General features: G+C 71.2%; 41 protein-coding genes and 1 pseudogene (2 of these 42 only partly in view). 17 read left to right on the top strand and 25 right to left on the bottom strand.

Going from position 1 to position 57,671, the window contains the following annotated elements; genetic code table 11:
- Together HNR22_RS00930 and HNR22_RS00925 are read right to left on the bottom strand one after the other, a co-directional pair.
- Positions 1 to 9,284: the 5' portion of a type I polyketide synthase gene (locus HNR22_RS00930; RefSeq protein WP_179778566.1), read on the bottom strand. 8,818 nt of this gene lie to the left of the window's left edge; the window shows 9,284 of its 18,102 coding nt (coding positions 1–9,284); it begins with the start codon at positions 9,282 to 9,284; its stop codon lies beyond the left edge, outside the window.
- A gap of 33 nt (positions 9,285 to 9,317) precedes the next feature.
- Positions 9,318 to 19,373, bottom strand: coding sequence for a type I polyketide synthase (locus HNR22_RS00925; RefSeq protein WP_179778565.1), 10,056 nt, complete (start codon positions 19,371 to 19,373; stop codon positions 9,318 to 9,320).
- 305 nt (positions 19,374 to 19,678) lie between these two features.
- Between HNR22_RS00925 and HNR22_RS00920 the strand changes: the two genes are divergently transcribed.
- Positions 19,679 to 20,053 (top strand): DUF5988 family protein, encoded by a 375-nt coding sequence (locus tag HNR22_RS00920; protein WP_179778564.1) that lies wholly within the window; start codon positions 19,679 to 19,681, stop codon positions 20,051 to 20,053.
- A gap of 80 nt (positions 20,054 to 20,133) precedes the next feature.
- On the opposite strand, the gene HNR22_RS00915 is transcribed toward HNR22_RS00920, so the two are convergent.
- Both HNR22_RS00915 and HNR22_RS00910 read right to left on the bottom strand, forming a co-directional pair.
- A complete protein-coding gene (locus HNR22_RS00915; RefSeq protein WP_179778563.1) occupies positions 20,134 to 20,886 on the bottom strand; it encodes an ABC transporter permease in 753 nt (250 codons plus the stop codon).
- Between the two features lie 13 nt (positions 20,887 to 20,899).
- On the bottom strand, positions 20,900 to 21,868 hold the full coding sequence (locus tag HNR22_RS00910) for an ATP-binding cassette domain-containing protein (protein WP_088947707.1): 969 nt from the start codon (positions 21,866 to 21,868) through the stop codon (positions 20,900 to 20,902).
- A 214-nt stretch (positions 21,869 to 22,082) separates the two neighbouring features.
- Between HNR22_RS00910 and HNR22_RS00905 the strand changes: the two genes are divergently transcribed.
- Positions 22,083 to 22,940: a metallophosphoesterase family protein gene (locus tag HNR22_RS00905; protein ID WP_343059627.1), complete on the top strand. Its 858-nt coding sequence runs from the start codon at positions 22,083 to 22,085 to the stop codon at positions 22,938 to 22,940.
- Positions 22,941 to 23,091: 151 nt separating this feature from the next.
- Here HNR22_RS00905 and HNR22_RS00900 read toward each other — a convergent pair whose 3' ends face one another.
- The 3 genes from HNR22_RS00900 to HNR22_RS00890 are packed head-to-tail and all read right to left on the bottom strand — an operon-like array spanning position 23,092 to position 28,084.
- Positions 23,092 to 25,866, bottom strand: coding sequence for a helix-turn-helix transcriptional regulator (locus HNR22_RS00900; RefSeq protein ID WP_179778561.1), 2,775 nt, complete (start codon positions 25,864 to 25,866; stop codon positions 23,092 to 23,094).
- 45 nt (positions 25,867 to 25,911) lie between these two features.
- Positions 25,912 to 27,690 carry a 2-isopropylmalate synthase gene (locus HNR22_RS00895; RefSeq protein ID WP_425488086.1) on the bottom strand — a complete coding sequence of 593 codons (1,779 nt, stop codon included), beginning with the start codon at positions 27,688 to 27,690 and terminating at the stop codon, positions 25,912 to 25,914.
- A 55-nt stretch (positions 27,691 to 27,745) separates the two neighbouring features.
- Positions 27,746 to 28,084, bottom strand: coding sequence for a hydroxyisourate hydrolase (locus HNR22_RS00890; RefSeq protein ID WP_099857337.1), 339 nt, complete (start codon positions 28,082 to 28,084; stop codon positions 27,746 to 27,748).
- Positions 28,085 to 28,358: 274 nt separating this feature from the next.
- Between HNR22_RS00890 and HNR22_RS00885 the strand changes: the two genes are divergently transcribed.
- On the top strand, positions 28,359 to 28,538 hold the full coding sequence (locus tag HNR22_RS00885; protein WP_179778559.1) for a hypothetical protein: 180 nt from the start codon (positions 28,359 to 28,361) through the stop codon (positions 28,536 to 28,538).
- 104 nt (positions 28,539 to 28,642) lie between these two features.
- On the opposite strand, the gene HNR22_RS00880 is transcribed toward HNR22_RS00885, so the two are convergent.
- From HNR22_RS00880 to HNR22_RS00865, 4 genes are all read right to left on the bottom strand, one after another.
- Positions 28,643 to 31,858 carry an AfsR/SARP family transcriptional regulator gene (locus HNR22_RS00880; RefSeq protein ID WP_343059626.1) on the bottom strand — a complete coding sequence of 1,072 codons (3,216 nt, stop codon included), beginning with the start codon at positions 31,856 to 31,858 and terminating at the stop codon, positions 28,643 to 28,645.
- A 253-nt stretch (positions 31,859 to 32,111) separates the two neighbouring features.
- A complete protein-coding gene (locus HNR22_RS00875; protein ID WP_179778557.1) occupies positions 32,112 to 33,551 on the bottom strand; it encodes an AMP-binding protein in 1,440 nt (479 codons plus the stop codon).
- Positions 33,552 to 33,713: 162 nt separating this feature from the next.
- Positions 33,714 to 34,328 (bottom strand): YdeI/OmpD-associated family protein, encoded by a 615-nt coding sequence (locus tag HNR22_RS00870; RefSeq protein ID WP_179778556.1) that lies wholly within the window; start codon positions 34,326 to 34,328, stop codon positions 33,714 to 33,716.
- Between the two features lie 99 nt (positions 34,329 to 34,427).
- Positions 34,428 to 35,075 carry a TMEM175 family protein gene (locus HNR22_RS00865; protein WP_343059625.1) on the bottom strand — a complete coding sequence of 216 codons (648 nt, stop codon included), beginning with the start codon at positions 35,073 to 35,075 and terminating at the stop codon, positions 34,428 to 34,430.
- A 158-nt stretch (positions 35,076 to 35,233) separates the two neighbouring features.
- On the opposite strand from HNR22_RS00865, the gene HNR22_RS00860 reads away from it, so the two are divergent.
- The gene (locus tag HNR22_RS00860) at positions 35,234 to 35,953 is read left to right on the top strand and encodes a VOC family protein (protein ID WP_179778555.1); all 720 of its coding nucleotides are present in this window, start codon (positions 35,234 to 35,236) and stop codon (positions 35,951 to 35,953) included.
- Positions 35,954 to 36,010: 57 nt separating this feature from the next.
- On the opposite strand, the gene HNR22_RS00855 is transcribed toward HNR22_RS00860, so the two are convergent.
- Positions 36,011 to 36,376, bottom strand: a complete 366-nt coding sequence (locus HNR22_RS00855) for a DNA polymerase ligase N-terminal domain-containing protein (RefSeq protein ID WP_179778554.1) — start codon at positions 36,374 to 36,376, stop codon at positions 36,011 to 36,013.
- 67 nt (positions 36,377 to 36,443) lie between these two features.
- Between HNR22_RS00855 and HNR22_RS00850 the strand changes: the two genes are divergently transcribed.
- Entirely contained in the window at positions 36,444 to 37,088 is a 645-nt protein-coding gene (locus tag HNR22_RS00850) for an alpha/beta fold hydrolase (protein ID WP_179778553.1), read from the top strand.
- A gap of 18 nt (positions 37,089 to 37,106) precedes the next feature.
- On the opposite strand, the gene HNR22_RS00845 is transcribed toward HNR22_RS00850, so the two are convergent.
- The 3 genes from HNR22_RS00845 to HNR22_RS00835 all read right to left on the bottom strand — a co-directional run bounded on the left by HNR22_RS00845 (position 37,107) and on the right by HNR22_RS00835 (position 39,979).
- Entirely contained in the window at positions 37,107 to 38,066 is a 960-nt protein-coding gene (locus HNR22_RS00845) for an alpha/beta hydrolase (protein WP_246380571.1), read from the bottom strand.
- A 112-nt stretch (positions 38,067 to 38,178) separates the two neighbouring features.
- Complete coding sequence (locus HNR22_RS00840; protein WP_343059624.1) at positions 38,179 to 38,865, bottom strand: AraC family transcriptional regulator; 687 nt, start codon at positions 38,863 to 38,865, stop codon at positions 38,179 to 38,181.
- A 301-nt stretch (positions 38,866 to 39,166) separates the two neighbouring features.
- Positions 39,167 to 39,979 carry a class I SAM-dependent methyltransferase gene (locus tag HNR22_RS00835; RefSeq protein ID WP_179778551.1) on the bottom strand — a complete coding sequence of 271 codons (813 nt, stop codon included), beginning with the start codon at positions 39,977 to 39,979 and terminating at the stop codon, positions 39,167 to 39,169.
- A 95-nt stretch (positions 39,980 to 40,074) separates the two neighbouring features.
- Here HNR22_RS00835 and HNR22_RS00830 point away from each other — a divergent pair, with 95 nt between their 5' ends.
- The 3 genes from HNR22_RS00830 to HNR22_RS00820 all read left to right on the top strand — a co-directional run bounded on the left by HNR22_RS00830 (position 40,075) and on the right by HNR22_RS00820 (position 43,051).
- Positions 40,075 to 40,473: a hypothetical protein gene (locus tag HNR22_RS00830; RefSeq protein ID WP_179778550.1), complete on the top strand. Its 399-nt coding sequence runs from the start codon at positions 40,075 to 40,077 to the stop codon at positions 40,471 to 40,473.
- A gap of 292 nt (positions 40,474 to 40,765) precedes the next feature.
- Entirely contained in the window at positions 40,766 to 41,842 is a 1,077-nt protein-coding gene (locus tag HNR22_RS00825; RefSeq protein ID WP_179778549.1) for an SMP-30/gluconolactonase/LRE family protein, read from the top strand.
- Between the two features lie 69 nt (positions 41,843 to 41,911).
- The gene (locus HNR22_RS00820; RefSeq protein WP_179778548.1) at positions 41,912 to 43,051 is read left to right on the top strand and encodes a toprim domain-containing protein; all 1,140 of its coding nucleotides are present in this window, start codon (positions 41,912 to 41,914) and stop codon (positions 43,049 to 43,051) included.
- Positions 43,052 to 43,079: 28 nt separating this feature from the next.
- On the opposite strand, the gene HNR22_RS00815 is transcribed toward HNR22_RS00820, so the two are convergent.
- Positions 43,080 to 44,045 carry a CU044_5270 family protein gene (locus HNR22_RS00815; RefSeq protein ID WP_179778547.1) on the bottom strand — a complete coding sequence of 322 codons (966 nt, stop codon included), beginning with the start codon at positions 44,043 to 44,045 and terminating at the stop codon, positions 43,080 to 43,082.
- A gap of 18 nt (positions 44,046 to 44,063) precedes the next feature.
- A complete protein-coding gene (locus HNR22_RS00810) occupies positions 44,064 to 44,633 on the bottom strand; it encodes a sigma-70 family RNA polymerase sigma factor (protein WP_179778546.1) in 570 nt (189 codons plus the stop codon).
- Positions 44,634 to 44,820: 187 nt separating this feature from the next.
- Here HNR22_RS00810 and HNR22_RS00805 point away from each other — a divergent pair, with 187 nt between their 5' ends.
- Positions 44,821 to 45,192, top strand: coding sequence for a DUF302 domain-containing protein (locus tag HNR22_RS00805; RefSeq protein WP_179778545.1), 372 nt, complete (start codon positions 44,821 to 44,823; stop codon positions 45,190 to 45,192).
- Between the two features lie 49 nt (positions 45,193 to 45,241).
- Here the strand turns inward: HNR22_RS00805 and HNR22_RS00800 are convergent, their stop codons facing one another.
- The 3 genes from HNR22_RS00800 to HNR22_RS00790 all read right to left on the bottom strand — a co-directional run bounded on the left by HNR22_RS00800 (position 45,242) and on the right by HNR22_RS00790 (position 48,475).
- Positions 45,242 to 46,420, bottom strand: coding sequence for a MalY/PatB family protein (locus HNR22_RS00800; RefSeq protein ID WP_179778544.1), 1,179 nt, complete (start codon positions 46,418 to 46,420; stop codon positions 45,242 to 45,244).
- A 202-nt stretch (positions 46,421 to 46,622) separates the two neighbouring features.
- Complete coding sequence (locus tag HNR22_RS31790) at positions 46,623 to 47,465, bottom strand: MmyB family transcriptional regulator (protein ID WP_179778543.1); 843 nt, start codon at positions 47,463 to 47,465, stop codon at positions 46,623 to 46,625.
- Between the two features lie 74 nt (positions 47,466 to 47,539).
- On the bottom strand, positions 47,540 to 48,475 hold the full coding sequence (locus HNR22_RS00790; RefSeq protein ID WP_218906120.1) for an aldo/keto reductase: 936 nt from the start codon (positions 48,473 to 48,475) through the stop codon (positions 47,540 to 47,542).
- Between the two features lie 262 nt (positions 48,476 to 48,737).
- On the opposite strand from HNR22_RS00790, the gene HNR22_RS00785 reads away from it, so the two are divergent.
- Both HNR22_RS00785 and HNR22_RS00780 read left to right on the top strand, forming a co-directional pair.
- Positions 48,738 to 49,925 carry an amidohydrolase family protein gene (locus HNR22_RS00785; protein ID WP_179778542.1) on the top strand — a complete coding sequence of 396 codons (1,188 nt, stop codon included), beginning with the start codon at positions 48,738 to 48,740 and terminating at the stop codon, positions 49,923 to 49,925.
- 115 nt (positions 49,926 to 50,040) lie between these two features.
- Complete coding sequence (locus HNR22_RS00780; protein WP_179778541.1) at positions 50,041 to 50,610, top strand: hypothetical protein; 570 nt, start codon at positions 50,041 to 50,043, stop codon at positions 50,608 to 50,610.
- 3 nt (positions 50,611 to 50,613) lie between these two features.
- Here the strand turns inward: HNR22_RS00780 and HNR22_RS00775 are convergent, their stop codons facing one another.
- Positions 50,614 to 51,531 carry an oxidoreductase gene (locus HNR22_RS00775; protein ID WP_179778540.1) on the bottom strand — a complete coding sequence of 306 codons (918 nt, stop codon included), beginning with the start codon at positions 51,529 to 51,531 and terminating at the stop codon, positions 50,614 to 50,616.
- Positions 51,532 to 51,568: 37 nt separating this feature from the next.
- Between HNR22_RS00775 and HNR22_RS00770 the strand changes: the two genes are divergently transcribed.
- Positions 51,569 to 52,066 (top strand): MerR family transcriptional regulator, encoded by a 498-nt coding sequence (locus HNR22_RS00770; RefSeq protein ID WP_179778539.1) that lies wholly within the window; start codon positions 51,569 to 51,571, stop codon positions 52,064 to 52,066.
- Here HNR22_RS00770 and HNR22_RS00765 read toward each other — a convergent pair.
- Complete coding sequence (locus HNR22_RS00765) at positions 51,951 to 52,967, bottom strand: helix-turn-helix domain-containing protein (protein WP_179778538.1); 1,017 nt, start codon at positions 52,965 to 52,967, stop codon at positions 51,951 to 51,953. The genes HNR22_RS00770 and HNR22_RS00765 overlap by 116 nt on opposite strands.
- A 122-nt stretch (positions 52,968 to 53,089) precedes the next feature.
- On the opposite strand from HNR22_RS00765, the gene HNR22_RS00760 reads away from it, so the two are divergent.
- The 3 genes from HNR22_RS00760 (at position 53,090) to HNR22_RS00750 (ending at position 55,032) form a co-directional block, all read left to right on the top strand.
- Positions 53,090 to 53,749, top strand: coding sequence for a DJ-1/PfpI family protein (locus tag HNR22_RS00760; protein ID WP_179778537.1), 660 nt, complete (start codon positions 53,090 to 53,092; stop codon positions 53,747 to 53,749).
- Between the two features lie 42 nt (positions 53,750 to 53,791).
- The gene (locus HNR22_RS00755) at positions 53,792 to 54,106 is read left to right on the top strand and encodes a hypothetical protein (protein WP_179778536.1); all 315 of its coding nucleotides are present in this window, start codon (positions 53,792 to 53,794) and stop codon (positions 54,104 to 54,106) included.
- Between the two features lie 206 nt (positions 54,107 to 54,312).
- Positions 54,313 to 55,032, top strand: coding sequence for a DinB family protein (locus HNR22_RS00750; RefSeq protein ID WP_179778535.1), 720 nt, complete (start codon positions 54,313 to 54,315; stop codon positions 55,030 to 55,032).
- Between the two features lie 12 nt (positions 55,033 to 55,044).
- Here the strand turns inward: HNR22_RS00750 and HNR22_RS00745 are convergent, their stop codons facing one another.
- Together HNR22_RS00745 and HNR22_RS00740 are read right to left on the bottom strand one after the other, a co-directional pair.
- A complete protein-coding gene (locus tag HNR22_RS00745) occupies positions 55,045 to 55,356 on the bottom strand; it encodes an NIPSNAP family protein (RefSeq protein ID WP_179778534.1) in 312 nt (103 codons plus the stop codon).
- A gap of 93 nt (positions 55,357 to 55,449) precedes the next feature.
- Positions 55,450 to 55,935, bottom strand: a complete 486-nt coding sequence (locus HNR22_RS00740) for a GNAT family N-acetyltransferase (protein ID WP_179778533.1) — start codon at positions 55,933 to 55,935, stop codon at positions 55,450 to 55,452.
- Positions 55,936 to 56,169: 234 nt separating this feature from the next.
- Here HNR22_RS00740 and HNR22_RS00735 point away from each other — a divergent pair, with 234 nt between their 5' ends.
- Positions 56,170 to 56,709 (top strand): alpha/beta fold hydrolase, encoded by a 540-nt coding sequence (locus HNR22_RS00735; protein ID WP_218906119.1) that lies wholly within the window; start codon positions 56,170 to 56,172, stop codon positions 56,707 to 56,709.
- A 198-nt stretch (positions 56,710 to 56,907) separates the two neighbouring features.
- On the opposite strand, the pseudogene HNR22_RS31970 reads toward HNR22_RS00735, so the two are convergent.
- Positions 56,908 to 57,528: pseudogene (locus HNR22_RS31970) on the bottom strand (MBL fold metallo-hydrolase); the annotation flags it as partial.
- A gap of 139 nt (positions 57,529 to 57,667) precedes the next feature.
- On the opposite strand from HNR22_RS31970, the gene HNR22_RS00725 reads away from it, so the two are divergent.
- Positions 57,668 to 57,671, top strand: partial view of a GDSL-type esterase/lipase family protein gene (locus HNR22_RS00725; RefSeq protein WP_179778532.1) — the 5' portion only. The gene runs 800 nt beyond the window's last position; only the first 4 of its 804 coding nucleotides appear in the window; its start codon is at positions 57,668 to 57,670; its stop codon lies off the right edge, out of view.

Here is a 57,671-nt window from a genome sequence, read left to right as displayed (position 1 = left end):
AAACCCAACGGATCCACACCCGCCGACTCCAACGCCTCCCACGACACCTCCAACAACAAACGCTGCTGCGGATCCATCGCCAACGCCTCACGCGGCGACACCCCGAAAAACGACGCGTCGAACCCCGCCACACCCTCCAAAAACCCACCCGACGACACATACGACGTCCCGAACGACTCCCCATCACCGGCCAACCCCGACAGATCCCAACCCCGATCCGACGGAAACTCCACCACCCCATCCCCACCCGAAACCACAAAATCCCACAACTCATCCGGCGAACCCACACCACCCGGAAAACGACACGCCATACCCACAATCGCCACCGGCTCATCCACCACCACCGACGACGAAGCGACAACCTCCGGGCCAGAACCCTGATCCCCACCCAACAACGACCCCAAAAACCCCGCCAACACACCCGCCGACGGATAATCAAAAACAACGCTCGACGGCAATTGCAGACCGGTCGTGGCGGCCAACCGGTTGCGGAGTTCCACCGCGGTGAGGGAGTCGAAGCCGAGTTCGCGGAAGGGTCGGTCGGTGCCGATGTCGGCGACGCCACCCAACCCGAGGACCGCGGCCGCTTCGGTACGGACCACGTCCAGGAGTCGCTTCGCGCGTTCGGTGGCGCTCAGGCCGTCGAGGACAGTGCTCTGCGCGACCACATCCTCGACCGGGGTGTAGACCTCGTCCAGCAACGGACGCGGCCTGGCCGAGGTGAACGACGCACCAAACCGCTCCCAGTCCACGTCAGCGACCGTGACCGCCCGCTCCCCCGACCCCACCACCTGCGCGAACGCGGCCATCGCCAACTCCGCCGACATCGGCGGCAACCCCCGACGACGCAACTGCCCGTCATCACCGGCCGCCGCGACCATCCCCCCACCAGCCCACGGACCCCACGACAACGCCGTACCCACCACACCACGAGCCCGACGCGCCGCGATCAACCCATCCAAAAACGCATTCGCCGCCGCGTACGCACCCTGACCACCACTACCCCAGATCCCAGAGATCGACGAGAACACCACGAACGCGTCCAGGTCATCGGGCAGCAACTCGTCCAGGTGCACCGCACCTGCGGTCTTGCCGGACACGACCTCGTCCCAGATCTCAGGCGTGAGGTCAGTCAGCACCGCCGTCCGCTCGACACCTGCGGCGTGCACGACGGCTCGTACGGGTGCGTCCAGGCTCTGCAGCAACGCGCTGACCGCGTCCCGGTCGGCCATGTCGCAGGCGGCGACGGTCACCCGCGCACCTGCCGCCTCGACCGCGGCCGCGATGTCCGCCGCCCCTGCGGCCTGCGAACCGCGCCGCGACACCAGCACCACATGCTCGGCACCACGCTCGGCCGCCCACACGCCGACCCGACCACCCAGCGAGCCCGTTCCGCCGGTCACCAATACCGTGCCGGAGGGCTGCCAGGCCGGCTGCTCACCAGCCACCACCGCCGAACGGACCAACCGCCGCACGTACACACCGGAGGGCCGCACCGCCACCTGATCCTCGGCACCAAAGCCACCAGCCAACACCCGCACCAACCGGGCACCCACCCGCGCATCCCAGCCCGCCGGGACATCGACAAGACCACCCCACAGATGCGGCACCTCCAGACCCACCACGCGACCCACACCCCAGACCGCGGACGCTTCCGGGGTGACGGCGTCGGCGCGGCCCACTGGTGCACCGCCGGTGGTCACCACCCACAGCGGGGCGGTCATACTCGCGCCAGTCAGCTGCTGCACCAGGGCGAGCAGTTCGGCTCCGGTGTCGGGCAAGGCGACGATGCCGGCGATCGGTGCGGACAGGTCGCCCAGCTCGGTCGAGTCGTGCGCGTGGAGCACCTCGGCTCCGGCTTCGGTCAGGGTCCGCGCGAGGGAACCGACAAGGTTCTCGTCGGCCCGATCGACGCCGGCGATCAGCCAGCGGCCGTCGAGGGTGTCGGCGGCCTCTCCGGTGACCGGCCGCCAGGTGGCCCGGTAGCGCCAGCCGTCGACGACTTCGGCGTCCTGGCGCTTGCGGCGCCACTCGACCAGGGCCGGGAGCAGGTCACCGGCGCTGTCCACGGTGATGCCGAGCCGGGCCAGGTCACCGTCCTCGACGGCGGCCCAGAAGTCGGCGTCGGCCGGCTCGCCCGCGTCGGTGACGGCCACCGGCTCGGGAACGCTCGGCCAGTAACGCTCGTGCTGGAACGCGTAGGTGGGCAGGTCGATGAGGCGTCCACCGGTCAGGCACGGCGTCCAGTCCACCGCGACGCCGCGCACGAAGACCTGGGCCAGGGCGGTAAACAGGGTGGTCGGTTGGTCCCGGTCAGAGCGTTGCACGGGTACGAACACCGCGTCCGTCACACAGTCCGCGCCCATCGCGGCCAGAACCCCGTCGGGGCCGATCTCGACGAATGTGGCGACACCCAGGTTCTCCAGGGTGGCGATGCCGTCGGCGAACCGCACCGCCTCCCGCACGTGCCGCACCCAGTAGCCGGCGTCCTGCGCCTCCGCGACCTGCCCGGTCAGGTTCGACACCAGCGGAATCCGCGGCGACGCGTAGGTCAACGTCTCCGCGACCTGAGCGAACTCGGCCAGCATCGGCTCCATCAACACCGAGTGGAACGCGTGACTGACCCGCAGCCGCTTCGACTTGTACTTCTTCGCCACCGCGGCCACCTCGTCGGCGGCACCCGACAGCACCACCGAACGTGGGCCGTTCACCGCCGCGACCGACACCCCGTCGGTCAGCAGCGGCAACACCTCCGCCTCGGTAGCCCGCACCGCGACCATGACCCCACCCGACGGCAGTGCCTGCATCAAGCGGCCTCGGGCCGCGACCAGCTTCGCCGCGTCAGCGAGGGACAGCACCCCGGAAACGTGTGCGGCGGCGATCTCCCCGATCGAGTGCCCGACCAGGTAGTGCGGTGTGACACCGAACGACTCAACGAGGCGGAACAACGCCACCTCGACCGCGAACAACGTCGCCTGCGTGAAGACGGTCTCGTCCAGGGCCTTCGCGTCGTTCGCGATCACGTCGCGGATCGGCCGGTCGAGGTGACGGTCCAGCTCGGCGCAGACCGCGTCGAACGCGTCCCCGTACACCGGGAAGGTCTCGGCCAGCTCCAGGCCCATGCCGGGCCGCTGCGAACCCTGACCGGAGAAGACGAAGGCGGTGCGCCCGCCCTGCGCGGTGCCGGTGACCAGACCGGGAGCCGCAGCTCCGGCGGCGAGGGCAGTCAACGCTGCCTGCCGATCCTCAGCCAGGACGACAGCCCGGTGCGCGAGGGTGGCGCGAGCGGCCAGCGAACGACCGACGTCTGCCGGGTCGGTTCCGGGTCGTTGGTCGAGGTGGTTGGCGAGTCGGGCGGCCTGGGCGCGCAGGGCGTCGTCGCTGCGCGCGGAGATCAGCCACGGGACCGGGCCCGCTTGAGTAGCCGGGCGGTCGGTGGGTTCGGTGGTGGGTGGTTCCTCCAGAATCAGGTGGGCGTTGGTGCCGGAGAACCCGAAGGAGGACACACCCGCCCGGCGTGGTCGGTTGGTCTGTGGGTGCCAGGGGCGGGTTTCGGTGAGCAACCGCACCGCACCGGTCGACCAGTCGACCTGCGGAGTCGGCTCGTCCACATGCAACGTCGCGGGCAACACATTGTGCTTGAGGGCCTGGACCATCTTGATGACACCCGCGACACCCGCGGCGGCCTGGGTGTGGCCGATGTTCGACTTGACCGACCCCAACCACAACGGCTCACCACCAGCACGGTCCTGCCCATAGGTGGCCAACAACGCCTGCGCCTCGATCGGGTCACCCAACCGGGTGCCCGTGCCATGCGCCTCCACCACATCAACATCAGTAGCACCCAACCCCGCGCTGCCCAACGCCGTACGAATCACCCGCTGCTGCGACGGACCGTTCGGTGCGGTCAAACCATTCGAGGCACCGTCCTGATTGACCGCACTCCCCCGCACCACCGCCAACACCGGATGCCCGTTGCGCACCGCGTCCGACAAGCGCTCCACCACCAGAACGCCAACACCCTCACCCCACGCCGTGCCATCCGCCGCCGCCGCGAACGCCTTACACCGCCCATCACCGGACAACCCCCGCTGCCGCGAAAACTCAATGAACGTCCCCGGCGTCGACATCACCGTCACACCACCGGCCAGAGCCAAACCACACTCACCCGACCGCAACGCCTGCACCGCCAAATGCAACGCCACCAACGACGACGAACACGCCGTATCAACAGTGACCGCCGGACCCTCCACACCTAACACATACGAAACCCGACCCGACAACACACTCGCCGCATTACCCGTCCCCAGGAAACCATCAGCCTCCCGCGGCACCGCCAACAACAACGTCGAATAATCCTGACCATTAGTCCCCGTGAACACACCAACCGGAGAACCCCGCAAACCCAACGGATCCACACCCGCCGACTCCAACGCCTCCCACGACACCTCCAACAACAAACGCTGCTGCGGATCCATCGCCAACGCCTCACGCGGCGACACCCCGAAAAACGACGCGTCGAACCCCGCCACACCCTCCAAAAACCCACCCGACGACACATACGACGTCCCGAACGACTCCCCATCACCGGCCAACCCCGACAGATCCCAACCCCGATCCGACGGAAACTCCACCACCCCATCCCCACCCGAAACCACAAAATCCCACAACTCATCCGGCGAACCCACACCACCCGGAAAACGACACGCCATACCCACAATCGCCACCGGCTCATCCACCACCACCGACGAAGCGACAACCTCCGGGCCAGAACCCTGATCCCCACCCAACAACGACCCCAAAAACCCCGCCAACACACCCGCCGACGGATAATCAAAAACAACACTCGACGGCAACTGCAAACCCGTCACCACATTCAACCGATTACGCAACTCCACCGCAGTCAGGGAGTCGAAGCCGAGTTCCTTGAACGGTTGGTCGGCGTCGATCAGGCCGGCGCCGGTGTGCCCGAGGACGGCGGCGGCGCTGGTGACCACCAGGTCGAGCAGCTCGCGGGCCCGCTCCTCCGCGCTCATCGCGGCGTACCGACCGGCGGCCGGCGCGGCCGGCTCCGCGGTGGCGGCCTGGAGGCGAAGGTGGTCGGGCAGCGTGCTGACCAGGGGACGGACGCGGGCCGACGCGTACATCGGGAGGAAGCGGTTCCAGTCGACGTCGGCGATGGTCACGCAGGTCTCGTCGTGGTCGAGGACCGACTGGAGGCCGGAGAGGGCGAGTTCCGGGTCGAGGGTGAGCAGGCCACGCCGGCGCAGCTGCTCGGTGATCTCCGGGTCTTCGGCCATGCCCCCGCCGGCCCAGACGCCCCAGGCGATCGAGGTGGCCGCGCGGCCACGGGCGCGGCGCCACTCGACGAACGCGTCGAGGAAGGCGTTGCCCGCCGAGTACGCGGCCTGCCCTCCGCTGCCCCAGACACCGGAGATGGAGGAGAACAGGACGAAGGTGCTGGGTTCGTCGCCGAGCGCGGCGTCCAGGTTGATCGCACCGGCGACCTTGGCGGCCAGGACCGCGTCGAGGTCGGCGTCGGTGGCGGTGGCAAGGTCGGTGTGGTGGTCGACGCCGGCGGCGTGCACCACGGTGCCGATCCGCTCGCCGTCCGCCCGCAGTCGCTCGACCAGCCGGTTCACCTCTGCGGGGTCGGCGACGTCGCAGGCGGTGACTGTCACCCGGGCGCCGTGGCGGCGGACCTCGGCAGCCACCAGATCAGCGTCGGGGGCGTGGATGCCCCGGCGGCTGACCAGGACCACGTGTTCGGCGCCGCGGACCGCGACCCAGCTCGCCATTCGGGCACCGAGACCGCCGGTTCCGCCGGTGATCAGGACGGTGCCGCGCGGCAGCCACGCGTCGCGGGGCGCGGCGGCGGGGCGCGGGTCGCGAAGCAGGCGGCGTACGTAGGTGCCGGAACCGCGTACCGCGATCTCGTCCTCGCCGCTGCCGAGCAGCGCGGCGGCTACCCGTTCGGCGGCGCGCTGGTCGAGCTTCTCGGGCAGGTCGATGAGGCCGCCCCAGAGGTGGGGGCGTTCCAGGCCGAGGACACGGCCGAGACCCCAGGCCAGGGCCTGGCGGGGCGCGTCGAGGTGGTCGGCGCGGCCGGTGGAGACGGCGCCCCGGGTGGCGGCCCAGAGTGGCGCTTCCAGGCCCGCGTCGGCGCAGGCCTGCGCGGCGGTCAGGAGGGTCGCCGCCGGGTCGAGCGCGGGGTCCAGGGCGAGCAGGGACAGGATGCCGTCGGCGGGCCCGGCGGCGCGCAGTCGCTCGGCGAGAGTGCCGCGCTCCGGTGTCACGGTGAGCACTGTGGTGTCGCCGAGCGCGGTCAGCAGCGTCGCGTCGACGTCGACGTCGGCGCTGGTCAGCACGAGCCAGCGACCGGTCGCCGGCGTGCGGGGCGAGCCGGTCAGCGGCTCCCAGCCGATCCGGTAGCGCAGCGTGTCGAGCACCGCGTGGGTGTGCCGTCGCCGCCGCCACGCGGAGAACGCCGGCAGCAGCGCTTCCAGGGTTTCGCGGTCCTCGTCCGAGCCGAGGCCCAGGGTTTCCGCGAGGAAGGCGGTGTCCTGGCGCTCGATCGCCGACCAGAAGTGCCCGTCGGCCGGATCGCCGGCCGTTTCCGTCCGCTCGGCGGGCGGCGAGGTGAGCCAGTACTGCTGCCGCTGGAAGGCGTAGGTGGGCAGGTCGATCAGTTGTCCGCCGGCCAGGTACGAGGTCCAGTCCACCGCGACGCCGCGCACGAAGACCTGGGCCAGGGCGGTGAGCAGGGTGGTCGGTTGGTCGCGGTCAGAGCGTTGCACCGGTACGAACACCGCGTCGGAAACGCAGTCCGCGCCCATCGCCGAGAGCACGCCGTCCGGGCCGATCTCCACGAACGTGCTGACACCCAGACCCTCCAGGGTGGAGATGCCGTCGGCGAAGCGCACCGCCTCCCGCACGTGCCGCATCCAGTAGTCGGCGTCCTGCGCCTCCGCGACCTGCCCGGTCACGTTCGACACCACCGGAATCCGCGGCGACGCGTAGGTCAACGAACCCGCGACCTGAGCGAACTCGGCCAGCATCGGCTCCATCAACACCGAGTGGAACGCGTGACTGACCCGCAACCGCTTCGACTTCTCAAACCTCGCGGCGACCGCGGTCACCTCGTCGGCCACACCGGACAGCACCACCGAACGCGGACCGTTCACCGCCGCGACCGACACCCCGTCGGTCAACAACGGCAGCACCTTCGCCTCGGTGGCCCGCACCGCGACCATGACGCCACCCGACGGCAGGGCCTGCATCAACCGACCACGGGCGGCGACCAACTTCGCCGCATCCGACAGGGACAGCACCCCGGAAACGTGCGCGGCGGCGATCTCACCAATCGAGTGCCCCACCAGGAAGTCCGGCGTCACGCCGAACGACTCAACGAGGCGGAACAGCGCGACCTCGACCGCGAACAACGCCGCCTGCGTGTAGACGGTCTGATCCAGGTCGGTTCCCTCGGCGATCACCTCGCGCAACGGGCGGTCGAGATGACGATCCAGCTCCGCGCAGGCCGCGTCGAACGCCTCAGCGAACACCGGGAACGACGACGCCAACCCCAGCCCCATACCCGGCCGCTGCGACCCCTGACCGGAGAACACGAACGCCGTCTTGCCCCGCACCACCGACCCGACGACCGGACCCGACTCACCAGCAGCCAGCGCCGCCAGCTCCTCCGACCCGAACACCACCGCCCGATGCGCGTGCAACGACCGCGACGACACCAACGAGAACCCGACATCCACCGGATCCACACCCGTCACCGCCGCCAACCGCGACGCCTGACCCCGCAAACCCTCCGGCGACCGAGCCGACAGCACCCACGGCACCCGTGCCGGCAGGACGACTGCGTCCCGCTGCGGGACGTCGGCGGCCGGCGGTTCCTCGATGATGACGTGCGCGTTGGTGCCGGAGACCCCGAACGACGACACACCCGCCCGGCGCGGCCGGTCCTCGGTGCCGGGCCACGGCCGGGCCGTGGTGAGCAGTTCCACAGCGCCCGCCGACCAGTCCACCTGTGGCGTCGGCTCGTCCACGTGCAGCGTTCGCGGCATGGTCCGGTGCCGCATCGCCATCAGCATCTTGATGATGCCGGCGACACCGGCGGCGGCCTGGGTGTGCCCGATGTTCGACTTGATCGACCCCAGCCACAGCGGCTCGTCGGCGGATCGGTCCTGGCCGTAGGTGGCGATCAGGGCCTGCGCCTCGATCGGGTCACCCAGGGTGGTGCCGGTGCCGTGCGCCTCGACGAGGTCGACGTGCTCGGCGGGGACCCGGGCGTTGGCCAGGGCGCTACGGATGACGCGCTGCTGGGCCGGGCCGTTCGGGGCGGTCAGGGCGCTGCTGGCGCCGTCCTGGTTGACCGCGGTGCCCCGGACGACGCCGAGGACGCGGTGGCCGTTGCGGACCGCGTCGGAGAGCCGTTCCAGGAGGAGCATGCCGGCGCCCTCGGCCCAGCCGGTGCCGTCCGCGGCGGCGGCGAACGACTTGCACCGGCCGTTGGTGGAGAGGCCGCGCTGCTTGCTGAAGTCGACGAACACGACCGGGGTGGCCATCACGGCGACGCCGCCGGCCAGGGCGAGCGAGCATTCTCCCTGACGCAGCGACTGGACCGCCAGGTGCAGGGCGACCAGCGACGACGAGCAGGCGGTGTCGACGGTGACCGCCGGCCCCTCCAACCCCAGGGTGTACGCGACCCGACCGGAGGCGACGCTGCCGGAGTTGCCGGTGCCGAGGTAGCCGGCGACGTCGTCCGGGATGCTGTTCAGGTTGACCGCGTAGTCGTGGTACATGACGCCGGCGAACACCCCGGTACGGCTGCCGCGCAACCCGGTCGGGTCGATGCCGGCCCGCTCGAAGGTTTCCCAGGACGTCTCCAGCAGCAGGCGCTGCTGCGGGTCCATGGCGATGGCCTCGCGCGGTGAGATGCCGAAGAAGGCCGGGTCGAACTGGCCGGCCCCGTGCAGGAAGCCACCCTCGTGGGTGTACGACGTCCCGGTGTGGTCGGGGTCCGGGTGGTAGAGGGACTCCAGGTCCCAGCCGCGGTCGACGGGGAACTCGGTGATGCCGTCCCGCTCGTCGGCGACCAGGCGCCACAGGTCCTCGGGCGTCTCCACACCGCCGGGGTAGCGGCAGGCCATGCCGATGATCGCGATCGGCTCGCGATCGCGCTCCTCCATCTCGCGCAACCGCTGACGGGTGTCGCGCAGGTCGCTGGTGGCGCGCTTGAGGTAGTCCAGGAGCTTGGCTTCGTCGGCCATCAGAACGTCACTCCCCGTCGGTGTTTCATGCGGTCAGGCAATGCCGAGTTCGTCGTCGAGGAGGTCGAACAGTTCCTCGGCGGTGGCGCCGTGCAGGGCGCCGCTGTCGTGTGCCGGGTTGGCGCCGGCCCAGGCGTCGAGCAGGCTGTGCAGGCGGGCGGCGACCTTGGAGCGGTCCGGGTCGTCGGCGCTGACGGCGGCCAGGCCCGCTTCGAGGCGGTCCAGTTCGCCGAGCACCGACAGGGCGGAGGCGGCGCGTTCGTCGAGCAGTTCGTCCTGGAGGTAGCGGGCCAGCGCCGCGGGCGTCGGCTGGTCGAAGACGATCGTGGCGGGCAGTCGCAGACCGGCGGCGGCGGCGAGCCGGTTGCGCAGGTCGACGGCGGCGAGGGAGTCGAGGCCGCACTCGACCAGCCCGCGGTCGGGCTGGATGGCGTCGGCGGAGGCGTGGCCGAGGACCGCGGCGACCTGGGTCTGCACCATCTCGAGCAGGATCCGCGGCCGGTCGGCGGGTGCCGCGCCGACGAGTCGCCGCTTGAGCGCCGCACCGGGCTCGGCAGCGTCGGCGGAGTTCTCCGCGACCCGGCGGGCGGGTCGACGGACCAGGTTGCGCAGCAGCGGCGGCACGGGGCCGTTGCCGGCCGCGACGGCCGGCTGCAACCCGATCGGCAGGACGACGGGAGTGCCGGCGCCCACCGCCGCGTCGAACGCGGCGAGGCCGGTCTCGGCGGTGAAGGGGGTGATGCCGAAGCTGGTCATCCGGTTGATGTCGGCGTCGCTGAGCTGCCCGGCCATTCCACCTCCGACCGACCACGGTCCCCAGGCGAGGGAGATCGCGGCGAGGCCGTGGTGGCGGCGGTGCCGGGCGAGTGCGTCCAGGTAGGCGTTGGCCGCGGCGTAGTTGCCCTGTCCCGGGCCGCCGAAGCTGCCGGCCGAGGAGGAGAAGAGGACGAAAGCGGTGAGGTCCCGGTCCTGGGTGAGCTGGTGCAGGTTGCGGGCGGCGTCAGCCTTGGCGGCCAGGACCGCGGCGACCCGCTGCGGGGTCAGGGAGGCGAGGACACCGTCGTCGACGACGCCGGCGGCGTGCACGACCGCGGTGAGCGGGTGCTCGGCCGCGACGGCGGCGAGGGTGTGGGCGAGCTGTTCGGCGTCGGCGGTGTCGCAGGCCGCCACGGTGACGGTCGCGCCGAGCCTGGTCAGCTGCTCGGTCAGTTCGGCGACACCGGGCGCGTCCGGTCCACGGCGGCTGGTCAGCAGCAGGTGCCGTACCCCGTGGGTGGTGACCAGGTGCCGGGCCAGCAGGCCGCCGAGAGCGCCGGTGCCCCCGGTGACCAGGACCGTGCCGTCCGGGTCGATGCCCAGGCCGGCGGGCGCGGCGGTGGCCCGGGTGAGCCTCGGCGCGTATGCGCGGCCGTCGCGGACCGCCAGTTGCGGTTCGCCGCCGGCGAGGACACCGGGCAGGCTGGCCGCGGAGAGCGGCGAGTCGTCGACGTCGGCGAGCACGATCCGGTCCGGGTCCTCCGACTGCGCGGAGCGGATCAGGCCCCAGGCAGCGGCGTACGCCAGGTCAGGAGCGTCGACGGTGGGGTCCGGGTCGACCGCGCCGCGGCTGAGCAGGATCAGGCGTGCCCCGGCGAAGGCGGGGTCGGCGAGCCAGCGCTGGGCGAGCGCCAGCCAGGCGTCGACCGCCGGGCCGGGTGCGGCCCCGCCGGCCCGCGCCGGGACGAAGACCAGGTCCGGTACGGCGCCCGAGGCGGCCAGCGCGTCCAGGTCCGGGTAGTCGTCGACAAGGGATCCGACGGCGGCCGCCGCGTCGGCCACGAACCCCTCGGGTGCGCCGATGACGGCGTACCGGCCACCGGTGGGGGCGGCCTGCGGGTCGACGGGCGTCCAGTCCACAGTGAACAGCGGGGCCTCGTCGGTCGGCTGCCGCAGCTGGTTGACCGAGACCGGGCGCAGCACCAGCTTGCCGACCGTGGCGACCGGCTGCCCGGTCTGGTCGGCGAGGTCGATGCGGACCCCGTCGTCGCCGTTGGGGACGATCCGCACCCGGGCCACGGCGGCGCCGGTGGCGTGCAGGCCGATGCCGGTCCAGGAGAATGGCATCCGACTCTGGGTGGGGCTCAGCCCCTGCTGGGCCTCCGCCGCCATGCCGAGGCCCATGGCGTGGGTGGCGGCGTCGAGCAACGCCGGGTGCACGCCGTAGCGGGTGGCTTCGGTGGCCGTCGGCTCGGCCAGGGCGACCTCGGCGTAGATCTCCTCGCCGCGTTGCCAGGCCGCCCGCAGGCCCTGGAAGGCCGGGCCGTATCCGTATCCGAGCTGGGGCAGGAAGTCGTAGAGGAAGTCGACCTCGATCGGGGTGGCGTCGGTGGGCGGCCAGGTCTCGTCCGCGTCGGGTTCTCCGACCGGCACCGATGAGGCGGTGCCGGCGGCGTGCCGGGTCCACGGGCCGTTGTCGTCCCGGTCCGGGCGGGAGTGCACGCTGAGGGTGCGGCGGCCGTGGGCGTCGGCCGGGCCGACGCGGACCTGTAGCCGGGTCCCGGAGTCGTCCGGGATCACCAGCGGCGCTTCCAGGGTGAGTTCCTCGACCTGGCCACAGCCGGCGTGGTCGGCGGCGTGCGCGGCCATCTCGACGAAGGCGGTGCCGGGCAGGATCGCCGTGCCGAGCACGGTGTGGTCGGTGAGCCAGGGTTGCAGGGCGGTGGCCAGTCGGCCGGTGAACAGCACCTCACCGGTGTCGGCGAGCGTCGTGACGGTGTGCAGCAGCGGGTGGCCGGTGCCGCTGTCGGCGGAATCGGCCGGGTCCGGACGCAGCCAGTAGGGCTGGTGCTGGAACGCGTACGTGGGTAGCGGGATGCGGCGTGCGTCGGAGCCGGCGTAGACCGCTGTCCAGTCGGGGTCGGTGCCGCGGGTCTGCAGCCGGGCGAGTGCGGTGAGGACGCTGACCGGTTCCGGGTGTCCGGTGCGCAGCGCGGCGACGGCGACCGCCGCCCGGCCGGGCTGGTCGGCGAGGGTTTCCTCGGCCATCGCGGCCAACACCGGGTCCGGGCCGAGTTCGAGCAGCGTACGGACCTGGCGCTGGTGGAGTGCGAGGACCGCGTCCGCGAAGCGGACCGTCTCCCGGGCGTGCCGCACCCAGTAGTCGGGCGAGGTGAGCTCGGCGGTGGTGGCGAGTTCGCCGGTCAGGGTGGAGACGATGGGGATCTGCGGCGGGTGGTAGGTCACCGCGGTCGCGGCCCGCCGGAACTCGCCGAGCATCGGGTCCAGGTGCGGCGAGTGGAAGGCGTGGCTGACCTGGAGCCGCCTGGCCCGCCGCCCGGTGTCGCGCCAGTGCGCCACGAGCTGCTCGACCGAGGCCTCGTCCCCGGAGACCACGGTGGAGGTCGGTCCGTTGACGGCGGCGACGGTGATCCGGCCGTCCACCCCGTCGAGTGCGGCGAGCACCTCCGCCTCGCCGGCCTGGAGGGCGGCCATCGCACCACCGTCGGGCAGCGCCTGCATGAGTCGGCCGCGGGCTGCGACCAGGGCGGCCGCGTCGGCCAGGTCGAGGACGCCGGCCACGTGCGCGGCGCTCAGCTCGCCGATCGAGTGCCCGGCCAGGTAGTCCGGGACGATGCCCCAGTGGGCGAAGAGCCGGAACAGGGCGACCTCGACGGCGAACAGCGCCGGCTGGGTGTACCCGGTGCGGTCCAGCAGGTCGGCGTGTGCCGGGTCGAGGACGAGGTCACGGATCGACCGGTCGAGGTGGGCGTCCAGGTGGGCGCAGACCGCGTCGAACGCGTCGGCGTAGACCGGGTACGCGTCGTACAGCTCCCGGCCCATCCCGGCCCGCTGGCTGCCCTGACCGGTGAAGAGCACCGCGGTGCGCCCGTCGACGGTGACGTCGGTGCTGAGCGCGGGAGCCGTGGTGTCGTCGCGCAGGGCGGTGAGGCTCCGGCGTACCTCGTCGAGGTCGGTCGCGACGATGGTCGCGCGGTGGTCGAGGGCGGTGCGGGTCGTGGCCAGTGACCAGCCGAGGTCGGTGAGGTGCGCGGCGGGCTCGTCCGCGAGGTGGTCGAGCAGCGCCGCCGCCTGCGCCCGCAGGGCGGGGGCGGTCGCGGCGGAGAGCGTGACCGGTACGGCGGGAAGCGACAGGCCGCCGGTCGGCGCCGCCGGTGCCGGGGTCGCCGGGTGTTCCAGGATGACGTGGGCGTTGGTGCCGCTCACGCCGAACGACGAGACGGCGCCGCGCCGGGGACGACCGGTGTCCGGCCAGTCCCGGCGCTCGGTGAGCAGCCGGACGGTGCCGGCGGACCAGTCGACGTGCGGTGACGCCTCGTCGGCGTGCAGGGTGCGGGGCAGCACCCCGGCCCGCAGCGCGAGGACGGTCTTGATGACCCCGCTGACGCCGGAGGCGGCCTGGGTGTGGCCGATGTTGGACTTCAGCGAGCCCAGCCACAGCGGGTCGGCCTCGCCGCGGCCGGGACCGTAGGCGGTGATGACGGCCTGCGCCTCGATCGGGTCGCCGAGGACGGTGCCGGTGCCGTGCGCCTCGACCACGTCGACGTCGGCGGGGGTGAGTCCGGCGTCGGCGAGGGCGGCCCGGATGACCCGCTGCTGGGCCGGGCCGCTCGGGGCGGAGAGACCGTTGGAGGCGCCGTCCTGGTTGACCGCGCTGCCCCGGATGACGGCGAGGACCTGGTGGCCGTTGGCCTCGGCGTCGCGGAGCCGTTCGACGACCAGGACGCTGACGCCCTCGGCCCAGCCGGTGCCGTCCGCGTCCGCGCCGAAGGCCTTGCACCGGCCGTCGGCGGCCAGGCCGCGTTGCCGGCTGAACTCGACGAAGACCATCGGGTTGCCGATCACCGCGACGCCGCCGGCCAGGGCCAGGTCACATTCGCCGCGCCGCAGCGACTGGGCGGCCAGGTGCAGGGCGACCAGCGACGACGAGCAGGCGGTGTCGACGGTCAGCGCCGGCCCTTCGAGGCCGAGCGCGTACGAGATGCGGCCGGAGATGACCGCGGTGGCGGTGCCGGTGAGCAGGTAGCCCTCGGTGCCCTCGGGCGCGTTGCGGACGCCGGCGCCGTAGCCCTGGCTCGACGCGCCGACGAACACGCCGGTCCGGCTGCCGCGCAACGAGTGCGGGTCGATTCCGGCCCGTTCGAAGCCCTCCCAGGCGGTCTCCAGGAGGAGCCGCTGCTGGGGGTCGGTGGCGAGCGCCTCGCGGGGGGAGATACCGAAGAAGTCGGCGTCGAACTCGGCGGCCTCGTGCAGGAATCCGCCGGAGCGGGTGTAGCTGGTGCCCGGGTGGTCCGGGTCGGGGTGGTAGAGGGCTTCCACGTCCCAGCCGCGGTCGGCCGGGAAGTCCCCGATCGCGTCGCGGCCGTCCAGCACCAGTTGCCACAGGTCGTCCGGGGTGCGGACCCCGCCGGGCAGGCGGCAGCTCATCGCCACGATGGCGACCGGCTCCTCGGCCGTGGCGGGAGCCGTGGTGGGGTTCGCCGACGGGGCCGGGACGGTGCCGGCCACCTCGTCGCGCAGCAGCCTGGCGATGGCCTGGACGTTCGGGTGGTCGAAGGCGAGCGTGGTGGGCAGCCGCAGGCCGGTCGCGGTGCAGAGCCGGTTGCGGAACTCGACGGCCGACAGGGAGTCGAAGCCGAGGTCGCGCAGTGCCCGGTCCGGGGTGACGGCGGAGGCGTCGGCATGCCCGAGCACCGCGGCGGCCTCGCCGCGCACCAGGTCGACCAGGAACGTGTCGCGTTCTCCGGGTGTCATCCCGGCAAGTTGCTCGCGCAGCCCGGCGGCCTGGCTGTCGTCGTCGGGAGCCGCGGCGGACAGCGCGGTGCGGGCGTCGTCCAGGTCGGCTAGCAGGGCGCTGGGCCGCCCGACGGTGAAGGACGGGGCGAACCGGTCCCAGCGCACGTCGGCGACCGTGACGGTGGCCTCGCCGAGCCCGACCGCCTGCGCCAGCGCGACAGCGGTCTGCTCGGGCGGCATCGGCGGCAGGCCGCGGCGCAGCAGGTGGTCGGCGGTCTCCTGTTTGGTGGCCATACCGCCGCCACCCCAGGCGCCCCAGGACACCGCGGTCGCCGCGCAGCCGCGGGCCCGGCGGGCCTCGGCGAGCGCGTCCAGGTAGGCGTTGCCGGCGGCGTACGCGATCTGCCCGCCGCTACCCCAGGTGCCGGCGACCGAGGAGAACAGCACGAACGCGTCCAGGTCGTCGGGCTCGCAGAACAGCCGGTCGAGGTTCGCGGCGCCGGTGACCTTGGCGTCGAGCACGTGGGCGAACTCGGCGAGGGTGACGTCGGCGATCGGCGTGTGCTGGGCGACACCGGCGGTGTGGATGACGGCGCGGATCGGGTCGCCGGCGTCGGCGCTGTCGCGGACCAGCGCGGTGATCGCGTCGAGGTCGGCGACGTCGCAGGCGGCGACGGTGACCCGTACACCGGTCGCGGTGAGTTCGTCGGTCAGCTCGGCGGCACCGGGCGCGGCCGGGCCCCGCCGGCTGGTGAGGATGAGGTGGTCGGCGCCGTTGCGGGCGAGCCACCGGGCGAGTTCGGTGCCGATGCCGCCGGTGCCACCGGTGATGAGGACGGTGCCGGTCGGCTGCCAGGTGGGCGCGGTGCCGGTGGCGGCGCGCGTCAGCCGGCGGGCGAGGACACCGGACGAGCGCACGGCGACCTGGTCCTCGACGCCGTCGCCGGCGGTGATGCCGGTCAGGACCGCGCAGAGCCGGTCGGCGGCCCGCTCGTCGAGGGTTTCGGGCAGGTCGACGAGGCCGCCCCAGGAGGCGGACTGTTCCAGGGCGGCGACGCGGCCGAGACCCCAGACGAACGATTGCGGGACCCGGCGTACCGGGTCGGCCGGGCCGGTCGAGACCGCGCCACGGGTGGCCGCCCAGACCGGGGTCTGCGGGTGGGTCCCGCGCAGGGCGGCGAGCAGGTCGGTGGTGGCGGCGGTGCCCCGGGTGAGGGCCCGGTGCGCTTCGGTGGGGTGTTCGTCGAGGGCGAGCAGGGACAGGATGCCGACCGGGGCGGCGCCGTCGAGCGCCCGGGCGAGTTCCGCCTCGGGGGTGACGGTGACAGTCGCGCCGGCCCGGGTCATCCGGTCGGTGATCGTCGAGACCAGGTCCGGGTCGGTGCCCGCCGGTACGAGCAGCAGCCAGCCGCCGTCGAGTCGCGGCTGCGGCAGGTCGGTACGCGGCCGCCAGGTCACCCGGTAGCGCCAGGTGTCCAGCGCCCGGTGCTCGCGGCGTCCCCGACGCCAGTCGCCGAGTTGCGCGACGGCGTCGTTGAGGTGGCCCATGCCGAGACCGGTCAGGTCCCCGTTGTCGACGGCCGCCCAGAACTCGGCGTCGACCGGGTCGGCGGCGACCAGCTCGGGGGCCGGGTCCGGCCAGAACCGACGCCGTTGGAAGGCGTACGTGGGCAGGTCGGTGCGCCGGGCCTCGGGCAGCACTGTGGACCAGTCGACGGGGGCGCCGGCGACGTGCGCCTCGGCGAGCGCGCGGACGATCCGCCGTTGGTCGCCCTCGCCACGGCGCAGCGTGTGCAGGACCGGGGTGGTGACCGTGTCGCTGATCCCGGCGGTCAGCACCGGGTGCGGGCTGATCTCCAGGAAGAGACGGTTGCCGGCGGTGGCCGCTGCGGTGACGGCCTGGTCGAGGCGGACCGGGTTGCGCAGGTTGGCGTACCAGTAGTCGGCGTCGAGGGTGCCGCCGTCGGCGAGGGCGCCGGTGACGGTGGACAGGAATGGCACCGACGCCGGGCCGGGGGTGATGCCGGCCAGCGCGGTGGTCAGTTCGGCCGCGACCGGTTCCACGGCGTCGCAGTGCGAGGCGTAGTCGACAGCGACCCGTCGGGCCCGGACGCCCGCCGTCTCGCATCGGGTCAGGAAGGCGTCCACGGCCTCGGCCGGGCCGGCGACCACGACGGCGGACGGCCCGTTGACGGCGGCGATCGTCATACCGTCGGCCAGCAGGTCCTCGACGGTGCCGAGCGGGGCGCTGACCGAGACCATGCCGCCGGTGCCGGCGAGCTGGAGCAGGGCCCGGCTGCGCAGCGCGACGACTTTCGCGCCGTCCTGGAGGGACAGCGCGCCGGCCACGACCGCGGCGGCGATCTCACCCTGGGAGTGGCCGATCACCGCCGAGGGGGTGACGCCGTGGTGGCGCCAGAGTTCGGCCAGCGACACCATCACGGCCCAGAGCGCCGGCTGCACCACGTCGACCCGGTCGAGCAGGTCGGGGTCGTCGGAGCGGAGCACGTCGAGCAGGTTCCACTCGACGTGCGGGCTGAGCGCGTCGGCGCAGGCGGCGATCCGGTCGGCGAACACCGGCGCGGTGTCGAGCAGGTCCGCGGCCATGCCGCTCCACTGGGAGCCCTGGCCGGGGAAGACGAAGACCACCTCGGCGTCTCCGACGGCGGTGCCGGTGACGACGTCGGTGTCGGTGGTGCCGCCGGGTGTGGCGAGGGCGGCGAGGCCGGCGCGGTGCCGCGGGCCGAGGACGACCGCGCGGTGGGCGAGCACCGAGCGGGCGGTACGCAGTGTGTGCGCGACGTCCGCCGGTTCGGTGCCGGCGCCCGGGCCGTCGAGGTGGGCGGCCAGCCGCGACGCCTGGTCCCGCAGGGCGTCGGCGGTGCCGGCGGAGATCAGCCAGGGAAGCTCCCCGGCGCCCGGGGCGACCAGCTCGGCCGGCTCCACCACCGAGGCCGGCTCGGCGGCCGGCGCCTCCTCCAGGATGACGTGGGCGTTGGTGCCGGACATCCCGAACGACGACACCCCGGCGCGGCGCGGCCGCTCGCCGGTTGGCCAGGGACGTTCCTCGGTGAGCAGGCGTACGTTGCCGGCGGTCCAGTCGACGTGCGGGGTCGGCTCGTCGACGTGCAGGGTCCGGGGCAGTGTCTCGTGCCGCAGCGCCTCGACCATCTTGATGACACCGCCGACGCCCGCGGCGCCCTGGGAGTGCCCCAGGTTGGACTTGAGGGAGCCGAGCCACAGGGGACGGTCCTCGGGCCGGTCCTGGCCGTACGTGGCGATCAGCGCCTGGGCCTCGATCGGGTCACCGAGCACGGTGCCGGTGCCGTGCGCCTCGACGGCGTCCACGTCGGCGGTGGTCAGCCCGGCGTTGGCCAGAGCCTGCAACACGACGCGCTGCTGGGCGGGACCGTTGGGGGCGGTGAGCCCGTTGGACGCGCCGTCCTGGTTGACGGCGGACCCGCGCAGCACCGCGAGGATCGGGTGGCCGTTGCGTTGCGCGTCGCCGAGCCGCTCCAGCATCAGCAGGCCCACGCCCTCGGACCATCCGGTGCCGTCCGCGGCGCCGGCGAACGACTTGCACCGTCCGTCCGGGGCGAGACCGCGCTGGCGGCTGAAGCCGATGAACGCGGTCGGCGAGGCGAGGATCGTGGCGCCGCCGGCCAGGGCCAGGTCGCACTCGCCAAGGCGCAGCGCCTGACCGGCGAGGTGCAGGGCGACCAGCGACGACGAGCAGGCGGTGTCCAGTGTGACGGCCGGGCCCTCCAGCCCGAGCAGGTACGCGACCCGGCCGGAGATCACGCTGGGCGCGGTGCCGGTGAGGAAGTAACCCTCGCTGCCCTCGGGCGGGTTCTGCTGGAGCAGCGAGACGTAGTCCTGGGTGCTCGGGGTGCCGGCGAAGATGCCGGTCCGGGTGCCACGCAGGCGGTGCGGGTCGATGCCGGCCCGTTCGGTGGCCTCCCACGCGGTCTCCAGCAGCAGCCGCTGCTGCGGGTCCATCGCCATCGCCTCGCGCGGGCTGACGCCGAAGAACTCGGCGTCGAAGGCGGCCAGGTCGGCCAGGAAGCCGCCGTCGCGGGTGTAGCAGGTGCCCGGGTTGTCTGGGTCGGGGTGGTAGAGCCCGTCGAGGTCCCAGCCCCGGTCGGTGGGGAATGCGCCGATGCCGTCGCGTCCCTCGGCGACCAGCTGCCAGAGGTCCTCGGGGCTGTGCACCCCGCCGGGATAGCGGCAGGCCATGCCGATCAGGGCGATCGGCTCGGAGCCGGCCGACTCCAACTCCCGAATGCGTTGACGCGCCTTGTGCAGGTCGGTCGTCACCCATTTCAGATAGTCCCGGAGCGTTTCTTCGCTTGCCATACGATGCCACCTCTTCAAGGCAGAGCGACCCGGAATGAGCTGGGCCGGAATACGGCGATCCGCAATCAGGACGCTATGGTCGCCCTGGTGGGCCAACAACCCCTGCGGGGTCGCGACGGACCCTCGCGCGCCCCGACGGCACCCCGATACCGGTCAGCCGGTAGGGGTAGGTAGGGGATATCTACGGGGGTGCCCCGCGAGTCATTCTCAATACACAAAGCACGGAGCAGAACGGGACGGCAGCGAGGAAGCGTCGATCCGGGCTCCGCCGGAAGGACCGGGTGACTCTTCGGGAGGGCAGAACAATGACCACGACACTGTTGACGCCGATCGATGCTCCTACTGACACTTTCGGCCCGCCGGCCGAGCTGAGCAGGTTCCTGGGTCAGCACTACTTCAGCCACGACGCCGCCAACCCGGCGACCAACCCGCCGCTGGACTTCGAGAAGGCGGCCTTCCACTCCCGGACGGTGGTGACCGCCGAGCAGCTCACCTCCGTGGTGCAGGTCAACCTCGTCGGTGGGCCCAGCGTCATCCCGCGCAGCCTCGTCGTCAGCAAGACGCTGGCGGCGAACGAGAAGCTGAAGATCTGCCACCTGGACGGGTACGAGCACTTCGAGCGTGACGCGGAGCTGGGCAACGTGTTCGTCTGGTCGATGCGTACCTCGATGGCTTTCTGACCAGCGCCGCCGGCCTCGGTGCCACGACCCCTGCTGGGGGCCGTGGCGCCGAGGCCGGCGGCGTTGGGGAGTGGCGCGGTTCAGGCGAGCTGGCGGCGCAGCAGCCGCAGGGACCAGGTGGTGGTGAGGGCCAGCAGGCCGATAGCGACCAGCGTGCCGACCAGCACGATCTGCTGGTCGTAGTTGCCGCTGATCAGCTCACGCTCGGCCTCGACGACATAGCTGAGCGGGTTGGCCCGGGACAGGTAGTACAGCCAGTCCGGGGCGCGGTCCATCGGCAGCAGCACACCGGACAGCAGCATCAGCGGTACGACGATGCCGCTGACCACCGGGGCCAGGGCGAACTCGTGCTTGAGCTTGAACGCCAGGCCGTAGGAGCCGAAGCCGACCGCGACCCCGATGATGGCGAGCAGGACCAGCCCGGCGAGGATCGGCAGCACGCCGGCCCGGAAGCCGAGGATCAGCGCCAGCCCGATCATCAGGAGCGCCTGGATGAGCAGGAGCACCACGTCCTTGAGGACCCGGCCGGTGAGCAGGGCGACCCGGCTGACCGGGGTGACCTGCATCCGCTCCAGCACGCCGGAGCGGGTGTCCGGGATCAGCGCGAAACCGGCGTTGGCGGTGATGAACAGGGTGAGCTGGATGAGCATGCCGGGGACGAACCACTGCCAGGAGCTGAGGCCGTTCTCGTCGGTGGTGCCGCCCAGCAGCGGGCCGAACAGGACCAGGTAGACCAGGGGCACCGCGACACCGACGATCAGCACGGCGGGGCTGCGGAGGGCGGGCCGGACCGCCCGGTCGAACGTCAACCAGGTGTCTCGCAGGAACGACATGGGGATCCTCACTTCACAGGCCCGGGAACGCCGGGGCGGTCTCGCTGTCGCGAAGGCTGCGCCCGGTGACGGTCAGGAACACGTCGTCGAGTGTCGGCCGGCTGGTTCGCACCGAGAACACGTCGACGTTGATGCGGTCGAGTTCGCGCAGCAGGCCGGGCAGCACGCGGTCGCCGCGGGCGATGCGGAACCGGACGGTCGCGCCGTCGACGGTCACCTCCGTCGCGCCGTCGAGTCGCTCGGCGGCGGCGGCGGTTTCCGGGGACGCGGAGGTTTCCAGGGTCACCAGATCGCCGTTGACCTGGGCCTTGAGCTCGTCGGCGGTGCCCTCGGCGACGATCCGACCGCCGTCGATGACGAGGATCCGGTCGCAGAGGCTGTCGGCCTCGTCCAGGTAGTGGGTGGTGAGGAAGACCGTGGTCTCGTAGTCGCGGCGCAGGTTGCGGATGTGGTCCCACAGGTTGCTGCGGCTCTGCGGGTCCAGTCCGGTGGACGGCTCGTCGAAGAAGACCACCGGCGGCCGGTGCAGCACGCCCATCACGATGTCGATGCGCCGCTTCTGGCCGCCGGACAGGGCACCGATCATGCGGTCCTCGAGGCCGGTCAGGTCGTACTGATCCAGCATCTCGGCGACCCGGGCGCGGGCGACCGAGGCGGACAGGCCCTGGAGTCGGGCGTGGGTGACCAGCTCCTCGCGGACCTTGTACTCGACGCCGGCCGAGGAGTTCTGGCCGACGTAGCCGATCAGCTTACGGACCCCGGCGGGGTCGCTGAGCAGGTCGCAGCCGCCGATGTTGGCCTCGCCGGAGGTGGGCCGCAGCAACGTGGTCAGCATCCGCAGCGTGGTGGACTTGCCGGCTCCGTTGGGGCCGAGGAAGCCGACCATCTCGCCGGACGAGACGTCGAGGTCGATGCCGCGTACGGCTTCGACGGTGAACTTGTTGATCTGGAACGTCTTGGTCAGACCGCGCGCCTTGATCATCGGTGGTCTCCTCTCGACAGGGATCCCACCGTCGGCGGAAATCCTCGAAAACGGCGCTGGTACCGGCATTCGCCTATCGCAACCAGCATCGGGAGAGGCCTGTGCGCGGACAACCCTTAACGGGCCCCCTAGCTCCCGTAGGCCAGCTCGGAGGGCCCGTGATCCGGTCCGCGAGCGTTCCGGCCGGCACCGGTCCGCGCCTACGATCGTCGTCGTGAGTGTTCCCGGTACGGTCCCGCACGGCAGGTTGTTGGCGATCAGCGATCTGCATGTCGGCTATGCCCGCAACCGGGAGACGGTGCTCGGGCTGCGCCCGGGGCACGCCGACGACTGGCTGATCGTCGCCGGCGACGTCGGCGAGAAGATGGCCGACATCCGGTGGGCGCTGACCCTGCTCGCCGAACGCTTCGCCACGGTGATCTGGGTGCCGGGCAACCACGAGCTGTGGACGCCCGCCGACGACCCGGTCCAGCTGCGCGGCGAAGAGCGCTACCGCGAACTCGTACGGATGTGTCGTGACCTGGGCGTCGTCACGCCCGAGGACGACTTCCCGGTGTGGCGCGGGGCCGGCGGCCCGGTCGTCGTGGTGCCGTTGTTCGTGCTCTACGACTACACGTTCCGCCCGCCGGGGACCACGAAGGAGCAGGCGCGCCACTGGGCCGAGTCGGCCGGGATCGTCTGCACCGACGAGTTCCTGCTGCACGCCGACCCCTACCAGGGCGCCGACGACTGGTGTCGGGCCCGGCTGCGGGAGTCCGAGCGGCGCCTCGCCGCGTGCGATCCGGCGCTGCCGACCGTGCTGGTCAACCACTTCCCGCTGACCCGGGAGCCGACCTGGGTGCTGCGCTATCCGCAGTTCGCCCAGTGGTGCGGCACCACCGGCACCGCGAGGTGGCACCTGGAGCACCGGGCGGCCGTGGTGGTCTACGGCCACCTGCACATCCCGAGGACCACCCTGGAGGACGGGGTCCGCTTCGAGGAGGTCTCGCTCGGCTACCCCCGCGAGCAGGACCTGTACGGCCGGCACGGTGACCCGCTGCGCGTCATTCTTCCCGCCGGCGAGCCGTCCTGACCGAAGCGGTCCCGCCCGTCGCGTGGTCGCTTCCGAAGCCGCCCTGCCCGGCGCGCGCCGGCTCGGTGGCCGTGCGCACCCCCGCTGAGACGGTCCGCGCACACCGCGGCCCCGCCACGCGTCGACGCGGTGCGGGGCCTGGTGTGCGGGGTCAGACGGTCGCGGACAGATCGAGTTCGAGGTGGGCCGGCAGGTCGGTGCGCCCCACCACGCCGAGCTTGCGGTAGATGCGCGTCAGGTGCTGCTCCACAGTGCTCACCGTGATGTAGAGCTTGTCGGAGATCTCCCGGTTGGTGTAGCCGATCGCGGCCAGGGCCGCGACCCGGCGTTCGGCGTCGCTGAGCATCGCGGCGCTGCCGGTGACGCTCGGCTGTGCGGCGGCGGTCTCCTTGTCGTCCCAGCCGATGTCCTGCGACAGCCGACGGAGCAGCGGCTGCGCGTCGCACTCCTCCGCCAGTGCCCGCGCCCGCCGGCCGATCATTCCCGCCCGCCGCGACTCCCCCAGCGCGTGGTACGCCTCGGTCAGGTCGACGAGGACCCGGGAGTGCTCGTACCGGTCGGCGCCGGACTGCAACAGGTCGGCTGCCTGCCGCAGCAGCATCGGCCGGTGCCGCAGCTGGCTGGTCGCGGCGAGCAGGCGCAGCGCGGAGCCGTGCACGCGCGGCATGTCCTTGCCGCAGCGACCCAGCTGATCCTCGATGAGCCGGCGGGCCTGGTCGGGGCGTCCCATCCGCAGTAGCGCCTCGGCGGCGTCGGTGCGCCACGCCACCAGACCCGGAGCGTCCAGCTCCCAGGTGGTCATCAGCTCACCGCACTTCTGGAAGTCGCGCAGCGCCAGCGGCAGGTGGCCGGTGGCCATGCTGTAGCGGCCACGCGCGTGCAGGTAGTGCAGCCCGTACCGGGTCTGGAACATCGTCTCCGGAACCGGCTGGTCCAACCACTCGGCGACCTCTTCGAAGCGACCCATCGCGGTGCAGGCCGTCACCAGGCTGGCCAGCGGCACACCGACGGCCACCCCCCAGCTGCTCGGCGGCATGATCTCCAGGGCCAGGCGGGCGTGCCGGGCCGCGCCGGGCAGGTCACCGAGGCGCAGAGCCACCTCGGCCCGGATCGCGGAGAGCCGGGCCTGCCGGCTGGGTGCGCGCCGGGTGTGCGCCTCCTCGATGAACAGGTCACACCACGGCGCGGCCTGCTCGGCGTGCCCGCCGTAGGTGAGGGTGAGCAGGGCGCTCTCCACCGTGTCCAGGCTCATCTCGTCGAGCCGGGAGCTGCGCAGGATGCGCTCGACGACCCCGGCCACGCTCTCTGACGGGGTGTCGCTGAGCACTGTGGACAGGGCGTTGGCTGCTTCCAGGCGACGGCTGGCCGAGACCGTGGAGACGGTCACCGGGGCCGGCCGGAAGTGCTGGGCCAGGGGCGCGTACGAGCAGCGCAGCCAGGGCCGGGTCATGGCCAGCTCACCGGCGGCGGCCGGGTCGAGGTCCACTCCGGTGGCCGCGAGGTGCTCCAGGATCACCTCCGCCTCGGCGAGCTGCCCGTGCCACAGCAGCGCCTTGGCCAGGATCACCGCGTCGCTGCCCTGGAGGAAGCCCTTGTCCAGGGCCCCGGCGAGTTCGGGCAGGTAGCTGCTGGAGGAGCTGGGGTTGACCCGCCACTCGGCGCGTACCAGAGTGGTCATGATCTTGATTTTCTGCCGCTCGTCGGTGCAGGCCCGCCAGGCCAGCTTGAGGTAGCTGACGGCCGACTCCACCTGACCCTCGCGCAGGGCCTGCCGGGCGGCGTCCTCCAGCGCCGCCACTCCCCACGCCTCGCTGGCCTCCTTGGCGCACAGCAGGTGCTCGGCCACGACCCGCGCGGACGCCCCGCCGTCGTAGGCGAGCACCGCCGCGCGCCGGTGCAGCTCCGCCCGCTCGTCCTGGTCGAAGCCGGAGAGCACGGCGGCCGCGGCCACCGGGTGCCGGAACCCACCGAGGGTGAAGATGCCGGCCGTGGTCAGCGCCCGCATGGCCTGCGCGACCACGCCGGCGTCGGTGCGCAGGAGCCGGTCGAGCGCTTCGGTGTCGGCGAGCACGGCGACGCCGCGGGCGACCTCCAGCAGCTGCGGTTCGCCGCGGCGCAGGCAGGACACGACGGCCTGGGCGTACCGCTCCCCCACCACCACCTCGTCCGGCGCGGCGCCGGTCTCCTCGGTGGCGGTCTGGTAGTCCTCCAGCAGGCCGCTGACCAGCAGGGGGTTACCGCCGGTGAGCTGGTACCACTGGCCGGCGAGCCGTTCGGCGACCTCCGCGCCGACCGTCTCGGCCGCGAACTGCTGGACACCGAGGCCGGTGAGCGGGGTCAGCTTGACCCGGCTGCCGTGCCCCGGGCGCAGCAGTTCCGCCTGCCAGGACGGTTCCGCGCTGCGTCCGAACTCGGTCTGGGTGAAGGCCACCAGGACCGGCGCGAACCGGGCGCGCCGGGCCAGGTACGCCAGGCAGACCACCGAGGCGCGGTCGGCCTGGTGCACGTCGTCGACGAGCAGGGCCAGCGGGTAGCGCTCGGCCAGCTCCAGCAGGATGGTGCAGAGCCCGTGCACGATCTGCACGTCGATGTGCTCGTTGTCGTCGCGGTTGTCGGCGGCCAGGGCCGCTACCGTGCCCTCGTGCAGCAGGCTCATCGCCCGCTCACGCTCACGGTCCTGCAGGGGCGCGTCGTGGAAGAGCTGGCTGAGCAGCGCCAGGGGCAGGTTGCGCTCGGCGTGGGCGCCGCTCGCGGTGACCGCGAGTGCACCGAAGTCGACCGCCCGGTCGGCCAGGGTGTGCAGTAGTTCGCTCTTGCCGGTGCCGACGGTGCCGGTGATCATCGCCACCCGGCCACGGCCCGCGACCGCCTCGGTGAGCAGACCCTCGAGGCCGGCCACCGCCTTGTCTCTTTCAACGAGTCCCATTGGATCTCCCCAGGGTCTGGTGTGGTGAACGGCCTCGATTGGTGTTCAGCCGGCCAGGTTGAGGCCGACGGTGCCGGCCAGGACCGGGCGCAGCCGGGGCGGCGCGGGGTGCATCGCCGGGGCGTCGAGATCCCCGACGGTTTCCAGGGCGTTGCCGGAGCGGAGGGCGCGGCTGAGCGCGGCGCGGACGGCGGCGAAGGCCGCGGTGTCCGGCTCGGCGTCGATGCCGACCCCCCAGACGGTACGCGTGCCGAGACGACACTCGGCGTAGACGACCACGTCGTCGCGCTCGCACACGGCGCCGACCCCGGTGCGGTGCACGGCGCGCACGTCGATCCCCCAGGACAGCATCGTGGTGCGGATCTGCTCGACCGCGTCGGCCCGGGCGGCGCCGACGGTGAACCCGCCGCCGCCGACGTGCAGCTCGGTGGCGACCATGTCGCGGAAGCGCAACGGCACCGACAGTGGGCGCTGCACGACGTACTCCCGCAGGAACAGCTCTCCGATGCGGGCCGGTGGGATCTCCACCCCGGCGGCGTCGGCCTGCGCCTGGACCACGCCGGCGAACTCCAGCTGCAGGTCGCGCGGCAGGCGCAGGCCGTGTCGGCTGGCCAGCACGTAGGCGATGCCGCCCTTGCCGGACTGACTGTTGATCCGCACCACGGTCTCGTAGGTGCGGCCGACGTCCTCCGGGTCCAGCGGCAGGTACGGCACCTCCCAGGGCAGGTCGTCGACGGACGCGCCGATCGCCATCGCGGCCCGGGCTCGCTCGTCGAAACCCTTCTTGATGGCGTCCTGGTGGGAGCCGGAGAACGCGGTGTAGGCCAGGTCCCCGCCGTACGGGTGGCGCGGGTGCACCGGCAGCTCGTTGCAGTACTCGACGGTGCGCCGGATCCGGTTGATGTCGGAGAAGTCGATGCCCGGGTCGACGCCCTGGGTGTAGAGGTTGAGCCCGAGCGTGACCAGGCAGACGTTGCCGGCCCGCTCGCCGTTGCCGAACAGGCAGCCCTCGATCCGCTGCGCGCCGGCGAGGGTCGCCAGCTCCGCGGAGGCGACGCCGGTGCCGCGATCGTTGTGCGGGTGCACCGAGAGGCACACGTGCTCGCGGCGGGACAGGTTGCGGTCCAGCCACTCGATCTGGTCGGCGAAGATGTTCGGCATGGTCCGCTCGACCGTGGTCGGGAAGTTCAGGATGATCGGACGGTCCGGCTCCGGCTGCCACACGTCCATGACCGCTTCGCAGACCTCGAGTGAGAACTCCAGCTCGGTGTCGTTGAACAGCTCGGGCGAATACTGGTAGCGCAGGTCGGTGCCGGCGAGGGTGCGTTCCGCGTACTTCATCATCAGCCGCGTCCCCTGGACCGCGAGGTCCAGGCACTCGGCCCGGGTCATGCCGAAGACGACCCGGCGAAACAGCGGCGAGGTGGCGTTGTAGATGTGGATGCGTGCCCGGGGAGCGCCGGCCAGGCTTTCCACCGTGCGGCGGATCAGCTCGTCGCGGGCCTGCGTCAGCACCGTGATGCAGACGTCGTCCGGGATCAGGTCGTCCTCGATCAGCAGCCGGACGAAGTCGTGATCGTCCTGGCTCGCCACCGGGAAACCGACCTCGATCTCCTTGTAACCCATCTCCACGAGCAATCGGAACATGGCCAGTTTCCTGGCCGGGCTCATGGGGTTGGCCAGCGACTGGTTGCCGTCGCGCAGGTCGGTCGAGAGCCACCGGGGCGCGGTGGTGACCGTACGGCTCGGCCACCTTCGATCCGGCAGACTCACCGGAGCGGCGGGTAGGTAGCGGCCGGCAGATCGTCGACTCGGGTTCACGATGGGTTCCTTTCCGCGCTGTGAGGTGCCGGGACCTGCGGCCCGGGCGCCACTTGACTCATCCCCGGGTGCCGAAGTACATCGAGTACGAGTAGGGAGTGAGGAGCACCTGGACCTGGCAGGTGTCGGACTCGTCCTGGACGCGGAAGGTGACCGCGATCTCCGGGTAGGCGGCGCTGACGCCGAGGCCGGAGAAGTAGTGGTCGCTGTCGAAGACGATCCGGTAGGGGCCCCTCTCCAGAAGCTCTGCCGCCCAGTCGTCGATGTGGCCGTCGGGGTCGGACTCCGCGTCGGCGACCGGCTTCCAGCCGCCGTCGGAGGCGCGTTCGAGTCGCGCCCGGATGCCCGCCGCAGGGCGGCCGAACACACCGTCCAAAGCTTGCGCCGAAACACTCATGTCGTTTTTCACCTGCCAGTCAGTCCCGTCGCTCGGGCCCGCAGTGCGAGCGGGCGACGGTTGGTTGCCGGATTCCCGGCCTTGGGCAGAACTGTGCGCCGGCCGGCTATCGGATGGCCTTCGCCGTTCTATCGCCGGCTATCCGCCGCTATCCGATAGCGGTGATAGGGGTTGGCAGGTGAACAGATAACGCGGTGATGGGGCTCGTTCCTACGTTGGTGACATCGCCGAACACGGCGGAACGAAATCCCCCTTCACCTGGAGGAACATCGCCATGAGCAACAACGTCTCGATCACCGTCAAGGCCCGCATCGCCATCGCCGTCGCCGCCGCCGCCATCGCGGTCGGGCTGTTCGGAGCGACCGCCGCACACGCCGACGGCGCCACCGCCCCGGCCCCGGCGGCCACCCCCACGCCGAGCACGACCCCTTCCCCCAGCCAGCCCTGGGGCTGATCGTCACCGCGTGGGGGTCCGGCGGGCCATCTGATCAACGGCCACCGGGCGCACGTCCCGGGAGCCCGGTACGGCTGACGAGCCGGCCGGTTGCACCCCGAGTGTCAGCCCTGACGAATGCCCTGCACCACCGACGAACCGCTGCCCGTGCGATCCGGCCGCTGCAGCCGATGTTGACGCACCAGCGGAACCACGTTGTCTCGCACCGGCTCGGCCGCCACGGACGACGGATGGTCCCGGCCGCCGGCCGCCACGTACGCCTCGGTCAGCTTGGTCAGCACCCGCTGTTCGAACTTCGGCGCGCGGATGCCCCGGAACAGTCCCAGTGCCCGGTGCAGGTGCACCACCGCCTGCGTCGCGTAGCCGCGTTCGAGCGCAAGCTCCCCGAGAGCCAGTGACACCCGCGCCTCGATGAGTCGCTCGCCGGCCGTACTCGCCAGGCTCAGCGCGCTGTGCAGTGCGGTTTCCGCGGCGACCAGATCACCGGCAGTCATGTGCGCCACGCCCATCCCGTGCAGCGCGTACGCCTCACCGATCGGGTCACCGATGTCCTGCACGACCGCCAGCGCCTCGGCGAACGCGCTCGCCGCCGCGAGAGGATCCCCGGTGTTGAGGTAGGTGTCGCCCATCCGGTGCAGCACCTGTGCCTCCACCCGACGGCTGCGGGCGCTGCGGCTCAATGCCAGTGCCTCCGGCAGGATGCTCAGCGCCTCGTGCGGATTGCCGCTCTCCGTGTGCACCTGCGCCAGGCTGTGCAGCACGTAGGCGGCCGCGCCCAGGTCCCCGCTGCGCCGGAAGCTCGCCAGCGCGTGCTCGTAACGGGTGGTGGCAGCCGGCAGGTCGCCCCGGATCCGGTCGGCGAACGCGATGTTGCGGGTGACCAGCGCCAGCCCCTGCTCGTCGCCGAGGCTGCGGAAGATGGTCCCGGCGGTTTCCAGGTCGCGGCGCGCCTCGTCGAACCGCTGCTCGGCGAGGCACAGTGAGCCGTTGGAGTAGAGCATGGCTGCCTGTCCACGGCTGTCACCCGCCGCCAGGCTGGCGGCGAGCGCGATGCGGTGGGTCTCCCGCCAGTCGTTGAGGTAGATGCGCGGCTCGAAGAGGGTCACCGCGGTGTGGGCGAGCGTCCAGCACAGATCGGTGAAGCCCGCCTGCGCGGCCTGACGCACACCGGCGACCAGCGAGTGCCGCTCCCGTTCGAACCAGTTCAAGGGATGGGTGACCAGCTGGTCGGTCAGCCGGTCCGGCAATGGCCAGCGCGGGGCATCACTGCTGAGGATGAAGTAGGCGCCACCGTGCAGACCGCAATGGGCGGCCTCGGCGAGGAACAGCAGGGCACCGAGCACCCGACACAGGGCGGCGTTGCGGTCGCCGACGGTCTCCTCGGCGGCGAGGCGTTCGCGGGCGAAGACCCGGATCAGGTCGTGGAAGCGGTACTGCGGGACCTGCCCCGGCCCCATGCTGGTGCACTCCACGAGTTGCGCCTCGGCGAGGTCGTCCAGCAGGTCCTGGGCGTCCATCACGGGCTCGTCCAGCAGCGCGGCGCTGACCCATCCGGAGAACGACGGGACGTCGAGGACCGCGAGTCGACGGAAGAGCCGGCGGGCCTCCTCGGTGAGGCTGTCGTAGGTGAGCGAGATGCTGGCTCTGATCCCCATTCCGCTGTGCTTCAGCTCGTCCAGCCGCCGCGCCTCGTTGTCGAGCCGCTCGACCAGGTGCTCGACGGTCCAGTGCTGGCGGGCGGAGAGTCGGGCGCCCGCGATCCGCAGCGCCAGGGGCAGGTTCCCGCACAGGTAGGCCAGTTGCGCGGCCGCGGCGGGCTCCTGGTCGATCCGCTCCCGTCCGGCGACGTGCGCCAGGAGTTCCAGCGAGTGCTCCTCGTCGAAGACGTCGACGTCGAGGTGGATCGCGCCCGGCAGCCCGGCCAGGCGGCTGCGGCTGGTGACCAGGACCGCCGAGTGGGGGGTGCCGGGCAGCAACGGCAGCACCTGGCTCTCACCGGCCACGTTGTCCAGCACGACCAGCATCCGGCGGTCGGAGAGCAGGTGACGGTAGAGCTCGGCGCGCTCCTCCAGCACCTCGGGCATCGCTGTTCCGGGGACGCCGAGGGTCCGCAGGAAGCGTTCCAGCACCTGCATCGGGCCGACGCGCTGCGGGCTGCGGCCGTGCATGTCGGCGAACAACTGCCCGTCCGGATACCGCGCTGCGGCCCGGTGCGCCACGTGCACGGCGAGGGTCGTCTTGCCGATGCCCGGTTTACCGGCCGCCACCACGATCGGCACCGCGAACTGCGTCGGGCTCTCGGCCGCCATCAACAGCTGCTGCTCGATCACGTCGATCTGCTTGGACCGGCCGGTGAAGTCGGCGATGTCCGTGGGTAGCAGGCAGGGCACGGTGACCGGGACGACCGGTTCGGTGGGAGCGACGATCACCGGCGGAGTGATCGCGCCGAGGGGAAGGTCGTCCACCGGTGCGACGACCAGCGCCGGCGGGACCGGCACGGGCAGCAGCAGCGCGGGTGAGATCAGCGCTGGCGGGACGGCCGATGGCGGGGCGGGCGCGGGGGAGACCGGTGCGGCGAGTTCCTCGTCGGAGGTGAGGATGGCGTGTTCCAGTTGCTGAAGCCACTGGTTCGGTTCGAGGCCCAGCTCGTCGATCATGGTGCGGCGGGCCTGCCGGTAGACATCGAGAGCCTCGGCCTGACGCCCGGATCGGTACAGGGCGAGCATCAGCTGGCCACGGAGCCGTTCGCGCAGTGGGTGCTGTTCGACCAGGTCGGAGAGTTCGGGGATGAGATCGCGGTGCCGGCCGAGTTCGAGTTCGAGTTCGACGCAGTCCTCGTGGAGGTTGATCCGCCGTTCGTCGAGGCGGTTGGCTGCGGACTGGACCAGCCGGCTTTCCAGCCCGTAGAGGGCGCGGCCACGCCACAGAGCGAGGGCGGCGCGACTGTGTCGGACGGCCTCGTCGAAATTCTGGCTGGAGCGGGCCCGGCGACCGCCCTCGACGAGACTGGAGAACCGGTCGAGGTCCAGGTCCCCGTCGGTGACCCGGAGCAGATAACCCTGGGACCGGGTGACGATGGTGTCCGGATGGTCATGGGTGTTGAACAGGCGCCGAAGCGCCGAGACGCAGATCTGCACCTGGGCCCGCGAGGTGCTGGGCAGGTCGTCGCCGTAGATGGCCTCCATCAGGCGTCCCACCGGGACGACCCGGTTGGCCTCCAGCGCCAGGCTGGCGAACACGATCTGCTGCCGGTGTCCGCCCAGGTCCAACCGATTGCCGTCGATCAGAACCTCAAGCGGCCCCAGAACCCGTACCTCCACGAGCACCTCCCCCGCGGTGACGCGACGTCGGAGTCGCTCGGCGCCGTACTTTCGGTCGGCTGGCGGTCCAGCCCTGCAACCGTAGCGAGTCCGGCCTGGAGATAGAGACATCTAGATACACGACTCACCCCCCGTGTTCGCCTAGAGACTACGAGCAGTCACCACGGGTCGAAAATATGAGAGCCGGTTAGCTGACCGAAGGTCCCAGCCAAACTCGACCTTTCGGCCAGGCAGGTCATCGAAATGCCATGCGTCAGTTACCGCCCGGCAACGTCCCCGATTCCATCAGCGACAGTAAAGTTGTCTTTTGCACCTTGCCGAGGGCGTTACGCGGTAACGATTCCACCAGGTGGACACGGCGCGGCCTTTTGTGCCGGGCCAGCCGCTTTTCCACATAGGTCACCAGCGTGCGAGCTGCCAGTGACTGCTCGCCGACGATGAACGCCACCACCTCCTGGCCCAGGTCGTCGTGCGGGGCACCGACTACCGCCACCTCGCGCACCTGCGGATGGGTGAGCAGGCAGTCCTCGATCTCACCGGCACCGATCCGATACCCGCCGCTCTTGATGATGTCGGCGCTGGCCCGCCCGACGATGCGGTATTCCCCCGCCTCGCTGACCGTCGCCACGTCGCCCGTGCGGAACCAGCCGTCGGCGGTGAACGTCTCGGCGGTCTTGTCGGGCAGGTGCAGGTAGCCGTCGAACAGCGTCGCCCCACGGATCTGTAACGCCCCGAAGGTCTGCCCGTCGGCCGGCACCGGCGCACCCGCGTCGTCCACGAGCCGGGCCTGCACCCCGCGTACCGGACGGCCGACCGACCCGACTCGACGAGGTTCGTCGGCGCGCGTACTGAGCGTTATCAGGGTTTCGGTCATGCCGTACCGCTCGACGGGCCGGTGCCCGGTCAGCCCCTCCAGCTCGGCGAAGACCGGCGCGGGTAGTGGCGCGCTGCCGGAGACCAGCAGCCGGGCCGCGGACAGGGCGCGGGCGGCCGTCGGCTCGGCACAGATCCGGCTCCACACCGTGGGCACCCCGAAGTACATCGAACCGCCGGCGGCCGCGTACCGGGCCGGGGTCGGCCGCCGTGTGTGCACCAGCGGCGAGCCGACGCGCAGCGGCCCCAGCAGACCCAGGATGAGACCGTGTACGTGATAGAGCGGCAGACCCTGCACGAGGACGTCCTCGTCGGTCCAGTCCCAGGCGTGCGCGACCGCGTCGATTCCGGCCCGGATCGCCGCGTGACTCAACAGCACGCCCTTCGGCGGGCCGGTGGTGCCACTGGTGTAGAGGATCAGCCCGGTCGTGGACGGGGCGGGGCCGCTGGTCGGCACCTCACCGCGCCGCCCCTGGTCGACCGGCACCACCGGTATCGGACAGTCCGCCAGCACCGGCGCGTCCGGTTCACCGGCCAGCAGCAGCTGGGCCCCCGAGTCGGTGAGCACGTGGGCGAGCTCGGCCGCGCCGGTGTCCGGCGGCACCGGAACCACCGCCACCCCGGACAACAGGCCACCGACGACGGCGGCGACCGTTGCCACGCTCGGGGTGGCGAGCACCGCCACCGTCCCGGCTCCGGCGATGTCGGCGGCCACCGCGCCCGCAGCGGCCCGCAGGGCCTCCCGGGAGATGACGTCGCCGTCGACGCGTACGGCGTCAGCACGATCGGGCACATCTCCGGACAACGACGGCAACAGCATGGCCAGCCCCCTCGCGGCCGCACAAACGCAACCGAAGCTGAATCTACGGACCCGGCCGGCGTCGGCCCACCCCTAACTCATGACACGGCGGATCCCCGTCGTCGGCCCACCAGTCACTCGGCGTAGGCGTTGCGCCTCTGCCGCCGTCCTCGCACGGATGCGCTATGCCGATGGCGGCGGGTCCGCTGGCCTGGCCTTCTGCGGGTAGAACGTCTCGTGGCGGGCCAGCATCGCGACGAATTCGCGGATCTTCCGCTCGCGCGTCTCAGTCCGCTTGACGCCGTTGACGCGATGGATGAGAGCGAATCGGTTGGCCTTGGTGAGGACGTCGAGCATGGCCTGGGCAGCGGGGTCGGCGGCGATCGCGGCGAGAAGGTCGGCCGGCACCTCGGCCTCCGAGGGAGGAGCGTAGGCGGCCTCCCACCTCCCGTCGGCCTTCGCGGCGTCCACCGCGGCGCGGCCCGGCGGCAGCATCCGACCCTGCTCCTCCAGCCGAGCCACGTTGGCCACGTTGCGCTGCGACCATGAGCTGCGGGACCTGCGTGGGGTGAACCGGATCCAGGAGCTCTCCTGATCCCGCTTACGGGCCTGCCCGTCGATCCAGCCGAAGCACAGCCCCTCGTCAACAGCCTGTTGCCAGGTCAGCGTGGTGACACTGCCGCCCTTCCTGGCCAGTGCGAGCCAGACGCCTGGTGACGTGGCGTGGTTGGCCAACAACCACGCACGCAGCCCGTCGCCGTCCGCGACGATCAACTCATCCAGTTCAGCTCCCGCCACGACAGCAGGCTAACGCGCCGCCGACCGCGTCCACACCGTGACACCCAGCGGTCCGTCGGCCCGCGAACGGCCCGGCCTGTCGCGTCGGGGACCGTGGGGCTAGCCGCGCTGGTCGGTGGCGGTGTCCTCGCCGTACTCGCCGCGGATGGGGAGGTAGTAGGCGGGCAGGAAGCCGGCGATGATGACGACGCCCGCGATCGGCAGGAACGCGCCGACGAGGATGCCGGAGCCGATCCAGACCAGCGCGAGCGCGAACCTGCGGCCGATGGCCTGGATGCCGAAGGGGCCGAGGTCGGGGTCCAGCAGTTTGGCGCGGCGAAGATGGGCCCAGATGATGTTGAACAGGGCCGCCGCCGTCCACAGTGTGGCGCCGTAGACGACGACCGCGACGCGCAGCCCCTGCTCCGCGCGCAACGCGTCGGCGAGCAGCGACGTGGAGAACGGCAGGAAGGCGATGACCATCAACAGCAGGGTGTTGAGGAACAGGACCTCTCGGTCGACGTGCCGGACCCGGTCGAACATGACGTGGTGGTTGACCCACACCTGCCCGATGAGCAGGAAGCTCAGCGCGTATGCCAGGTACGACGGCCACAGCGCGCCGAGGCCCCGCAGGAGATGCGCGAAGTCCTGCGGGGGTTGGATCTCCAGCACGAGGAGCGTCACGGCGATGGCGAACACAGCGTCGCTGAAGGAGATCAACCGACCGGGTTGACGCACCAGACGAGGATTGTCGCTCTTGGACCGCACGCCCTGATTATGCGGTGACGAGGCTTCTGTCGGTGTGCTGATCGCCGCAGTGCGCTGCCGCAGCTACACCTCGGCCGCATCGCCCGATCGGACCACTGAAGGCGACGGTCGGCTATTTCCATGTGCGACGGGACCGCCGCGACGCCTAGGAATAGGCCATGACCAACGAGGTGACCGTTCCCCTGCTGCCCTGCGCGTCCATCGACGACATCGTCACCTTCTACGCGGCTCTCGGATTCCACGCCACGCACCAACAACGCAAGCCCAACCCGTACGTGGCGTTGCGACGCGAGGATCTGCATCTGCACTTCTTCGAGATGCCCGGCTTCGACCCGGAGCAGTCCTACGGCTCCTGCCTCGTCCTCACCTCGGACATCGGGGAACTGCACCGGGCGTTCGCGGCGGGCATGCGGGCCGCGTACGGCAAGGTGCTGGTGTCCGGCATGCCACGGATGACCCGACCCCGGGCGCGGAAGAACTACGACGGTCTGGGCGGGTTCAGCGTCATCGACCCGGGTGGCAACTGGATCCGCATCGTGCAGAATGCCACCACGACGCCCGCGCCGGCCACGACGCCCGCCGGACGGCTCGCCAAAGCCCTGGCGAACGCCGTCGTGCAGGCCGACTCCAGGGGCGACGTCCACCAGGCCGTCCGGATCCTCGACAGCGCGCTGGCACGTCCGCAGGCCGACGACGACCCGGTCGCACAGGTGGAGGTTCTCGTCTACCGCGCCGAACTGGCGATGGTGCTGCACGACCAGGAGACCGCGACGGAGATGCTGAGCCGGGTCGATCGTGTCGCGCTCACCGCGGACGAGACCGAACGGGCAGCGTCCGCGTTCGACACCGCCGCCGACCTCGCGGAGGCGATGCGGTGATCCGACGGCACCGGCCGGCCCGCGCAGTCGTGGAGCCCGGAGGGTCGGCGACGGCAACTATCCGCGCTCATCCGGAGGCTGCTCCTTCGTCAGGTGGAGCAGCCACCCCTCACCGGTGCGGATCAGCGCGTACCGCCGGCGGCCGGTGCGGCCGTGCAACGTGAACAGCATCCGACGGTCGGTGCGGTCGTGCTCCTCCCAGGTGCCGATGTCGGCGATCGACTTGTCGGCGTCCTCGTAGGTGAGGTGATCGAGGTGGTGGTCGGGCACGGCGATGGCGAGCCGGTTGTCGCGGGGGCTGTTCGGCAGGCCCCGCGGCACTGCCCAGGAGCGCAGCACACCGCCCTCCTCGAGCCGCAGGTCGAAGTGCGGCCGTGGTTTGCGGTGATCGTGCAGGACGAAGGCGGGCGCCACTCTTGCCATTGTCGCGGCTGGAAGGCTCCGTCGCTTGCCAACGCGCATGTCGTACCCGGGTGCGAGGCTTCGGGTCATGGCGACATTCGTTCTGATCCACGGCGGCGGGGGCAGCGCCTGGGACTGGCATCTCGTGGTCCCCGAGCTGACCAGCCGCGGCCACGACGTGGTGGTGCCGGAGCTGCCGATCGAGGACAGGTCGGCGGGGTTCGCCGAGTTCTGCGACACGGTGGTCAGCGCGATCGGCGACCGGCGCGATCTTGTGGTCGTCGGCCACTCCTATGGCGCGTTCACCGCGCCGCTGATCGCCGACCGGCTGCCGGTGCGGCTGATCGTCCTGCTCACACCGATGATCCCCGAGCCCGGCGAGAGGCCCGGGGACTGGTGGGGCAACACCGGTTATCGCGGTGCGGAAGGGCTCAGCGAGGAGGAGCAGTTCTACAACGGCGTGCCGGCCGAGCTGATCGCGCGGGCTGCGGCGCACAACCGGGACCAGGCCAGCGCGGAGGGCAACGAGCCGTGGCCCCTGAACGCCTGGCCGGACGTGCCGACGAAGGTGCTCATCGCCCGCGAGGACCAGTTCTTTCCGGTGGACTTCCAGCGCCGGGTGGCCGCCGACCGGCTCGGCGTCACCCCGGATGAGATCGACGGCTGCCACGCGGTGTCGTTCAGCCACCCGAAGCAGCTCGCCGACCGGTTGTCCGCGTACGTGTCGCGGTGAGACGCGGAGGGCTGGTCCTCATCGTGGGGCCGAGCGGAGATGGGCACGCAGGAAGGTGAGGATTTCGCGTCGCGCCGGCCGGGCGGCCGGCACCAGACCGGGAATGCTCAGGAAGCTGTGCGTGGCCCTCGGGTAGCAGGCCAGGTGAGCATCGGTGCCGTCTTCGCGGAGCCGTTCGGCGTAGCGGCGTCCATGGTCGGCCAGCGGATCCAGCGCGGCCGTGACGACGAGGGCCGGCGGCAGGTCGGCGAGGCTGTCGAACGTCAGGGGCGACACGTCGCGAGCGTCGAGGCCCGGTGGGACGCTCAGCCTCCGGGCGGCCCGCATCCGGGACATCGGCAGTGTGGGGTTGTCGGCGTTCTCGTCGACCGACGCGTACCCGCTCATGGTCTCGGTCCAGTCCGTGACCGGATAGTTCAGCACCTGGGCACGCAGCGGCGGGCCGTCCTTGCCGGCCCGTAGGGCGATGAGCGCGGCGATCGTACCGCCGGCGCTCTCGCCCATGACCGCGACGGCGCCGGGATCGACACCCCAACCGGCGGCGTCTTCGACGAGCCGCACGAGGATGTCGTAGCCGTCCTCGATCGGCTGGGGCAGCGGGTGCTCCGGGGCGAGGCGGTACTCCACCGACACGACCACCGCGGGGCACCGGGCCGCGAGGTGGCTGTTGAGCCAGTCGTTCTGGGCCGCGGTTCCCGCGATGAAGCCTCCACCATGAAAGGACACGATCAGCGGCAGTGTCCGGCTGGCGGCCTTCGGCCGGTGTACGCGCAGCATCAGGCGGCGGCCCGGAAGGTCGATCCTGGTCTCCGTGATCTGCGCGCGGCGGTCGGGCCGGCCGGTGACGACCCACGCAGCACGGGACGTTGCCGCCCGAATGGCCTTCTCACGCGCGAGGATCACCTGGTGGTCGCTCAGTGCCTCCCAGTCCTGGGTGTCCCTGAGGATACGGGTGCCGAGCGGGGCCTTGCTTCTCATCTGTCCTCCGACCTGCGACGACGCTGTGCGCCCACTGTCGCAGTCGGTGCTCGACGGTGGATTGGACGAATGTTCCCGGGTCGTCAGCCACGGATCGCCCTCGACCGTCACGTCACGGTCGGGCAGACCACGCGACATCGTCGACGGCAAGGAACGGCGCCTTCGCCACCGTCGCAGGCGTCAGCCCGGTGAAGGTCATGACGTCGCGGTGCAGGTGGGACTGGTCGGCATAGCCGCTGTCCGCCGCTACCGTGGCGGCGGCGTGACCAGCGGCCAGGCGATGGGCCGCGTGATCGAAGCGGATGAGTTGGGCGGCACGTTTGGGGTGGACGCCGATCTGTGCCCGGAACCGTGACCACAGCCGTTTGCGGCTCCATTCGATCTCAGCGGCCAACCGCTCGACCCGTATGTGCCCCCGGGCGGCCACCATCCGTGCCCAACAGAAGGCGACCTCTGGATCGACGGCACGGCCCGCGTCGTAACGCCGGGCCAACGCGACCTCCACGATCGCGAACCGGTCCTCCCACGACGTGGCGGCGCGCAGCCGCTCCTGGGTCCGCACCGCGTCGCTTCCCCACAGGTCGTCGAGGTTGAGCACCGCACCGCTCAGCTCGGACGCAGCACCCAGGACCGGGCGCGCGAGCACAGGCGACAACCGCACCTGCAGGCACGTGAAGCTGCCCGGCTGGCCCTGCCCACGAACACGGTTGGGCGCAAGCCCAGCGACGGCACGGCCCCGCTGTTGCTGCCCGTTGCCGTCATCGATGACCAGAGGTCGGTCGCCGAGGTCGAACACCATCGTGATGCCCGGATGCGGGACCACCTCGACGTCAACGAGGCTGTTGGCGCGGTCACTGAAGCCCGCCATGGTGGTGCCGGCCAGTCGGCTGGGCCGCGTCGGGACCGCGATGTCCCAGGTTGGCCCACCGACGCGATCCGGCCCCGTGGGACGCATGTCCCGATCGTACGGGTCATCGCAAACGGCCCCGGGTCAGCGCAACCGTCCGGCGGAGGTGCGCCCTTACCGGCTCCACGGACTCGCCGCAGTCAGCGGCTTCCGTCGCGAGACGGCGATCGGACTGATCGTGGACGCGGCGTTGCTACGTCCACGACGCACCAGTCGTCGGTCGGGTGCCGCGGACCGTCCAGGCGCGGGCCGTGAGCCGGATCGACCCGTCGGGTCCGGGCGGCAGCCGGGCGGCGAGCAGATCCCGCAGGGCGACCTGCTCGGGCTCCGTCAACGAGGCCAGGTAGGCCGGGGCAGAGCCCTGCCCGCCGAGGAACGGTGTCCAGTAGTCGGCGAAGCCGGCAAAAACGGTCGGTACCTCGATCGCCTGCACCGAGATGTCCGTGAGCCCACCGTCGCGCCAGAGCGCTTGGAGCACCTCCGGCCGGCACAGCGAGAAGCCGCGGCCGTCGTCCCGGGCGGCCGCGGCGGGGTCGAGCGCGCTGGCCGCGTCCCAGAAGTGCCGCATCATCTGCATTCCCTCGGCGTAGTCCCAGACGTATGCCGCCACCACTCCACCGGGGGTGACCACGCGGGCGAAGTCCGCCACCGCCCGCGCCGGTTCGGGTACGAAGTTCAGCACCAGACCACTCACCACCACGTCGACGGCGTTGTCCGGCAGGGGCAGCACCCGGGCATCGCCGACCGCGAAGGTGGCCCTCGGGTCGGTGACCTGGGCGCGGGCCTGCGTCACGAACCCCTCGGAGGGGTCCACGCCGGTGATCTGGCGCGGTTGCGCGGTCGTCAGCACCGTCGAGGTCAGGACGCCGGTGCCGCTACCGACGTCGAGCCACCGCAGCCCATTCGGCAGGGCGAGCCAGCGCAGGAACTCCGCCGCGACGAGTCGGCTCCACCGACCCACGTAGGCCTCGTACGCCGTTCCGTCGGCCCAGACTGGGGATGCCATGGTGGCACCATACGACGCATCGACCCCGGTCAGCCGTATCGTGGAAAACGGGTCGTCGTCTTGGATTAGAGGCACCTGCGGTCGAGGAGGGCACGATGATTGATCTGGTGACCGTCGGCGCGATCGTCGGGGTCCTGCTCGTCGGCGTCGTGGTCCTGGTCCGCAAGCCGGCCGACGCTCGCCGGGTGGTCCGGTGGTCGGCTCTGGTGATCACCGTGCTGGTGGCCGCCGCGCTGACCCCCTACACGGTGGACGATTCCGGGGCTGCGGCCAGCTACCTGCTCGGCGTGCCCGTGGTCGCCGCGACGCTGCCGGTGCTCGCGCAGCGGATCGGCCGGCTGACAGTGGTCGCCGACGTGGTGGCCGCGCTGATCATCGCCGCGTGGGGGCTGCTGCTCGGGCTGGGCATCGGTGGCGCGTTCCTGCCGGTGGCGGTGCTCCTGGTCGCCGGCGTCGTGGGGACCAGGGCACCGCGACCGTCCACGACCACCTGACACGGAGCCGCTGCGAAAGGCGGTTCGTCCGGTGACCACCCCCTGAACACAGCCACACGTTCCCGCATTGTGGTCACGCCCAAACGACCCGCGCTTCTCGCTTCCGCGCATTGACCAGCAGCGCACGAAAATACGGCGCAACAACAGACCGTACATTGACGTTGATCACTGGCGTGTCGCATATGCTGCGTCGTACCCACGTTGACGGCCCGCGCGCGCCGTGCCGCCCCCGCGACCACGCCCGCCGTCGATCGCCGGGCTTCGCGCCCGCCGACGTCGACAGGAGTCTTCGATGACCTGGCGTCCCACCATCGCCGCGCTGGGCGGTCTGTGCCTCACGCTCAGCACCGCACCCCTCACCAGCGGGGCCGCCGCCGCTCCCCCGGACACTCTGCGTGCCGCTCATGTTAGCGCTCACTCCACAGCCGGTGGCGCGCTCGCCAATCCGCCCGGCACGCCACCAGGCGCATGCCCGACGGGGACCGGATACGGCCCGCCGCTGCCGGCCAGTTCCGTGACAGCGCCCAGGATCCAGGGTGGATTCTCGTTCCTCGAAGGGCCGGTCTGGGTCGCCGACGGTGGCTACCTCCTGATGTCCGACATGGCCGCGGGCACCGGGCCGTACAACGTCCAGCCGTCCACGATCCGTCGGTTCACCCCGCCGGCCACCTTCGACACGTTCATCGCCAACGCGGGCAGCAACGGCCTGGCGCTCAGCGCCGACGCCCAGCAGGTCATCGCGGCGACCCACGACCAGCGGAGCGTGTCCGCGTACCGACTGAACGACCGGGCCCGCAGCACCGTCGCGGCGAACCACCAGGGCCGGGCGTTCAACTCGCCCAACGACGTGGCGGTCCGTTCGGACGGCGTCGTCTACTTCACCGACCCGAACTTCCAGCGCGGCAACCGCGCCGACCAGATGAGTGGGCGCACCAGCGTTTTCCGCGTCTCGGGCGGCCAGGTGTCACTGGTGGACGACCGGCTGCGCCAACCCAACGGCATCGCGCTCTCGCCGGACGGGACCGCGCTGTACGTGGGTGCCTACTCCGAGAACAAGATCTACAAGTACGCCGTCCAGCCCGACGGCAGCACCGGCGCTCGCAGCGTCTTCGTGAACTACATCGGCGGTCCGGACGGCGCGACGATCGACTGCGCGGGCAACGTGTACTGGGCGTCGGGCTCGGACTCCCTGGTGCACGTCTACTCACCCGCGGGCACCCAGCTCGGCACGATCCGGGCCGGCGCCTCCGGTACGACCAATGTGGCGTTCGGCAGCCCCGACCGGCAGACCCTCTACGTCACCTCGGGCCCGAGGAACGACTCCGGCCTCTACAGCGTGCGACTCAACATTCCCGGCTACCCGTACTGAACGGAGGGCGTACCCCGCTCCTGGCGGTGACGGGCCGGCGGCCGTTAGCGTGGAACCCGGAGGTAGCCGATGGGCGCACCCCGACTCCGTCAGCCGACGCCAGCAGTGCGCGGCGCCGGGCTTGAGCCCGGGCGTCTGCTGGCGGCCGTCGACGCCGCGGTGTCGTACTACCGCGCGCAGCTCGCGCACGCCGACGCGCCAAGCGCCTACCTCGCCGAACGCGGCCTCGGTGTCCTCGTGCACCGGGAGTGGCCGTGGCGGGTCGGGTACGCCCCACCGGGCTGGAGTTCGCTCACCGGCCACCTGCGCGCCGCCGGCTTCACACCGGAGGAGTTGATCGGCGCCGGCCTGTCGGCCCGCACCCGGACCGGCCCGGACCGCCTCATCGACGTGTTCCGCGACCGGGTCATGTTCCCGGTACGCCACCCGGCCGGGCACGCAGTGGCATTCCTCGGCCGCTCCGGACCGCATGCCGGAGACGTACCGAAGTACCTCAACAACCCGCGGACAGCGATCTACAACAAGAGCCACCTGCTGTTCGGTCTCGCCGAGCAGCGGGACCGCATCGCCGCCCGATGGACCCCGGTCCTCGTCGAGGGGCCCGCCGACGTCCTCGCGGTGTGGCTGTCCTACTCCCGCTCCGGCGGGACCGGAGCGGTGGCCCTCGCGCCGTGCGGCACCACCCTCAGTGACACCCAGGCCAGCATCCTGCGGGAGCTGCCCGGTGCCGCGCGGGGCCTGGTCACGGCGTTCGACGCGGACGCGGCGGGCCGTGCGGCGGTGGACCGGGCGTGGCGCCTGCTCCGCCACGCGCGCTGTCCGGGCCCGCTGCTGGCGGCCGAGTTCCGCGCCGGCGCCGACCCGGCGGACCTGCTACGCGGGCCGTCCGGCAGGGCTCAACTGCGGACGGCCCTGCGGCGACGGGCGCGGCCCATGCTCGACATGGTGGTCGACCACCGCCTCACCCGGCTCGTCGAGCGGCACCCCCGGTTGCTGGAGGACATCGACGGCAGGTGCGCCGCGGTACGCGCGCTGGTGCCACTGCTGTTCGAGGCGACCAGCCCGCAGGAGGCGATCACTGTGGCTCGTCGCATCGTCGCCCACACCGGAGTGGGGGTGGACACCGTCGCGACAGCCGCGATCTCCCACCTGGAAGATCTGCTACACGATTTCGGCCCGCCCGGGGAACGCCGACAGCCCAGGAGGTAACGCTGACGGGTCGGCGCCCGGGCACCGGTCAGGGCAGTTGCCCCGGCCGGTCCACGATGGCGAGCCGGACGAGCGCGGCAGTCGAGTACAGCGACTCCTTGCCGTTGCGCACGAGCGACATCCGTCTGCCGAGGAAGACGTGGCTGTCCCGGTCGAAGATGACGTCCGTGTTGCCACCGATCATGCCCGGCATCCGGATCGCCACCCCGTGCCGGCCGGCGGCGTCCACCACGTCGCCCGAGATGACGACCGCTCCGGGCTCCCGGGCCAGCAGCTCGTACAGCGCCGCCAGCGCTCGGGGCGGCACGTAGCCGTCGAGCATCGACCGCGCGGTGGTGTACGCCATGCTCTCGTCCCCGTAGACGGCCTCCTCATCGGCACCCTCAGGAAGATGCAGGTCGACCGGGTGATCCCGAAGGTATCGAAGCAGCTCGTCCGGATCGGTGGGCAGATCGTCGTGGTACGCGGGCGGCGGGAAGGCGTCGAGTTCCTTGTCGGGATCGCCGGGATCACCCATGCGGTGCACCCTCAGCTCGCTCCACCCGTTCGGGTCGGCCTCCGGTCGGTAACGTGTCTGCGCGTGGGCGACCCCCCCGGCCGACTCCCACCTCTGCACCCGAACGGTGATGTACGGGCCGCTGTCCGGCAGCTCCCGCGTCGTCGCCAGGCGCTCCGTGAAGACGTACTGATCGGGTCGGGCGGTGAGCTCGGGCTGCTGCCGGGCGGCGTCGGCCGCTCTCCGGAAGATGTCCGCGGCGCTGGCCGTGGGCGGCGGCTGGTCGCCCACCCTCACCGTCTGGACCGCCAGCGCACCGGCGGTCAGTGTGACTGCCAGCCCGAACGCCCCGGCGAGGCGCCAACCGCGCAGCAACCGGGCACGACGTCCGACGGGATGGGCCGCCGAGACCAGGTCGGCCCGTCGGGCGACGTGTGCACTCAGGTCCGCGAGGAGCTGCTCCTCGAAACCGTGCGACGACTGATCGGTCTTGTTCATGACGTCATCTCCTTTCCATCAGGCGAGGGTGGTGGCCGGGCGGGCGAGCACGGCGCGGACGACGCGACGGGCACGATGCAGACGGACCCGGGCGGCGACCGGCGAGATCCCGAGCGCGGTCGCCGCGTCCGCGACGGTGAGGCCGTCCACGGCGACGAGTTCGACCAGCGTCCGGGTGTCCTCGGGCAGCTCGCTCAGCGCGCGATGGGTACGGCGTGCCGCCGACTCGGCATCGATGCGCTCCTCGATGCGGGCGATGTCGTCGGGGCCCAGGTCCCGTCGTCCGGCCAGCCGGCCGGTCACCCGCAGCCGTTGGGCCGCCCGACGTCGCTCGTCGCCGATGACGTTGCGAGCCACCCCGTACAGCCAGCCGATCTGGCTGCCCCGGTCCGCCCGATAACCTGCTGCCGACTCGATCACCGCCAGGAACACGTCGGCGGTCAGATCGGCGGCGAGGTGCGGATCGTCGACCCGCCGTGCCACGAACCGGCCCACCGCCTCCACGTGCCGCCGGTAGAAGACCGCGAAGGCCACCGGGTCGACTCCGATGCCGGAGATGTCACCCTCCGCTGGGCTGGGGTCATTCACAGGCCGTCCTCTCGTAGCCGTTACACCCGTTATTCGTACGGCGGAGCGCGGGTGTTACCGGAGCCTGACGCGGTGCCGACGGCGGGTTGGCGGCAAACCCCCGCGAACCGGCCTCGGTTGCGCGCAGGATGAGGGGGATTCGCCCAGCGACACGGTGAGCGGGGGTTCGACCGTGAACGACGGACTGATGACCAGGCGGAGCGCCCATGATGTCGCAGAGACGATCTCCGCGCTGCGGGCTGAGGCGCAACGGGTCGGGGCTGCGGTGGTGGCGGTGGTCGACCATGCGGCGGCCGCCCGGAAGGTCGGACTGAGCATGCCCGATACGCAGGTGATCATCTTTGGGAACCCGCAGGCGGGCACGCCGCTCATGCTGGCCCGCCCCGAGATCGCCATCGACCTGCCGATGCGGCTCATGGTGCGCGACGACGGCCAGCCGGGCGCACTGATCACCTGGCAGGACCCCACGTACCTCGCCCAGCGCTACGGGCTCAGTGCCGACCAGCTCGCGCCCCTGAACGCCCCGGCCACTGTCGCGTCCGCGGTCGAGGGCCGCTGAGCACGGCCCGGTCCAACCACGCGGAGTCGCCCTTCGGGCGATCGGCTACTCAGGCGACGGCGGCGGCCATCCGGCGTACCGCCTCGGTGATCAACTCCGGCGCCGTGGCCAGATTCAACCGGACGTGCCCGCTGCCCCCGGTGCCGAACGCCAGACCGGAGTTGAGCGCCACCCGGCCCCGGTCGAGGAACACCGCGGCGGGGTCGTCGCCGAGACCCAGGGCACGGCAGTCGAGCCAGGCGAGATAGGTGGCCTGACCGGGCCGGTAACGGATGGCCGGCAGGTGCTCGACGAGCAGCGCGGCGAGGAGCCGACGGTTGTCGTCCAGGCCCGCCAGCAGGGCGTCGAGCCACTCGCCGCCGTCGGTGAAGGCGGCGGTGTGGGCGATCACGCCGAGGTGACTGGTGCTGACGCTGGCCTCGAACGGAACGCGGGCGAGGTCACCGGCCGCCGCCGGGCCGGCGACCAGGAGACCACCCCGCAGACCGGCCAGGTTCCACCCCTTGGAGGCGGACATCAGCGACAGGCCGTTGTCCGCGCCGGGCACCGAGAGGTACGGCACGAAGCGCGCTCCCCCACTCACCACCGGCGCGTGGATCTCGTCGGCGACCACCCGCACCCCGTGCCGCTCGGCCAGACGGGCGACGGCGGTCAACTCGTCCACGGTGTGCAGGACGCCGGTCGGGTTGTGCGGGCTGCACAGCAGGTACGCCGCCGGCCGCCCACCGGCCCGAGCCTGCCGGAACACGTCCTCCAGTGTGTCGAGGTCGATCCGCAGGTCGTCACCGAGCGGCGCCTCCACGATCCGGCGCTCGGCGTGCGCCACGAACTCGTAGAACGGTGGGTAGACCGGGCAGTTGACCACCACCGCGTCCCCCGGCTCGGTGACCAGCCGCAGCACCTCGACGATGCCGTGCATGACGTCGGGCACCAGCGCGGTGCGCTCCACGGCCAGCCCGTCCCACCCCCACCGACGCCGGGCGAACTCCGCCAGCGCCTGCGGGTACGCCGTACCGGAGGTGTAGCCGGTGTCGCCGCGCGCGACGGCGTCGGTGATCGCACGCGCCACCGGCTCGGCCAGCGGCACGTCCATCTCCGCCACCCAGAGCGGCAGCACGTCGTCGGGGTACTCCCGCCACTTGAGGCTCGTCCGTTGCCGGAGCTGGTCGATCGTGAGCTGGCGAAGGGGGTTCACCGGGTTTCGGGTATCACTGAGCACACCACTCATGGCCGAAGCCTATTCCGCTTCGTCCGGGCCTCGCCGACCCTGTAAGCAGCACACAGCCAAGGATCAGGCGTTTCTTGCGACGCATACCGTGCGCCGCCGATGACTGTTGCGGCCAAGACGGTCGAGGCGAGAAGACTAGGGCTGGGGCTGGCTGCACACGAAGCACGAGCGGCTCCATCCACCCCAGCAGCGGTGTTTCGTCTCAGGAACGGTCGGCCGATTGTTCGCCGAGGACACGGAGGAAGTCGAAGCTGTCAGCGGTGGCCGTGCCGGGTTGGGGTCGGAAGATGACAAGGCGCTGACCCGTCGTGGTGCTCAGGACGAAGTCGCACTGTACGTCCAGCCGCCCAACGTGCGGATGGACGAGGATTTTCCGGGTGGTCTGGAGTGGAGACACCTGCATGTCGGACCAGTACTGGGCGAATTCGGTGCTGGCACTGGTGAGGTCGGCGATCAGTTGCTCGAAAACGGGGTCCTTGCCGCTACGGGCGGCGGCTGCGCGGAGATCGGCGACGTATCCGCGACCGATCGCCTCGTGTTCCTCCGGGACGTTGAGCGCGCGGGATTCGGGGTTGGTGAACCAACGCCAGGTCACATTCGAGCCCCGGGCGCCGCCGTCGGTCCAGGAGCCCAGCAGCGCGCGACTGAGGGTGTTCTGGGCGAGGATGGTGGTGCGCTCATCGATGACGTGCGCGGGCACGGTGGTGAGTGCGTCCAGGAGGAACATCATCGCGGGGTCGACATACCCGCTGACGGTGGTGGTCGTTGGCGCCGGATGCCCGGCGAGACGGTAGAGATAGTCACGTTCGTCGACTGAGAGACGCAGCGCCCGGGCGAGGCTGCCGAGCAGGGCCTCTGAGGGTTTGACCGCCCGAGACTGCTCGAGTCGTTCGTAGTAGTCGACAGACAGGTTTGCCAGCAGTGCGACTTCCTCACGACGCAGGCCGGGGGTGCGGCGTCGTCCGCCGGACACAAGCCCGACATCGGCCGGGCGGAGCGCCTGTCGGCGAGCCCGGAGGAAGTCGCCGAGTTCGGTTGGTGCCACGAACTGCCCTTTCCGGGACACGGCGCCACCAGCAACGACTGGTGGCGTCGTGAGAGCCCCATCAAATTTGGAAACTACTCCTGAATCGCGGCCATTGCCGGCCCGGTGTAGCGCTCGCCGACCGCTGCACCGACCGGAGCTGCCTCGCTGAGTTCCGCGAACACGCTGGCGTCGATCTTGAGCTGTGCTGCGGCGACGTTCTCCTCCAGATACGTCCGACGCTTGGTGCCGGGAATTGCGGTGACATGGTCACCTTGGGCCAACACCCAGGCCAGAGCGAGCTGACCAGGCGTGACACCCGCCTGTTCCGCGATGGCGCGGATCCGGTCCACCAGGAGCAGGTTCTGCCGCAGGTTCTCCTCGGCGAATCGTGGCCAGGTACGCCGCCAGTCGTTCTCGGGCAGGTCTTCGAGGGTGCGAACAGAGCCGGTGAGAAAGCCACGGCCCAGCGGCGCGTACGCCACGAACCCGATGCCCAGTTCGCGCACCGTGTCGAGCACACCGTTGCTTTCGACGTTGCGAGTGAACAGCGAGTACTCGGTCTGCACCGCCGACAACGGGGCGGCGGTGTGCGCGGCGCGGATGCTCGCCGGCGATGCCTCGCTGATCCCCAAATAGCGGATCTTGCCTTCGGCGACCAGGTCGCCGAGGGCACCGAAGGTCTCCTCGACCGGTACGTCCGGATCGACCCGGTGCTGGAAGTACAGGTCGACGCGGTCGGTGCCGAGCCGGCGCAACGATCCGTCGAGCGACTTGCGCACATAGTCGGGCTGCCCATTCGTGCCGCCGATGATGCCGCCAGCATCATCGAAGGTCACACCGCCGAATTTGGTCGCGATGACCGCCTGGTCGCGGCGACCTCTCAGTGCCCGGCCGAGTAGTTCCTCGCCGGTGAGCGGCCCGTACATGTCGGCGGTGTCGAACAAGGTCACGCCTAGTTCGAGTGCGCGGTGCACCGTGGCGACGGACTCGGCGTCGTCGGGCGTGCCGTACATCGCGGTCATGCCCATGGTGCCGAGTCCCTCGACCGAGGCCACCAGCCCTTGACCACCGATTGCGTGTCTTTCCAAGATCACCTTGATCTGTCCTTCCTTACGTCACGAAGCGCGTCCGATCGCTCATCACCAGCCTGCGGCAGATCCTGGCCTTTATCGGCGTTCTCCCTATCCTCGGCCCGACAGGGCGACGATCTGATCGGGAAGCTCCAGATGGGGAGTCGCCACCGTCACCTGAGAGTCTGACCGGAGCGGTTCACATCAACGGGGAGGGTCGATGACGACGCATGCGATCCGGGCGGCGCGGATGTTCGACGGCGAGCGGCTCGTGGACGGCGGGGTGCTGGTCCTGCTGGACGGTGGGCACATCATCGACGTGCAGCGAGGTCGGGCCGAGGCGCCGGAGGGCTGGCCGGTACGCGAGGAGCCGGACGGCACCGTGCTGCCCGGGCTGGTGGACGCGCACGTACACCTGTGCGCCGATGCCGGTCCCGACGCGCTCGGCCGGCTCGCCGAGCGTCCCGAAACGGACCTCGACGCGGTTGTCGAGGCGTCACTGCGCGCGCATCTGGCGGCTGGCGTCACGACCGTCCGCGACCTGGGCGACCGGCGCGGTGCCGTGCTCCGGTGGCGGGCCCGGGAGGTGCGCGACGACCTGCCCACGGTGGTGGCGTCCGGCGCCCCCGTCACCACCGTCGGAGGGCACTGCTGGTCGATGGGGGGCGAGGTGAGTGGCGTCGATGCGATCCACGAGGCCGTACGGCTGAAGGCGGCGGCCGGGGCCGACCTGGTGAAGGTAATGGCCAGCGGCGGCGTGTTCACCCCCGGCACCGACACCACGAGGCCGCAGTTCACCGACCAGGAGCTGACCGCAGCGCTGACCCGGGCGCACGATCTGGGCCTGCCGGTGACAGTGCACGCGCACGCGCTCAACGCCGTCGAACAGGCGCTGCGCGTCGGTGTCGACGGCATCGAGCACTGCACGTGCGTGACGGCGGCCGGCGCCCACGTCCCCGACGAGGTGGCAGACCGCCTGGCCGCGTCCGGGGTGGCGGTCTGTGCCACGCTCGGCACCGACCCGGCCGTGGTCACGCCGCCGGAGGTGGTGGCGATGGCGGCGCGGGCCGGGCTCAGTGCGGCGACGCTGCGCGACGGCGCCGCCACCCTGCACCGGGCCGGGGTCCGCCTGGTGGCCGGTTCGGATGCGGGCCTCGGCCCCGCGAAGCCGCACGGGATCCTGCCAGAGACGCTGGTCGAGTACGTCGCGTGCGGCATTCCCGCCACCGCCGCCCTCGCCGCGGCCACCTCCGTGGGTGCCGAAGTGTGTGGCCTGGGGCAGCGCAAGGGCCGCGTCCGCCCCGGGTTCGAGGCTGACCTGCTGGTCGTGGACGGCGACCCGACGAGCGACATCAGCGCACTGCGCCGCCCGCTCGCCGTCTACCGCGCCGGCAACCCGGTGCGATGACGATGTCCGAGCAGCAGCCCTCCGCGCCTCATCCGGGCTGTCGAGGCCTCAACTGATCACCGCCGGCCGCCCCCGGGGGTTTCGTCGGCTGTCGCTTCCGGGTAGCGGGTCGTTCATGAACCGCAATCTCGTGAAGGCTCTGCAGGTCGCGTGGGGGCTGCCGGAGTTCCGCAGCGGGCTGCGACACCTCATCGATCTCGACGAGGTGTCGGTGCTGCTGGCCACGCTGTCCGTCGCGGATCACGATCGCGAGGTGGAGAGCAGCCTGTTGAGCCTGCTCCGGTCCAGTTTGGACACTGTCGAGATCCGGGAAGCGGTGCTCCTGCTGCTGGAGCGGGACGAGGTGCGCCGGCCGCTTGTCGCGGCGGTGGTGGAGCCGCTCGCGGACCGGCCAGGTCAGGCCGCTGCCATCGCCTCGGCGGCCGAGGATCCAGCGGTGCGACGTGAGGTACGGGCGGTACTCGACAGCGCGAAGGCGCGCGAGCTGATCTGGCAGGCGATCGACAACCAGGTCAGCGACAACCGGTTCGGCCTGATCCGCCGGGCGGCGGTGCTGTTCGTACGGCACCCGAGCGTCCGACGTCTCGCGTGGGCCGCGCACCGGCACGGCGTGTTGCGCGAGCTACGCCGCAGGCCGCTGCCCACGCCTGACATTGCCGAGGGCGGCGGACGAGCGCGAGCGTGAGGGCTATCCGATGACGTCGACGCCGGTCAGGTCGGCCGACAGCGCCCAGAGGCGGGCCGCCTCACTGCCGTCTGTGGGGCTGCCGTCGGTGCGGTGGCAGTCCACGCAGTAGTCGCCGCCGTTCGCGTCGAGTTGAGGTGACGTGGCGGCCCAGACCTGGGTCGCCGCGCCCTGCTCGACGGTCTTGAACAGCCCGGGCGCCGGAGTTCCGTCCGCGTCGATCCAGCCGGCGGCGACCATCTCCTCGACCGCGAGGTGTCGTTGCAGGGGCGTGCGGATCCAGCCGGGGTTGACCGAGAAGGCGCGGACGCGCTGCGCTCTGCCGAGCAGGTCGAGGTGCCGGGCGAACAGCACATTCGCGAGCTTGGACTGGGTGTACGCCTCCCACTTGTCGTAGCCGCGCTCGAACTGCACGTCCTCCCACCGGATACGCCACGTCGGGTTGCGCCCGGAGGCGACCGAGACGACACGAGCCGTGCCGGCGGCGGTGAGCGCGGGCCACAGCAGGTTCACGAGCGCGTAGTGGCCGAGGTGGTTGATCGCGAGGTGGGCCTCCCAGCCGGGTCCTGTCCGTGTCTCCGGGCAGGCCATGATCCCGGCGTTGGCGATCAGGATGTCGAGGGCGGAGTGGCCGCGAAGGAACCGCTCGGCGAACGCGCGGACGGAGCCGAGGTCGGCGAGGTCGAGCTGATCGACCTCAACCCCGGGTACGCCGGCGAGCGCCCGCTGCGCCGCGTCCAGCCGGAGTGCGGGGACGACGACCCGAGCCCCGGCTTGGGCGAGCGCGCGGGTCGTGGCGAGTCCGAGGCCGGAGTAGCCACCCGTGACGACGGCGGTCCTGCCGGTCAGGTCGATGCCGGCGAGGACTTTTGCGGTGGTGCTGTGGGCGCCGAACATGGTGTCGGTCATGTCGCTTGTCATGTCGGGGACGCTAGGTGCTAGACCGAGGTCCAGGTCAATGGCTACGGTCGACGCCGTGGCGGACGGGGGCCTGAGCATCGGGCAGGTGGCGCAGCGCACCGGCTTGAGCGTGCACACTCTGCGGCTCTACGAGCGTGCGGGTCTGTTGGCCGGCGACGTGCGGCGGGACGGGTCCGGGAGGCGCGTCTACAGCGCCTGGGATGTCGAGTGGCTGGCACACTGCGTGAAGTTCCGTGCTTCCGGGATGCCACTCACGACGATCAGCCGCCTGGCCCAGCTCGTCCGCGAGGGCATCGGCAACGAGGCCGAGCGGCTCGATCTGCTCCGCGAACACCGGCGCCACATCACCGAGCAGCTGGCGCGGCTGCGCGACTGCCTTGAGCTCGTCGACGTCAAGGTGGCCAGCTACGAGCAACACCTCACCGCCGGCGGCTCCGGAGATCCCTGGCAACAGCAACACCCGGTGGACCGGGCGGGCCCTCACGGCTCCCCGACGGTTGCGGACGGAAAACCCTCCGGTACGCGCCGGGGGTGACGCCGAGGAGTTGTCCGAACTGGGATCGGAAGTTGCTGGTCGTCGGAAAGCCAGTTTGGGCAGCGATCCGGTCGACGGTGTGGTCGGTGCTCTCCAGCAGGTCCTGCGCGTGGCGGATGCGCACCCCCGACACCCACTGCATGGGGCTCTGCCCGGTCTCGTCCTTGAATCGGCGGGTCAGCGTGCGCACACTCATGCCGGCCGCGGCGGCGATGTCCGCGAGGGTCAGGTCACGATACGCATTCGCCTCGATCCACGAGAACGCTCGTTGCAGCGTCGACGTCCGGTGCGTTGCGCGGTTGCGAACGATGTACTGCGCCTGCCCTCCGGGGCGGTGCAGCGGCGCGACGGCAAGGCGGGCAGCGTCCGCCGCGACGGCCACCCCGTAGTCGCGCTGGACGATGTGCAGGCACAGGTCGAGACCGGACGAGGCTCCGGCGGACGTCAGGATGCTTCCGTTGTCCGTGTAGAGCACATCGGGGTTCAGCCGGACAGCGGGATGCCTTCGTGCGAGTTCGTCCGCGGCGAGCCAGTGGGTCGTCGCGTCTCGGCCGTCGAGCAGCCCCGCCTCGGCCAGCGTGAATGCGCCGACGCAGATCGACGCGATTCGCGTCCCACGCTGCGCTCCGACCCGCAGTGCCGAAAGAACAGCGGGCGGCGACGGCTGCAACGGATCGTTCCTCCCGGGCACCACGACGAGGTCGGCGCGCTCGATCGCGTCCAGCCCCTCACCGACGGCCAGGCGCAGCGGACCGGCCTGCACGGACGGCTCGTGACCGGCGACGACGAGCCGGTATCCCGGGCGGCCGTCCGGTAGGCGCACGCGTCCGAAGGTTTCGATCGGGGTGGCCAGATCAAAGGCTATCACATCGGGAAGCGCAAGCACGACGACGGTGTACACCCTCGTAGGATAAGCCCCTTCACGGTTGGCCAGATCCAGGAGCTATCTGTCTTGATAGCCATGGCAACCCGTCTGGCGGGGGCGCAAACATAGGAGGAAACGTCCACCGGAAGAGATCCTCCATGACACAGGTCCACGTCCAGATCGTGCTCTTCGACGGCTTCGATCCCCTTGATGTCATCGCCCCGTTCGAGGTGCTCACCGCCGGCAGTCAGTTCCTCGGTGGCGCGCTCGCCGTGGAGTTCGTCAGCGCGAGCGGTCCCGGCGTCGTGCGAGCCGGCAACTCGCAGATCACCCTGACGGCCACCGCCAGACTCGACCCGGACGCACCCGGCTACGTGGTCGTCCCCGGTGCGGTCGGCCCCGTCGACGGGGACCCGGACGCAGGCGACGAGACGATCCCCGTCCTCCTGGGTCGGTTCGCGCAGAGCGACGCGATGCCCCTCATCCGCCGCGCGCTCGACAACCCGAAGATCACCGTCGCGGCCTTCTGCGGGGGATCACTCGCCCTCGCGATGGCCGGTCTCCTCGAAGGTCGCACCGCGACCACGCATGTGCTCGGCATCGACATGCTCGACGCCACCGGAGTGAACGCCGTCCGCGCGCGCGTGGTCGACGACGGCGACCTGGTCAGCGGCGGCGGCGTGACGTCGGGTCTCGACGTAGCCCTCTACCTGCTCGAGCGTGACTTCGGTTCGCAGGCCGCGCACGCGGTCGAGGAGCTGTTCGAGTACGAGCGTCGCGGCACCACCTGGAAGACCACGGGTCAGCACACGGTTTGACCTGCCTGCCCCGCCCCTCGAACAAGGGAAGTCACCAAGCAGATGAACACCATCGTCGGCACCTGGCTGCTCCGCATGAAGACGCCCGTCGGCACCATCGAGGCCGCCTACCACTTCGAGGAACAGGATGGCGTGATCCACGGCAGCGCGACCGGCGCTGGCGAGACCACGCCCCTCACCGACATCGTGGTCCACGAGGACCCGACCGGCCAGCGCGTCACCTGGCGGCAGAGCATCACCAAACCGCTGCGTCTCAACCTGGCCTACGACGTCATCGTTCACGGCGACGCCCTCTCCGGCGAGTCCCGCGCCGGGCGGCTGCCGCGGACGCGCGTGACCGGTGAGCGGAGCGCGTGAGGAGTTCCCGGTGGCGGTCCATATGCTCGCGGCAATCCTCGCCAGCGGTACCGGTCGCCATCGCCGCGAGCATGTTCCCGCGCTCCGCGCCCCCTGGGTCGGCGCCCGCCGGCCCGCACGTGAGCCCGTCGCCGGACATCGGGCGGCGGGCTCTGTCGGACCGGCCCGCTAGCATCGCCGCGAACGCCATCGGGACGGAGGCTGTCATGACCCAGGGCGACACCACCACGTTCGTCGACAGGGACCTACGAGGCGCGCGGTTCAACAGGTCGACGTTGGCCGGTGCGGTCATGCGCGGCGTCGATGTCAGCGGGCTCGACATCGATGCGCCGTGGCTGGCGGACGGCGCGCTGCTGATCAACGGTGTCGACGTGGTGCCGCTCGTCGAGGCCGAGCTCAACCGGCGGTTTCCCGGCCGCGAGCTGAAGAATGCCGGCGATCCCGAGGGCCTGCGCTTGGCGTGGGCGGCACTCGAACGGGCCTGGTCGGCCGGAGTCGACCTGGTTGAATCCATGCCGCAGAGCACCGCCGACGCCTCGGTCGACGGCGAGTGGTCGTTCGCGCAGACCCTGCGCCACCTAGCGTTCGCCACGGACGCGTGGCTCGGCAAGGCGATCCTGCGCCTGCCGCAACCCTTCCATCCGCTCGGGCAGCCGCACACCGAGTACGAGACGGATGGATTCGACATGTCGGTCTTTGCCACGCGGCATCCGAGCTTCGCCGAGGTGCTCGACCTGCGTGCCGAGCGGCAGGCCATGGTGCGCGGCTTCCTCGCGACCGTCACACCGGGGCTGCTCGCAGAGCCTCGGCCGACCCCGTGGTCACCCGCACACGAGCAGCCGGTCCTGCACTGCCTCCACGTGATCTTCGACGAGGAGTGGGAGCACCTTCGCTACGCGACACGCGACCTCGACGCGCAGCAGTAGGACCGGCCGGGCTCAGTCGGTTGGCAGGAGCGGTCGCATGAAGGTCCGCTCGTACCGCACGACACAACCCGAGTCGTCGCGGATGATGTCCGCCGCGACGAACTCCGGGTCATTACCGAACCGTGCACGGTACCGCTCGTAGGCTGCCAGGCTCTCGAAACTGAACAGCGCCTCCGCCTTGTCGCTGGCTCCCTCGGCGGGCAGGAAATAGCCGTGGTGCACGCCACCGTGCGCGGCCACCAGCCGCATCCACGCACGAGCGAAGCGCTCGAAGGCCTCGATCTGCGCGGGGTCGATGGTGTAGTGCACGACGCAAGTGATCATCGGGCCACCATACGGGCCGGTGCTCGCGCATCTCAGCACGACCGCGGTCAGCGGCAGGAGCGTGCCGGAAGGTTCGGATATCGAGAATGCCCGCTAGGCAGTGTCTCCTGCACCCTGGTCGGTGGGATCGAAGCTGCGGTTGAGCAGTTCCAGGCCGGTAACGGGCTGGAAGCCAACCTCGGCGTAGAGCCTCAGAGCCGGGGCGTTGTCGGTCTCGGTCTGGAGTGACACGCGACGCGCGCCAGCGGAACGCGCGGTGTGGATGGTGTGCTCCAGGAGGGCGTTCGCGATACCGCTACGGCGATGGCGCGGGGCCACGTAGAGGTCGCGGATCGACCATGCGGTGCCCAGCATGAGCGACGCCGGCATGATCATGGCCGTGATGAAGCCGCAGACGTCGTCGACTCGGATGGCCGCGGCGGCGGAGAGCCGTTGTTGTGCGAGCTGGTCATGCAGCCAGGACCGGGTGATCTCAGGGGATGACGGTTGGCCGTAGTGCACCCGGTAGTCGTCAAACAGAGCAGCTACCTGATCGAAAGCCGGATGGGCGCAGGCTATGGGCACGATAGTCGTCGTCACTCCGTAAGTGTGGCCGACGATCAGGCCAGGGTTGTTACTGTCCCCCGTCTCGGCAGCGAGGCCGGCGTGGTTGGCAAGGTACTGGTGGACGTCACGCCCTGACGTTCGGCCAGCAACAGCGTCGCCGGCTCGCATCGGGTGGGGACCGGCTCGTCGGCAGATCCGCGTACCTGCCACTCGTCGTGCCCACTTCTCGGATCACGTGCTTTGATCAGGACGTCGATATGAGGGGGCATGGTGGGGCGCAGAGCGGTCATCTTTCACGGGACCGGCGGCAACCCGGACGTGTGCTGGTATCCCTGGCTGGCGGAACGGCTCAGGGCCCGGGGCTACGCCGTCGAGGTGCCGCACCACCCGGGCATCAACGTCGAACCGATCGCGACGTTCCTGCCGAAGGTGCTCGACGGGCACCGCTTCGACGAGGACACGATCCTGGTGGGCCACTCGGGGGGCGCGGCACTGCTGCTGGCGCTCCTGGAGCATGTCGATGTCACAGTCGCCCAGGCGATCCTGGTCGCCGGCTACTGCACCCGGCCCAACACCGAGGAAGAGCCGGTCCTCCAGCAGAGCTACGACTGGGACGCGATCCGGTCGCACGTGCGGGACATCTACTTCATCAACTCGCGCAAGGATCCGTACGGCTGCGACGACCAACAGGGGCGCGCCATGTTCGAGCGGCTCGGCGGCACCCACATCGTGCGCGACGACGGGCACTTCGGCGACTACAACCAGCCGTACGACCAGTTCGAACTTCTCGACCGCCTCATCCCCTGACGCCGCCTGCGCGCCCCAGCGGCGGGTCGGCGGCCCCCTGAGCTCAGGCTCGCGCCGAGGGCGGCCTGGGCCGGGTCCTCTCCTGCGCAGGTACGTGTGGGCCAACTGGCGAAGCCGTGCCCTGTCGAAGCTGTGCCCGTGGCCGGGATGGACGACTGACACGTCGAGGTCGGCGAGGGTCTGCATGCTCCGCCGGTAGGCAGCCACGTCCGAGTTCGGCAGATTGTCGATCAAGGCGCCGTCGTAGATGACGTCGCCGGAATACAGGGTCCCGGTGCGCTCCTCCAGCAGGGCGATGCTGCCCGGTGTGTGGCCGGGAAGGTGCAGCACGGTCAGCACCCGCCCGCCCAGGTCGATCCGGTCGCCGTCATCGAGCATCCGGTTCAGGGTCATGGGTGCGATGCGGTAGCTGGCCGGGTCGTAGCCGGGACTGGGAAGGGTGTCGAGCATGAGCTCCGGGACGGGTTCTCCCGCTGGGTCGATCCCGAGTTTGTCGTAGAGCTCCGCGCCGTACAGGCTCGCCGGTACGCCCGTCGCGAGGACCTCGGCCTCGGCGGGGTGGGCGGCTCGGTCAGCGAACTCGGCTGCTCCACCGACGTGGTCAAGGTGCGCGTGGGTGAGCAGGACCATCGGATCGCGGTGGAACAGGCCGGGGAGCGCCTCCCGCAGGGTGACGACACCGAGCCCGGCGTCGATCACCAGGTCACGGTCGGTGCCGCGCAGCCACCAGAAGTTCGCGGACACCAGCTCGTTGACGTGCGGCTCCGAGATGCGGATGACGCCGTCACCCACGTCGGCCTGTGTATGCCAGTCGACCATGCCCGCCAGTGTGCCAGCGCGATCCCCGAACCCCTGCCGGCCGCGTCGCACCCCCAGGACTCTGTTGAGGATCTTCCCAGCGTCTATATCTAGTGATATCTATGTCACACCGAATCTCCTACCCCCACCGGAGCGCGACGTGC

The organism is Micromonospora jinlongensis (assembly GCF_013410645.1).
GTDB lineage: Bacteria > Actinomycetota > Actinomycetes > Mycobacteriales > Micromonosporaceae > Micromonospora > Micromonospora zamorensis.
This window is presented reverse-complemented; position numbering and strand designations above follow the sequence as displayed.

What these genes read in the sequence shown, in the direction of transcription:
- HNR22_RS00845 (WP_246380571.1), bottom strand. Translation starts at nt 38,066, where the DNA reads ATGAGAAGCAAGGCCCCGCTCGGCACCCGTATCCTCAGGGACACCCAG.
- HNR22_RS00925 (WP_179778565.1), bottom strand. Translation starts at nt 19,373, where the DNA reads ATGGCAAGCGAAGAAACGCTCCGGGACTATCTGAAATGGGTGACGACC.
- HNR22_RS00910 (WP_088947707.1), bottom strand. Translation starts at nt 21,868, where the DNA reads ATGATCAAGGCGCGCGGTCTGACCAAGACGTTCCAGATCAACAAGTTC.
- HNR22_RS00850 (WP_179778553.1), top strand. Translation starts at nt 36,444, where the DNA reads ATGGCGACATTCGTTCTGATCCACGGCGGCGGGGGCAGCGCCTGGGAC.
- HNR22_RS00860 (WP_179778555.1), top strand. Translation starts at nt 35,234, where the DNA reads ATGACCAACGAGGTGACCGTTCCCCTGCTGCCCTGCGCGTCCATCGAC.
- HNR22_RS00885 (WP_179778559.1), top strand. Translation starts at nt 28,359, where the DNA reads ATGAGCAACAACGTCTCGATCACCGTCAAGGCCCGCATCGCCATCGCC.
- HNR22_RS00775 (WP_179778540.1), bottom strand. Translation starts at nt 51,531, where the DNA reads ATGACAAGCGACATGACCGACACCATGTTCGGCGCCCACAGCACCACC.
- HNR22_RS00760 (WP_179778537.1), top strand. Translation starts at nt 53,090, where the DNA reads ATGACACAGGTCCACGTCCAGATCGTGCTCTTCGACGGCTTCGATCCC.
- HNR22_RS00840 (WP_343059624.1), bottom strand. Translation starts at nt 38,865, where the DNA reads ATGGTGTTCGACCTCGGCGACCGACCTCTGGTCATCGATGACGGCAAC.
- HNR22_RS00825 (WP_179778549.1), top strand. Translation starts at nt 40,766, where the DNA reads ATGACCTGGCGTCCCACCATCGCCGCGCTGGGCGGTCTGTGCCTCACG.
- HNR22_RS00915 (WP_179778563.1), bottom strand. Translation starts at nt 20,886, where the DNA reads ATGTCGTTCCTGCGAGACACCTGGTTGACGTTCGACCGGGCGGTCCGG.
- HNR22_RS00735 (WP_218906119.1), top strand. Translation starts at nt 56,170, where the DNA reads ATGGTGGGGCGCAGAGCGGTCATCTTTCACGGGACCGGCGGCAACCCG.
- HNR22_RS00805 (WP_179778545.1), top strand. Translation starts at nt 44,821, where the DNA reads ATGACCAGGCGGAGCGCCCATGATGTCGCAGAGACGATCTCCGCGCTG.
- HNR22_RS00875 (WP_179778557.1), bottom strand. Translation starts at nt 33,551, where the DNA reads ATGCTGTTGCCGTCGTTGTCCGGAGATGTGCCCGATCGTGCTGACGCC.
- HNR22_RS00815 (WP_179778547.1), bottom strand. Translation starts at nt 44,045, where the DNA reads ATGAACAAGACCGATCAGTCGTCGCACGGTTTCGAGGAGCAGCTCCTC.
- HNR22_RS00750 (WP_179778535.1), top strand. Translation starts at nt 54,313, where the DNA reads ATGACCCAGGGCGACACCACCACGTTCGTCGACAGGGACCTACGAGGC.
- HNR22_RS00820 (WP_179778548.1), top strand. Translation starts at nt 41,912, where the DNA reads ATGGGCGCACCCCGACTCCGTCAGCCGACGCCAGCAGTGCGCGGCGCC.
- HNR22_RS00785 (WP_179778542.1), top strand. Translation starts at nt 48,738, where the DNA reads ATGACGACGCATGCGATCCGGGCGGCGCGGATGTTCGACGGCGAGCGG.
- HNR22_RS00900 (WP_179778561.1), bottom strand. Translation starts at nt 25,866, where the DNA reads ATGGGACTCGTTGAAAGAGACAAGGCGGTGGCCGGCCTCGAGGGTCTG.
- HNR22_RS00790 (WP_218906120.1), bottom strand. Translation starts at nt 48,475, where the DNA reads ATGGGCATGACCGCGATGTACGGCACGCCCGACGACGCCGAGTCCGTC.
- HNR22_RS00780 (WP_179778541.1), top strand. Translation starts at nt 50,041, where the DNA reads ATGAACCGCAATCTCGTGAAGGCTCTGCAGGTCGCGTGGGGGCTGCCG.
- HNR22_RS00830 (WP_179778550.1), top strand. Translation starts at nt 40,075, where the DNA reads ATGATTGATCTGGTGACCGTCGGCGCGATCGTCGGGGTCCTGCTCGTC.
- HNR22_RS00835 (WP_179778551.1), bottom strand. Translation starts at nt 39,979, where the DNA reads ATGGCATCCCCAGTCTGGGCCGACGGAACGGCGTACGAGGCCTACGTG.
- HNR22_RS00800 (WP_179778544.1), bottom strand. Translation starts at nt 46,420, where the DNA reads ATGAGTGGTGTGCTCAGTGATACCCGAAACCCGGTGAACCCCCTTCGC.
- HNR22_RS00745 (WP_179778534.1), bottom strand. Translation starts at nt 55,356, where the DNA reads ATGATCACTTGCGTCGTGCACTACACCATCGACCCCGCGCAGATCGAG.
- HNR22_RS00855 (WP_179778554.1), bottom strand. Translation starts at nt 36,376, where the DNA reads ATGGCAAGAGTGGCGCCCGCCTTCGTCCTGCACGATCACCGCAAACCA.
- HNR22_RS00890 (WP_099857337.1), bottom strand. Translation starts at nt 28,084, where the DNA reads ATGAGTGTTTCGGCGCAAGCTTTGGACGGTGTGTTCGGCCGCCCTGCG.
- HNR22_RS00770 (WP_179778539.1), top strand. Translation starts at nt 51,569, where the DNA reads ATGGCTACGGTCGACGCCGTGGCGGACGGGGGCCTGAGCATCGGGCAG.
- HNR22_RS00920 (WP_179778564.1), top strand. Translation starts at nt 19,679, where the DNA reads ATGACCACGACACTGTTGACGCCGATCGATGCTCCTACTGACACTTTC.
- HNR22_RS00755 (WP_179778536.1), top strand. Translation starts at nt 53,792, where the DNA reads ATGAACACCATCGTCGGCACCTGGCTGCTCCGCATGAAGACGCCCGTC.